Origin of the sequence: Agrobacterium sp. O3.4 (assembly GCF_041414895.1) — a bacterium.
Classification (GTDB): Bacteria; Pseudomonadota; Alphaproteobacteria; order Rhizobiales; family Rhizobiaceae; genus Agrobacterium; species Agrobacterium cucumeris.
Genome location: NZ_JALPZP010000005.1, coordinates 1 through 57,671 on the forward strand (window position 1 = coordinate 1; position 57,671 = coordinate 57,671).

General features: G+C 59.2%; 54 protein-coding genes (1 of these 54 running past the window's edge). 31 read left to right on the forward strand and 23 right to left on the reverse strand.

What is annotated here, in order from left to right:
• Positions 1-878: 878 nt before the first annotated feature.
• The 7 genes from M0412_RS20250 to M0412_RS20280 form a co-directional block, all read right to left on the reverse strand.
• Positions 879-1,865, reverse strand: coding sequence for a GTP pyrophosphokinase family protein (locus M0412_RS20250; protein WP_269700058.1), 987 nt, complete (start codon positions 1,863-1,865; stop codon positions 879-881).
• On the reverse strand, positions 1,865-2,923 hold the full coding sequence (locus tag M0412_RS20255) for a nucleoid-associated protein (protein ID WP_269700057.1): 1,059 nt from the start codon (positions 2,921-2,923) through the stop codon (positions 1,865-1,867). The genes M0412_RS20250 and M0412_RS20255 overlap by 1 nt, the downstream gene beginning before the upstream one ends.
• Positions 2,924-3,103: 180 nt before the next feature.
• A complete protein-coding gene (locus M0412_RS20260) occupies positions 3,104-3,805 on the reverse strand; it encodes an SDR family NAD(P)-dependent oxidoreductase (protein WP_269700056.1) in 702 nt (233 codons plus the stop codon).
• 19 nt (positions 3,806-3,824) lie between these two features.
• On the reverse strand, positions 3,825-4,355 hold the full coding sequence (locus M0412_RS20265; protein WP_269700055.1) for a lipocalin family protein: 531 nt from the start codon (positions 4,353-4,355) through the stop codon (positions 3,825-3,827).
• 26 nt (positions 4,356-4,381) lie between these two features.
• On the reverse strand, positions 4,382-4,906 hold the full coding sequence (locus M0412_RS20270) for a hypothetical protein (RefSeq protein ID WP_371338329.1): 525 nt from the start codon (positions 4,904-4,906) through the stop codon (positions 4,382-4,384).
• Between the two features lie 271 nt (positions 4,907-5,177).
• Positions 5,178-5,576: a HipA domain-containing protein gene (locus M0412_RS20275; RefSeq protein ID WP_269700053.1), complete on the reverse strand. Its 399-nt coding sequence runs from the start codon at positions 5,574-5,576 to the stop codon at positions 5,178-5,180.
• Positions 5,577-5,792: 216 nt separating this feature from the next.
• Positions 5,793-7,139, reverse strand: coding sequence for a hypothetical protein (locus tag M0412_RS20280; RefSeq protein WP_269700052.1), 1,347 nt, complete (start codon positions 7,137-7,139; stop codon positions 5,793-5,795).
• A 375-nt stretch (positions 7,140-7,514) separates the two neighbouring features.
• Between M0412_RS20280 and M0412_RS20285 the strand changes: the two genes are divergently transcribed.
• From M0412_RS20285 to M0412_RS20315, 7 genes are all read left to right on the forward strand, one after another.
• Entirely contained in the window at positions 7,515-8,024 is a 510-nt protein-coding gene (locus M0412_RS20285; RefSeq protein WP_269700051.1) for a cytochrome P460 family protein, read from the forward strand.
• Positions 8,025-8,204: 180 nt separating this feature from the next.
• Positions 8,205-9,953 (forward strand): cytochrome c biogenesis protein DipZ, encoded by a 1,749-nt coding sequence (locus tag M0412_RS20290; RefSeq protein ID WP_269700050.1) that lies wholly within the window; start codon positions 8,205-8,207, stop codon positions 9,951-9,953.
• Positions 9,954-9,998: 45 nt separating this feature from the next.
• On the forward strand, positions 9,999-10,757 hold the full coding sequence (locus M0412_RS20295) for an alpha/beta hydrolase (RefSeq protein WP_269700048.1): 759 nt from the start codon (positions 9,999-10,001) through the stop codon (positions 10,755-10,757).
• 201 nt (positions 10,758-10,958) lie between these two features.
• Positions 10,959-12,005 carry an alpha/beta fold hydrolase gene (locus M0412_RS20300; RefSeq protein ID WP_269700047.1) on the forward strand — a complete coding sequence of 349 codons (1,047 nt, stop codon included), beginning with the start codon at positions 10,959-10,961 and terminating at the stop codon, positions 12,003-12,005.
• A 95-nt stretch (positions 12,006-12,100) separates the two neighbouring features.
• Positions 12,101-12,841, forward strand: coding sequence for a response regulator (locus M0412_RS20305; RefSeq protein WP_269700046.1), 741 nt, complete (start codon positions 12,101-12,103; stop codon positions 12,839-12,841).
• Positions 12,838-14,154, forward strand: coding sequence for an ATP-binding protein (locus M0412_RS20310; protein ID WP_269700045.1), 1,317 nt, complete (start codon positions 12,838-12,840; stop codon positions 14,152-14,154). The genes M0412_RS20305 and M0412_RS20310 overlap by 4 nt, the downstream gene beginning before the upstream one ends.
• A gap of 149 nt (positions 14,155-14,303) precedes the next feature.
• A complete protein-coding gene (locus M0412_RS20315) occupies positions 14,304-14,720 on the forward strand; it encodes an organic hydroperoxide resistance protein (RefSeq protein WP_142842061.1) in 417 nt (138 codons plus the stop codon).
• A 277-nt stretch (positions 14,721-14,997) separates the two neighbouring features.
• Here the strand turns inward: M0412_RS20315 and M0412_RS20320 are convergent, their stop codons facing one another.
• On the reverse strand, positions 14,998-15,978 hold the full coding sequence (locus M0412_RS20320) for an alpha/beta fold hydrolase (RefSeq protein WP_269700044.1): 981 nt from the start codon (positions 15,976-15,978) through the stop codon (positions 14,998-15,000).
• Between the two features lie 19 nt (positions 15,979-15,997).
• The gene (locus M0412_RS20325; RefSeq protein ID WP_269700043.1) at positions 15,998-16,516 is read right to left on the reverse strand and encodes a Dps family protein; all 519 of its coding nucleotides are present in this window, start codon (positions 16,514-16,516) and stop codon (positions 15,998-16,000) included.
• Between the two features lie 411 nt (positions 16,517-16,927).
• On the opposite strand from M0412_RS20325, the gene M0412_RS20330 reads away from it, so the two are divergent.
• From M0412_RS20330 to M0412_RS20355, 6 genes are all read left to right on the forward strand, one after another.
• Positions 16,928-19,222 (forward strand): FdhF/YdeP family oxidoreductase, encoded by a 2,295-nt coding sequence (locus tag M0412_RS20330; protein WP_269700042.1) that lies wholly within the window; start codon positions 16,928-16,930, stop codon positions 19,220-19,222.
• Positions 19,223-19,421: 199 nt separating this feature from the next.
• Positions 19,422-21,002: an ATP-binding protein gene (locus M0412_RS20335; RefSeq protein WP_269700041.1), complete on the forward strand. Its 1,581-nt coding sequence runs from the start codon at positions 19,422-19,424 to the stop codon at positions 21,000-21,002.
• Positions 20,995-21,651 (forward strand): response regulator transcription factor, encoded by a 657-nt coding sequence (locus M0412_RS20340; protein WP_142842056.1) that lies wholly within the window; start codon positions 20,995-20,997, stop codon positions 21,649-21,651. Before M0412_RS20335 ends, M0412_RS20340 begins: the two co-directional genes overlap by 8 nt.
• Positions 21,652-21,717: 66 nt before the next feature.
• Complete coding sequence (locus M0412_RS20345; RefSeq protein WP_142842055.1) at positions 21,718-22,092, forward strand: response regulator transcription factor; 375 nt, start codon at positions 21,718-21,720, stop codon at positions 22,090-22,092.
• A gap of 311 nt (positions 22,093-22,403) precedes the next feature.
• A complete protein-coding gene (locus M0412_RS20350) occupies positions 22,404-22,883 on the forward strand; it encodes a hypothetical protein (RefSeq protein WP_269700040.1) in 480 nt (159 codons plus the stop codon).
• A gap of 1 nt (position 22,884) precedes the next feature.
• Positions 22,885-24,132 (forward strand): oxalate decarboxylase family bicupin, encoded by a 1,248-nt coding sequence (locus M0412_RS20355; protein ID WP_269700039.1) that lies wholly within the window; start codon positions 22,885-22,887, stop codon positions 24,130-24,132.
• 92 nt (positions 24,133-24,224) lie between these two features.
• On the opposite strand, the gene M0412_RS20360 is transcribed toward M0412_RS20355, so the two are convergent.
• Positions 24,225-24,554 (reverse strand): helix-turn-helix domain-containing protein, encoded by a 330-nt coding sequence (locus M0412_RS20360; RefSeq protein WP_269700038.1) that lies wholly within the window; start codon positions 24,552-24,554, stop codon positions 24,225-24,227.
• A gap of 150 nt (positions 24,555-24,704) precedes the next feature.
• Here M0412_RS20360 and gstA point away from each other — a divergent pair, with 150 nt between their 5' ends.
• Entirely contained in the window at positions 24,705-25,340 is a 636-nt protein-coding gene (gstA, locus tag M0412_RS20365) for a glutathione transferase GstA (protein WP_269700037.1), read from the forward strand.
• A gap of 96 nt (positions 25,341-25,436) precedes the next feature.
• Here the strand turns inward: gstA and catB are convergent, their stop codons facing one another.
• Entirely contained in the window at positions 25,437-26,066 is a 630-nt protein-coding gene (gene catB / locus M0412_RS20370) for a type B chloramphenicol O-acetyltransferase (protein WP_269700036.1), read from the reverse strand.
• A gap of 391 nt (positions 26,067-26,457) precedes the next feature.
• Here catB and M0412_RS20375 point away from each other — a divergent pair, with 391 nt between their 5' ends.
• Complete coding sequence (locus M0412_RS20375) at positions 26,458-26,853, forward strand: hypothetical protein (RefSeq protein ID WP_269700035.1); 396 nt, start codon at positions 26,458-26,460, stop codon at positions 26,851-26,853.
• A gap of 378 nt (positions 26,854-27,231) precedes the next feature.
• Here M0412_RS20375 and M0412_RS20380 read toward each other — a convergent pair whose 3' ends face one another.
• The 7 genes from M0412_RS20380 to M0412_RS20410 are packed head-to-tail and all read right to left on the reverse strand — an operon-like array spanning position 27,232 to position 36,059.
• On the reverse strand, positions 27,232-28,194 hold the full coding sequence (locus M0412_RS20380; RefSeq protein ID WP_269700034.1) for an FAD:protein FMN transferase: 963 nt from the start codon (positions 28,192-28,194) through the stop codon (positions 27,232-27,234).
• Positions 28,187-28,735 (reverse strand): nitrous oxide reductase accessory protein NosL, encoded by a 549-nt coding sequence (locus M0412_RS20385; RefSeq protein WP_137087952.1) that lies wholly within the window; start codon positions 28,733-28,735, stop codon positions 28,187-28,189. The genes M0412_RS20380 and M0412_RS20385 overlap by 8 nt, the downstream gene beginning before the upstream one ends.
• Positions 28,732-29,559: an ABC transporter permease gene (locus M0412_RS20390; protein WP_052820604.1), complete on the reverse strand. Its 828-nt coding sequence runs from the start codon at positions 29,557-29,559 to the stop codon at positions 28,732-28,734. Before M0412_RS20390 ends, M0412_RS20385 begins: the two co-directional genes overlap by 4 nt.
• Positions 29,556-30,476: an ABC transporter ATP-binding protein gene (locus M0412_RS20395; protein ID WP_269700033.1), complete on the reverse strand. Its 921-nt coding sequence runs from the start codon at positions 30,474-30,476 to the stop codon at positions 29,556-29,558. The genes M0412_RS20390 and M0412_RS20395 overlap by 4 nt, the downstream gene beginning before the upstream one ends.
• A complete protein-coding gene (locus tag M0412_RS20400; RefSeq protein ID WP_269700032.1) occupies positions 30,473-31,852 on the reverse strand; it encodes a nitrous oxide reductase family maturation protein NosD in 1,380 nt (459 codons plus the stop codon). Before M0412_RS20400 ends, M0412_RS20395 begins: the two co-directional genes overlap by 4 nt.
• Entirely contained in the window at positions 31,849-33,762 is a 1,914-nt protein-coding gene (gene nosZ, locus M0412_RS20405) for a TAT-dependent nitrous-oxide reductase (protein ID WP_269700031.1), read from the reverse strand. The genes M0412_RS20400 and nosZ overlap by 4 nt, the downstream gene beginning before the upstream one ends.
• 23 nt (positions 33,763-33,785) lie before the next feature.
• Positions 33,786-36,059 carry a NosR/NirI family protein gene (locus M0412_RS20410; protein WP_269700030.1) on the reverse strand — a complete coding sequence of 758 codons (2,274 nt, stop codon included), beginning with the start codon at positions 36,057-36,059 and terminating at the stop codon, positions 33,786-33,788.
• A 177-nt stretch (positions 36,060-36,236) separates the two neighbouring features.
• On the opposite strand from M0412_RS20410, the gene M0412_RS20415 reads away from it, so the two are divergent.
• Together M0412_RS20415 and M0412_RS20420 are read left to right on the forward strand one after the other, a co-directional pair.
• Positions 36,237-37,088, forward strand: coding sequence for a ferritin family protein (locus M0412_RS20415; protein WP_269700029.1), 852 nt, complete (start codon positions 36,237-36,239; stop codon positions 37,086-37,088).
• A gap of 284 nt (positions 37,089-37,372) precedes the next feature.
• Positions 37,373-39,142 (forward strand): diguanylate cyclase, encoded by a 1,770-nt coding sequence (locus M0412_RS20420; RefSeq protein WP_269700028.1) that lies wholly within the window; start codon positions 37,373-37,375, stop codon positions 39,140-39,142.
• 56 nt (positions 39,143-39,198) lie between these two features.
• On the opposite strand, the gene M0412_RS20425 is transcribed toward M0412_RS20420, so the two are convergent.
• The 3 genes from M0412_RS20425 to M0412_RS20435 all read right to left on the reverse strand — a co-directional run bounded on the left by M0412_RS20425 (position 39,199) and on the right by M0412_RS20435 (position 41,759).
• Positions 39,199-40,281 carry a hypothetical protein gene (locus M0412_RS20425; protein ID WP_269700071.1) on the reverse strand — a complete coding sequence of 361 codons (1,083 nt, stop codon included), beginning with the start codon at positions 40,279-40,281 and terminating at the stop codon, positions 39,199-39,201.
• 239 nt (positions 40,282-40,520) lie between these two features.
• A complete protein-coding gene (locus M0412_RS20430; protein ID WP_269700027.1) occupies positions 40,521-40,724 on the reverse strand; it encodes a CsbD family protein in 204 nt (67 codons plus the stop codon).
• Positions 40,725-40,916: 192 nt separating this feature from the next.
• Complete coding sequence (locus tag M0412_RS20435; RefSeq protein WP_269700026.1) at positions 40,917-41,759, reverse strand: LysR family transcriptional regulator; 843 nt, start codon at positions 41,757-41,759, stop codon at positions 40,917-40,919.
• Between the two features lie 89 nt (positions 41,760-41,848).
• On the opposite strand from M0412_RS20435, the gene M0412_RS20440 reads away from it, so the two are divergent.
• A complete protein-coding gene (locus M0412_RS20440; RefSeq protein WP_269700025.1) occupies positions 41,849-42,262 on the forward strand; it encodes a 4-oxalocrotonate tautomerase family protein in 414 nt (137 codons plus the stop codon).
• Between the two features lie 137 nt (positions 42,263-42,399).
• The gene (locus tag M0412_RS20445) at positions 42,400-43,608 is read left to right on the forward strand and encodes an MFS transporter (RefSeq protein ID WP_269700024.1); all 1,209 of its coding nucleotides are present in this window, start codon (positions 42,400-42,402) and stop codon (positions 43,606-43,608) included.
• A gap of 156 nt (positions 43,609-43,764) precedes the next feature.
• On the opposite strand, the gene M0412_RS20450 is transcribed toward M0412_RS20445, so the two are convergent.
• A complete protein-coding gene (locus M0412_RS20450; RefSeq protein WP_142842036.1) occupies positions 43,765-44,232 on the reverse strand; it encodes an Lrp/AsnC family transcriptional regulator in 468 nt (155 codons plus the stop codon).
• 121 nt (positions 44,233-44,353) lie between these two features.
• Here M0412_RS20450 and M0412_RS20455 point away from each other — a divergent pair, with 121 nt between their 5' ends.
• The 11 genes from M0412_RS20455 to ehuA all read left to right on the forward strand — a co-directional run bounded on the left by M0412_RS20455 (position 44,354) and on the right by ehuA (position 56,280).
• Entirely contained in the window at positions 44,354-45,832 is a 1,479-nt protein-coding gene (locus M0412_RS20455) for an NAD-dependent succinate-semialdehyde dehydrogenase (RefSeq protein ID WP_269700023.1), read from the forward strand.
• Positions 45,833-45,846: 14 nt separating this feature from the next.
• A complete protein-coding gene (locus M0412_RS20460) occupies positions 45,847-47,250 on the forward strand; it encodes an aspartate aminotransferase family protein (protein WP_142842034.1) in 1,404 nt (467 codons plus the stop codon).
• A gap of 168 nt (positions 47,251-47,418) precedes the next feature.
• On the forward strand, positions 47,419-48,867 hold the full coding sequence (locus M0412_RS20465; protein ID WP_269700022.1) for a PLP-dependent aminotransferase family protein: 1,449 nt from the start codon (positions 47,419-47,421) through the stop codon (positions 48,865-48,867).
• Between the two features lie 70 nt (positions 48,868-48,937).
• Entirely contained in the window at positions 48,938-49,957 is a 1,020-nt protein-coding gene (eutB, locus tag M0412_RS20470) for a hydroxyectoine utilization dehydratase EutB (protein ID WP_269700021.1), read from the forward strand.
• On the forward strand, positions 49,954-50,967 hold the full coding sequence (gene eutC / locus M0412_RS20475) for an ectoine utilization protein EutC (protein ID WP_269700020.1): 1,014 nt from the start codon (positions 49,954-49,956) through the stop codon (positions 50,965-50,967). The genes eutB and eutC overlap by 4 nt, the downstream gene beginning before the upstream one ends.
• The gene (gene doeA, locus M0412_RS20480) at positions 50,964-52,142 is read left to right on the forward strand and encodes an ectoine hydrolase DoeA (protein ID WP_142842030.1); all 1,179 of its coding nucleotides are present in this window, start codon (positions 50,964-50,966) and stop codon (positions 52,140-52,142) included. The genes eutC and doeA overlap by 4 nt, the downstream gene beginning before the upstream one ends.
• Before the next feature lie 4 nt (positions 52,143-52,146).
• A complete protein-coding gene (doeB, locus tag M0412_RS20485) occupies positions 52,147-53,160 on the forward strand; it encodes a N(2)-acetyl-L-2,4-diaminobutanoate deacetylase DoeB (RefSeq protein WP_269700070.1) in 1,014 nt (337 codons plus the stop codon).
• A gap of 61 nt (positions 53,161-53,221) precedes the next feature.
• The gene (ehuB, locus tag M0412_RS20490; RefSeq protein ID WP_269700019.1) at positions 53,222-54,073 is read left to right on the forward strand and encodes an ectoine/hydroxyectoine ABC transporter substrate-binding protein EhuB; all 852 of its coding nucleotides are present in this window, start codon (positions 53,222-53,224) and stop codon (positions 54,071-54,073) included.
• A gap of 60 nt (positions 54,074-54,133) precedes the next feature.
• Positions 54,134-54,799: an ectoine/hydroxyectoine ABC transporter permease subunit EhuC gene (gene ehuC, locus M0412_RS20495; RefSeq protein WP_269700018.1), complete on the forward strand. Its 666-nt coding sequence runs from the start codon at positions 54,134-54,136 to the stop codon at positions 54,797-54,799.
• 12 nt (positions 54,800-54,811) lie between these two features.
• Positions 54,812-55,504 (forward strand): ectoine/hydroxyectoine ABC transporter permease subunit EhuD, encoded by a 693-nt coding sequence (gene ehuD / locus M0412_RS20500; protein WP_269700017.1) that lies wholly within the window; start codon positions 54,812-54,814, stop codon positions 55,502-55,504.
• Positions 55,501-56,280 carry an ectoine/hydroxyectoine ABC transporter ATP-binding protein EhuA gene (gene ehuA / locus M0412_RS20505; protein ID WP_269700016.1) on the forward strand — a complete coding sequence of 260 codons (780 nt, stop codon included), beginning with the start codon at positions 55,501-55,503 and terminating at the stop codon, positions 56,278-56,280. Before ehuD ends, ehuA begins: the two co-directional genes overlap by 4 nt.
• 32 nt (positions 56,281-56,312) lie before the next feature.
• Here ehuA and M0412_RS20510 read toward each other — a convergent pair whose 3' ends face one another.
• On the reverse strand, positions 56,313-57,221 hold the full coding sequence (locus M0412_RS20510; protein WP_269700015.1) for a LysR family transcriptional regulator: 909 nt from the start codon (positions 57,219-57,221) through the stop codon (positions 56,313-56,315).
• A gap of 117 nt (positions 57,222-57,338) precedes the next feature.
• Between M0412_RS20510 and M0412_RS20515 the strand changes: the two genes are divergently transcribed.
• Positions 57,339-57,671: the 5' portion of an SDR family oxidoreductase gene (locus tag M0412_RS20515; RefSeq protein WP_269700069.1), read on the forward strand. 390 nt of this gene lie beyond the right edge of the window; only the first 333 of its 723 coding nucleotides appear in the window; the start codon lies at positions 57,339-57,341; the stop codon falls past the right edge of the window.

Sequence of the window (57,671 nt, forward strand, 5' to 3'; positions counted from 1 at the left end):
CAACATAAAACTCATATATTTACACGTAGTCGGCCCGCAATTCACAAATTGCAGGTCCGCAAAAGCCATTCTCCTACCGGATTCTCGTCCGTTTTTAGTCGTCCATATATAATTCATCGCAACATATGTTCTATATATTTTTGCGCTAGTTATTATATAAATATATGTTTACGGAAGGCGACTGCTTCTTGTATGGCCTGCCCTCTTCATATCCGCCAACAAAGCCGAATTCTCCTTCTGGTTGCGTAAATATTGCTTCTTGAGTTGCCTGTTTCGACGCTTTGTCCTGGCATAAAGAGACCGTGCCAGCTTCCTCCTCAGCAGGGCAGTATCTGCACGAGCAGCAAGAACGTACATCTCATAGAGACCCATTGAACACACCTTTCCTATCACGCGACGCAGTTGCGACCGTGTTCTGAGCTTCATCTCTTTTCCCATCAGCCTTTCAGCTCGATGGCATTACAACAGGGCACTGAAAATTGCCGCCTGTGGAAAATAAAGACACTTATCAGTGCCCCGCATCAGCGATTCATTCTTTAGCAAGGCCAGACCATCAGCCAACGACATTCGGAGAAATAGAAAGGGCCACCACAATCCCAATCCATTTCACCTCCGTTCATTGGCGGTGCGCTGTGCCTGTCAGAGACCGGAAACATGAGAGTGACGTCCTCTCTCAAAACCGGCACTGGCCCAGCGCAAACCTGAGTTTTCAGGTTCAGCGCGGAACAGCCACAGTATAGGTCAGGCGAGAAGGCCGGGGATGAACGGGGAAAAAATAAGGCGATTGAAGAAAGAAAGTCAGAGTACTCATAAAGAATGAGTGATCGACCGCAGACAATCAGCCAATCAAAAAATGAGCTGTCCCTTGCTGAGCACTATTAATGAATGCTCTCTCCTAAGTCATTAAGCAAAGGCTCCATCTCTGCAGGAGTCAAAGGCCACTGAGACTTAGCCCTGTTAGGGGATCTAGCAACTGACAAATAGACTAAAAGTACAGATGGTTGGCTAAACAAAGGGTTTCTCTGCCCAATGTGGGTCTTAATGCATTCAGCAATGAAAGGCTGCTCTGCGAGCATTTCTTCGATTTGCGCAACGTAGCCATCGCCGGCAGTATCTTCATATGCAGACAACAAGAGACCTTCAAGAACTGTCGGCTTAGGATCAATACCAACCGCAGTTCGGTATAGGGAAGAAAGATCGGCCGTCATGTGACGGACGCTTGTGAGCACATTATTTACGTCCTCCGCGACTTTCTCAAAGTAATCGTTCGTTGCCTCCAGTAACGCCATAGCTTTAGCAGCGTTACGTTGCATCATTGGTGTCGCCTCGATTTGAGGCTTGTAGATCGTATCGTGGGTTAGTTCGCTGTACGCATGCTGAAGAATTGTTTTAATTTGTACCTCGCAGGGGGTATCTGCTGGTATCTGCACGCCCTCAAACTCAACATTGGCTTCAGGGCGCACCACGTAGTGTACTGCCGCGTAGTCAAACTGCAAAGGGTTCTTCTTTTGTTCCTCTTCGTAATCACGATCCTTAGAGAAATACCAACCTTTGATCGATGTCAGAGCCTTTTCAACGATCGGGATTTCACTACCTAACAGAACTACGAACCGCGTTCCGACCTTATCAGTGATATCTTTATAAGGATTCGCATAGTTTTTGTTTCGATAGAAAGCTTTCTCGACTAGCTTCTGGCCATCTTTTGTTCTCGGCACGACAGGTGTTCTTAGAAAGTAATCGGGACGAATCGGAGCGATAATGGGACCTAAAGCAGTGGAGACTTGATTAGAGATCATCCTCCCCCAAGCAGCATAGACTACCTGCTCCGCGTCCCAGCGCTCAAGAAGCTCTTCCTCCTTTGTCATTACTCTTGGGCCTCGATCTGCCCTCGTATAGTTATTTGGGTCCACAACGTCCCAGAGTCGCCATCCACAGTCGCGACGGTAACCAATTCGCGAACCGCGTCCGACGGACCGCTGAGTGTTATTGATCCGGGAAACTTAAATTTGCGGAGCCTTAAATTTCCGCTGACTTCGGAAAGATCTTTCGCGAGAGCAGTCGTCGGAAACCGCTCGCGTCGCATGTGTTGAAGGTATTTCTCGGAGAGATCTTCATTCATAAAGGCTTCGGCAAACCTCGAAGTCTGTATTGTATTACCTCTGTCTAGTTTCAGATAAGTATAGAGCCCGTTGTAGAGATCAACCTTTTCCTCGTCTGTTAAATCGCTGTTCCGAATAAATGCCCTTGTATGTTCAAAAAATTTCCGAACCTGCTGCGCCGCATTATCAGGAATGTCGAGACCTAGAAATGAGCTATAAAAATAAGTTGCCGCGTTATCCCGTTGCGCGGCACTCATGGCGCTGTCATAAACAATCGCACTCCAACCATCGGGCAGTTCCGGACGCGGGCGGAGGCCATCGCTGACAAACAAGCCAATCTTGTAGAGTTTTGTCTTGGGACTTAGAAACAGATCTGAAACAAATCGGGCCTGTAAGTCGTCTGTTTTAATAAAGCCCTCATGCAGTTCAGCCTTCATAACGCCGAAAAAAGACGTTGCAGGATTGCCAATAGTTCCATCAAAGATAACAACCAAGCCACCTGGCATCTGACGTGAAGTTTGGGCACCAGCTAGCGCATCAGCAAACAAGCCCGATATCGTGATGTAGTCTTGGTCCGCCGCCTCGATTAACCGCAATCCATTCGAGATTACGCTGCCATCGCCATAAGCCCGAATCATCATTTCCATACACTGAGAGTTGCTTTTGAAGGCCGCAATCACCCGGCTCCGAAAGGCATCCATTGCGGGTCCTCTCAAATCGAGGAGTTCTGTACCCAATGTAGGTTCAACAACTGTCCCTGCATCAGATCTTCTATGAACCTCGTGCAAACAAATCCTGTTTACTGTCAAATTCTGCAATGGCATCTACGCGCTCCCGATACAACTTTAAGTAATTGAGGGAAACACAGGTGATTCTGCAAGCCGATCACGCAATAAATTGAGCAAGACTGTGCCTTTTCAAAAATGGTAGAAAGTCATTCTTCCTAAAAATATGACTGCTTGAAGCCGAGACTTCGCAAGCAGCAGCACTGTATACGCCAGAACTCACCATTCTATAGTTGAGCCATCATAGGCGAAAAATTGCCCCGTCTGGCTCTGCTCGATACCGTTGATCGTTTCCAAAAGGCGCACAGCCGATTGATCCGGGGTGAACAGGTCTCTGCCCTTCGAAAACGGCTGGGACAGGTTCGTATCGACTGTTCCGGGATGCAGCGCGACGATGATGGCTTGGGGGTTGGCGCGGGCAATTTCTATCGCCGCGGTTCGAATGATCTGATTTTGAGCGGCCTTCGCGGCGCGATAGGAAATCCACCCGCCCAGCCGGTTATCGCCAATCGAGCCAACACGCGCCGACAGGGAGGCAAAGACGCTTCGCCTGTCCCGTTGCAAAAGCGGCGTGAAATATTTCAGGAGCAGTGCAGGCCCTACGGCATTGACCGCAAATTGTTTCGCCATGTGGCCGGCGTCGATCGCCCGTATCGACTTTTCCGGACCGGCACCATCGACTACCAAAGCACCCGTTGCGTTGAAGATCAGATCGAATGAACCGCGCTGGTCCTCCAGACGGGCAGCGGCTTCTCGAACCGTCGTCTTGTCGGTGACATCGAGACCGTCGCGGCTGCGAGACAGAGGCAGGGCGAGCGCGCACCGGGGATCGGCCTTGAGGCGCGCGAGCAGTGCTGCGCCAATACCGCCGGACGCACCGATGACAATGGCTCGATAGCCGCCTTCAAGGGACTTCATCATCCGCGCGCTCCGTCAGCGGTTATCTCTGGGCAGGAAATTCGAGCTTTTTGACGTCATAACCCAGCTCACGGACTTTCATCATCATCCTGTTGAGCTTCGTTTTGGACGGAACGTTGCGGGCGTAAACCCAGACATCGTCGGTGGATGGATTGGCACTGATGAACCAGGACTTGTCAGGCGATTTATAAAGCACCCAATAATTGAACGTGATCAGAAGCGGGTAACGGACCCTCATCTTAGCCTTGGTAGACGCGAAGTCCTCGATCTTTCCAACACCGTAGATGGTCTTCAATTTGCCCCGCGGCGTGCCTTCGCGGCAGCCATCTTCGACCAGCACTTCATCGGCCGACTTACCTTGCCGGTAGGTGGAATAGCCGGCAACGCATCCGTCCGTCAGAAGCATCGGCATGCGACCGATTTCCAGCCATGTGCCACGATAGTGACCGGCGTCAACGGCAACGGGCTTGGGGGCAGCCGCGGCGAGCGAGCCTGCGAATAGAAAAAGCGAGAATGTCAGCGCACCCATGATGCGCTTGCGATTTTTCTGCATAGACTCCTCCTGTCGATCGAATGGGTTCAGGTGTCAGTTCGCCGTGACATGCCGGCATATCGAAGCGCGATAAAGGCCATGAGGCCGGCAGCGGAGAACGCATTCAGATTGAGAAGCGTTGCAAGATCATCTGCCGACCAAGATTGCAGCGCCGCACCCAGAAATGTGCGCGAGCAGAAGAAGGCGATAAAGACAAGAATTGCCGTCGCATATTGCCAGAGTTTCTCGTCCGCACGGAACGAGATGGTCGCCAGCATGATGCAGGCCGCAAAGAAAAATTCGGTGCCGGATGCGTGGCCGAATATCGCTGTTTCAAACAGGGTATCGAGCGTTCCTACAAGAGGAAGCGCCAGGCGCGCGGCCAGATGGGATTTCTTTGCCAGAAACGGGATAGCAAGGAAAAACGGCACCGATAGCAGGGTAACGAGCGATGCCACAGCAGCACCGGCATCGACCAGATACCAGACATAAAGCGGATAAAACGGCTTGTTGAGGATGATGACCCAAGCAACGGTCAGTGTCGCCTTAGTCAGGTCATCGGTTACGGCCAAGCCCGTCCGCTTATCGTCCCTTCCAAGCTCCATCAGACCGTTTTCTCCGTTAGCGCCAAGCAGGCCGCTGGCCTAGATACGAAGCAGAGATTGGTTTGGTTTCACTCGCGAGGTGAAAGTGCCATGACGATTCCGTAAATTGACGCGCAAACCGGATGTAGCACTCGTCCATCCCTCATTCTCGTTTTCTGGCCAAGTGACGGGCGACGGATACGGTCGTGGTCTGCACCGATCCTCCAACCCTCTCCGCCGTGGATCAGATTGACCTCCTTCAGCAAGCAGGCCGATTACCATTCAGGAATTCGTCGAGCTCGGCGGTGCGGGATCTGGAAAGCCGAGCTTCTTCAGCAAACTGCGGCCAGCGGTCTACGGCCGCTCGAACCTGTTCGATGACTTCCCGGGCATCCTGATCTGAAATCGAGGACCCTTTAGAGACTGCCAGAAGGTGAGACATGCCGGGGTTTCTGCCTTCCCCGGCTATAGCCGTGCTGTGCTCTCCGCCTGGTCCAGACGAAAAAGTAAGATCGTATGCGGGTGCCAGAGACCAACGACCATTCCCGTCCATAAGGAATGCGTGGTTCTTCGCATGGTCGTCGCGGTTTCTGGCATAGACATTGAACACCATGTTTCGGAACATCTTGAGGACTTCCGCAGCGTCGCGGGTCATCATATGCGTAAGCTTGTGTAGTTGCTCATAATTAGGGTGGCCTCCCGATGACTGGCGTTCAGCAGGCCGCTCGCCGTGTGCATGTGGAGCCTGCCGGCGGGTGTCCTGTCAAAACGTTTCGTCGCAAAAAGTCGTTCATCGCTGCATGGCTAAAACACCGAGTTTCCAAGCGATGCCTGGAAGCCTTCACATCACCTCAAGGTGTGAGGTTTCCATTCCCTACGCGACAAGCGGCGCGGCAGACCTCGAATGCGCGTGGGAAGCGTTCAGTCGGCGAGCCACGATATCGTGATTGAGCCACAGGACAGGACCGGAGGGTTTGGACGCTTCGCCGAAAATCAGCTGTCCGGTTGCCTTCACAACGAGGCCGCTCAGGAGGTCGCTGATCATCACCTTTCTGTCGCGATGCATCTGGGTGATCTCATTGGAGGTACCGATGGTCAAATCAGCCTGTGCCTGGCTGTTTGCCATGGGCCAGGCCGAAAAATCATAGAACGGACGCATGACCTCGCTGGCCTGCATGGCGGCGATCTTGCCGAAGACGTCTTCCATGGTTAAGCCATCGGCCAGCAACTGCTCGCAGGCCTGCCACTGTTCGTCTGCCCATTGGCCGCCGTTTTCTTTCTTCAATGCAAGCAGCAGCGGAATAAGGGGCAGCTCGATACCCGTGAACACATCGGACGAATTGGTGCGGATTTCGGGGCAGTTATAGACAGTTGCCTTGATGCCTGTCGCCCAGGCCTCCTCTGCAATGCCTTCGAGCCGCATCTTGGCATAACCCTGCGTGTAGTTGGTGTAGGTCTGCCAACGATAGCTTCCATCAATGAGGACGGCTGATCCGTGGTAACCATAGGCCGTGTATCGCACCTGTCCGCCCGAAGCTTCGACGCGCTCGCGGATCGCCGCGCTGAAATCAATGAGATGGCGGAAGGTGTTTGCGGAGACCTCGTCAAAATTCTGCAGGATGAGTTTTCCCAGATCACTGTCGAGCAGGGTCTGCGACGACATGTGACGGGTTCCGGTTCCCTTGTAGATTCGATTGGCGACGACCAGGAATACCTTCGCCTTCGGGATGCCTCCGGCCATTGTGTGGGCGAAGAAAACATTGCGGCCGGCGGGGATCATGCCATCGAGAACGGCCATGACCTTTGAAAGCGATTCCTTAAAACGCGCAGTGGCGATATCGCGGCATTGTCCGAGATAATCCCAGTCGAGCTTGTCGTGTTCCCAGCTCTCAAGCGTCATATTTGCCAGGAGATCGGTGGGCGTTGGGCCGCCTTCGGGCGCATCCAGATCGAAACCCGCCATGAGAGGGATGTTGATGATCCTGCCGCCCAGCTGGGCCTCCGCCGAAGACAGTTCCTCGGCGTTGAGCGGCCGCAGCACGTTGTTCTCATCGCGCCGCCCGACCGTGATCCCGACAATCTCCATTCCAGCCCGTCTGGCTTCATCGAGCAGGCCGGTTGCGTATCCGCGGCCGAACAGTTCGCCGAAAAGGACGAAAACATCGCCCTTACGGAAGACCGTGTTCTCGGAAAGATGGTTCAGTGCAAACGGGTTTTCCATGCTGTCAGCTCTTTGATTCGTGTGTCGTAGAACAATGGCTCATACGAACTTCACAAACACATGACCGCACACGCACGGAATGGAAACTCATTTTCGGTGACCGATTATTTCAAAACGTGAAGTTAGCCGCTGTTGTGCCTGCAATTCAGGGGAATGCAGGGGTGGCGGGCGATCGACGCGCCGACAGCGAAGCGGGCTCGCTTCGCAAGCGGCGACACGGGGAATAAACGCTTCGCGGGGAAAACTGATCTCGCCACGGATGGAATGGCACATGCCCTGCTACGATCTGATACATAAAGGCAGGTTTCTGGAAACATGCCGGATACCTGCGGCGCAGATCATTGCCTGATCTTTTTCGGATCAGGCAGGATTTTCATGGAAAAGCAGGTTTTCTTCGCCGTTGCCCTTTCGGTTGCGGCAGCAGGCTTTGGCAGCATTTATTCAAGCCGGGCGGAAACGCCGCCGGAAAACGCTTCCCCCATCTACGGCGTTACACTCCCCGAAGGATACCGTGACTGGACGTTCATCGCACCCGCACAGGAAGCGCCGCCGCTGGACGAGCTTCGCGTTGTTCTGGCAAACGATATCGCCGTCAACGCCTACAGGACCAAGACCCTGCCCTTTCCCGACGGCTCGATACTGGTGAAGCTTGCCTATAAGCGGCGGCAGTCAACGGAGTTTCCGCCGGCCACTGTGCCGGGAGCCGCAACCACCGTGCAGGTGATGGTGAAGGACTCCAAAAAATATACCGGCAGCCACGGCTGGGGCTTCGGGCGGTTTGTTGACGGCAAGCCGGTGGATGCCGCGCAGCATGAGACCTGCCTCTCCTGCCACGAGGGCAACGTCAAGGACCACGATTTCGTCTTCACGCGATATGCGCCGTAACCCGTGACGGGGCTGTTTGCGTTCGCTTTCGCAGCCGCGCGCCGGAGGCGGCTTTTACACTCGATTACAAATTCACCGAGGCGCCGACACATCAGGGATACGTGAGGCCCGGAAATTGACGCCATCGCCGGGTGGCCTTCGCCGCCCGAAGCCGGAACTCCTGCCTGAAAGGAAAAGATGATGACGTTTCTGGTCATTGCCTATCTCGGAGGGGCGCTGACAATTCTCAGCCCCTGTATCCTGCCCATCCTCCCCTTCGTTTTTGCGCGGGCGGGGCAACCGTTCCTGCGCAGCACGCTGCCCCTGCTTGCGGGAATGGCGGCAACCTTCTGCGCCGTTGCGACACTGGCCGCCGTGGGCGGCAGCTGGGCAATCAGCGCCAATGAATATGGCCGGTTCGGGGCGCTTGCGCTGCTTGCGGTCTTCGGTGTCGCGCTCGTCTCGCCCCATGTTGCCAGCATCATCACCCGCCCGGTCGTCGACCTGGGCAACCGGCTCGCCAATGCTGCGGGCAAGCCCGGGTCAATGCCGGCGGTCGCGGGCTCCCTGACGCTCGGCATCGCCACCGGCCTGTTATGGGCACCCTGCGCCGGACCGATCCTCGGGCTCGTGCTGACAGGCGCGGCCCTGAAGGGAGCCAATCTGGAAACCAGCCTGCTGCTTGCCGCCTATGCCGCCGGCGCAGTCACCTCGCTTGCCGTCGCCATACTGGTCGGAGGCAGGGTATTTACGGCCATGAAACGCTCACTGGGTTTCAGCGAGCGGATCCGGCAGGCGCTCGGCGCGGCGGTGCTTGCCGGCGTCGCAGTCATCGCACTCGGTCTGGATACGGGTTTCCTGGCGCAGATTTCCTATGCGAACACGGCATCCTTCGAACAGCAGGTGCTCGATCGGCTCCACACCACCAAAGCGCCTGAGGTGGAGACGGCGGCGGCCGATGGCGCTGCCACGGCCCGGTCGAGTTTGCCGATTGAGGGCAAGGCGCCATCGCTTGATGGTGCCGTCGAGTGGCTCAACTCCCAGCCGCTCACACGCGAACAGTTGCATGGCAAGGTCGTCCTCGTCGACTTCTGGACCTATTCATGCATCAACTGCATCCGCACTATTCCCTATGTGCGTGCCTGGGCGGAGAAATATCGGGATCAGGGCCTCGTCGTCATCGGCGTTCACGCCCCCGAATTCGCCTTCGAAAAGAAGATCGACAATGTCAGGCAGGCCGTCGCCGGCTTCAAGATCGACTACCCGGTGGCAATTGACAATGATTACAGGATCTGGCGCGCCTTCGATAACAGCTATTGGCCGGCGCATTACCTTATCGATGCCAAGGGCCAGATCCGCTACCACCATTTCGGCGAGGGCGATTACCGGCAGACCGAAGAGGCGATCCAGGACCTGCTGCGCGAGGCCGGCAGCAGCGCCTCTGCCACCGAACCGGTGAACCCGCAGGCGACAGGGGCCGAAGCCGGTGCGGATATCGGGCACATACGCTCGGGCGAAACCTATATAGGCTACCGGCAGGCTCGAAACTTCGCTTCGAACGAGGCGATACGTACAGACATGCCGCGCGACTATTCCGTCGCCACGCCGGCCCTCAACGAATGGGGGCTCTCCGGCAGTTGGACCGTTGGCGCGGAGGCGGCGGCACTGGATGCGGCTGATGGCGGCATTACCTATCGATTCAACGCCCGTGACCTGCATCTGGTCCTTGGGCCGGACGCCGCCGGAAAACCGGTTCGTTTCCAGGTCACCATCGACGGGCATCCGCCGGGTGAGGACCATGGCGCCGACACGGATGCCGAGGGCAATGGCGCTATCACCTCAACCCGCCTTTACCAGCTCGTCCGCCAGTCCGGCACCGTCGAAGCGCGAACCTTCGCCATCCGTTTCCTCGACCCCGGCGTACAGGCCTACGCCTTCACGTTCGGCTGACCCGGATTTTCCTTCCCTTTCCATCAAAACCAAAGGAGAAACATGATGCCCCATCGTCTAGCGCCAAAATTCGCGCTTGCCGTCGCAACCGCACTGATCGCTTTTGCCGCGCAGGCGGCAGAGGTGAAGAATATCGTCATAGTCCATGGCGCGCTGGCCGATGGTTCGGCCTGGCGCAGGGCGACAGACATCCTTCAAAGTCGCGGTTTCAACGTCACGATCGTGCAGGAGCCCATCACCGCTCTCGCCGATGACGTGGCGGCCACCAACCGGGTCCTCGATCTCCAACAGGGCCCCAGTTTGCTGGTTGGGCACAGCTACAGCGGGATGGTGATCTCCGAAGCGGGGAACCGGCCGGATGTTGCAGGGCTCGTCTATGTCGCCGCCTTCCAGCCCGAAAAAGGAGAGAGCCTTCTCGATCTCGCCGGCTCGAAACCGCCCGCCGGCACAGGCATCAAGCCGACGAAGGATGGCGCGTTCCTCTATCTCGATCCGGCCGTCTTTGCACAAGATTTCGCCGGCGACCTGCCGCATGAGGACGCCGCCTTCATGGCAAGAAGTCAAGTCTTCGCCGCCAAGGCCGCCTTTGCCGCCAAGGCCGGCGAACCGGCCTGGAAAACCAAGAAAAGCTGGTCGATTGTCGCAACGCAGGACCGGTCGATCAACCCCGATCTGGAGCGTGACATGGCCAAGCGCGCCGGCAGTGTGGTGACCGAGATTGCGGCAAGCCACGCGGTCTTCGCCTCCCAGCCCGAAAAAGTCGCTGACGTCATCGAACAGGCCGCCCGCCAATCCGCGAAATAATCGGCGCCTACATCGAACTTCAGCACAGCCGCTCCGGACACCGGGGCGGCTGATTGCTTCCGGAGGGCGAACCGAATGTATCAGTCTGTATCCGGAATGCGCCCTGCTACAAAACCATTCACATTCGTCCGCCTTGGGACACATCGAGGATACACGCACGGCGTTACCTGCCCACATCCAACATGGACAGGAGAGACAGCAATGAATTCCGAGATCAATTTCCAGCGTCGGCGCTTCTTCGGCATTGCCGCAATGACGGTTGCCGCCGTCGAATTCGGGGCAGCAGGCCTTGCTCATGCCAAGGGCGAAGCGCTTTCGCCTCAGCCATCAACCGGTCGCGACGGAGCTACCTCCTTTGGTGCCCTGAAGCAGGTTGAAGCAGGTGTACTCAGTGTCAGTTATGCAGAAGCCGGCCCTGCAGACGGCCCGGTCGTGCTGCTGCTGCATGGATGGCCCTACGATATCTACAGCTATGTCGATGTCGCACCCGTTCTTGCATCGGCAGGATATCGGGTACTCATCCCCTATCTGCGCGGTTATGGCACGACCCGTTTTCTCTCGAACGACACGGCACGCAACGGACAGCAGGCGGCGCTTGCGGTCGACATGATCGCTTTCCTCGACGCACTCGGCGTCAAACAGGCGGTCGTTGCCGGTTATGACTGGGGCGCTCGCACCGCCGACATCATGGCGGCGCTCTGGCCCGAGCGTTGCACCGGGCTGGTATCGGTCAGCGGCTATCTTATCGGCAGCCAGGAGATCAACAGGAAGCCGCTTCCGCCCAAGGCGGAACTCTCCTGGTGGTACCAGTTCTATTTCGCGACGGAACGCGGTCGTGCAGGCTATGCCGCCAACACCCGCGACTTCGTGCGCCTGATCTGGCAGACGGCATCTCCGACCTGGAAATTCAGCGACGAGACCTTTAATCGTTCTGCACCCGCATTCGACAATCCCGACCATGTGGCCATCACCATCCATAACTACCGCTGGCGGCTTGCCCTGGCAGACGGGGAAGCCAAGTACGATGACTACGAGCACCAGCTTGCGAAACTGCCCGTCATCACCGTGCCGACAATAACGCTGGAAGGCGATGCCAACGGCGCGCCGCATCCGGACCCTTCCGCCTACGCATCGAAGTTTTCCGGCAAATATCAGCATCGCAATATCAGCGGCGGCATCGGCCACAACCTGCCGCAGGAAGCCCCCGAGGCTTTTGCCAGGGCTGTTCTGGACGTCGCAAAGCTTTAAACTTGCCGACGCCCGCGAACCGTTGTCTTACTGCACATGACAACAGGGGACGCGGTAGCGGGCCACTCGAACCGTCCGGACGACGAAGGCATCCAATGGAACATATCGACCATATCCTCGTCGTGGATGACGACAGGGAAATCAGGGAACTGGTCTCCAGCTACCTGAAGAAGAACGGCCTGCGTACCAGCGTGGCAGCCGATGGACGGCAGATGAGAAGTTTTCTTGACTGTAATACCGTCGATCTCATCGTGCTCGACGTGATGATGCCGGGCGATGACGGGCTGGTTCTATGCCGGGAGTTGCGGGCGGGGAAACATAAAGCCACGCCGGTGCTGATGCTGACCGCCCGCGATGACGAGATGGATCGCATTATCGGGCTCGAAATGGGCGCCGACGACTATCTCTCGAAGCCTTTCGCTGCCCGCGAGCTTCTTGCCCGGATCAAGGCCATCCTGCGCCGCACGCGGATGCTGCCTCCCAATCTGCAGATCAGCGAGGCCGGGCAGCTCCTGACCTTCGGTGACTGGCGCCTCGACACCGTGGGCCGCCACCTGCTCGACAGGGAGGGCACGACCGTTGCCTTGAGCGGGGCTGAGTATCGGCTTCTCAGGGTTTTCATCGATCATCCCCAGCGCGTCCTCAACCGCGACCAGCTGTTAAATCTGACCCAGGGACGCGATGCCGAGCTTTTCGACCGGTCGATCGACCTTCTCGTGAGCCGCGTGCGCCAGCGGCTGGGGGATGACGCGCGCGAACCCGTCTACATCAAGACGGTGCGGGCGGAAGGATATGTCTTTGCGGTGCCCGTGGAAATTTCGGAGCCGAGGGTATGAACGGCCCGCGCCTGTTCACCGCCTGGTGGCCGCGTTCATTGCGCTCCAGACTTTTCATCATCCTTTTTACCGGCCTTGCCATCGCCTACGGCCTGTCGTTCAGCATCCTCTTTGCCGAGCGATACATGTCGGCAAAGGCGGTCATGCTCGGCACTCTCGAGCAGGATCTGGCGGTATCGATCGCCATCATCGACCGCCTGCCTGCGAATGAGCGGGTGCAGTGGGTGCATCGCCTGAGCAGCAGCAGTTATCAACTCGTCCTCGGCCCCGGGCTTCCCGGTGTCTCGGACATGTCCGGCCACGGTGCCGAAATTGCGCAGAGGATCGAGGAGGCGGCGGGACACCGTTTTCCCGTGAGGGTCGAGTCCATTCCCGGTGACGGCAAGCGGCTTCAGGCGCATTTGACGCTATCGGACGGGGCGCCGTTGACAATCGACGTGACACCGCGCGGCGTGATGCCCCTGGCGAACTGGCTGCCTTATGTCTTCGCCGCCCAGATGGCGCTTCTGTTGCTTTGCACCTGGTTTGCAGTGCGACAGACGACCAGACCGCTCAGCACGCTTGCCGCGGCAGCGGAAGCGTTGGAACCGGGGGAAAAGGGGTTGCCGATGAGTGAGAGCGGACCAAGTGAAGTTGCCCACGCCGCCCGCGCGTTCAACGCCATGCGTGATCGCGTCGCGCAATATCTCGAGGAGCGCGTCCAAATTCTCGCGGCGATCTCGCACGACCTGCAGACGCCCATCACCCGGATGCGGTTGCGCGCCGATATGGCTGACGATACGCCGGAAAAGGAAAAACTGGTCAGTGACCTGCGTGAAATCGAACGTCTGGTGCAGGATGGCATCGCTTACGCACGCAGCGCTCACGGCAACGGCGAAAAATCATCCCGTATCGATCTGGCCTCTTTTATCGACAGCATCGCCTACGACTACCAGGATACTGGAAAAGCCGTTTCGGTTGTCGGCATGGTGCGCGGCACAGCGTCGACAAAGCCACATGCGTTGCGAAGAATCCTGACGAACTTCATAGATAACGCCCTCAAATTCGGCGGCAGTGCCGAAATTAAAGTGGACAGGCGTGACGAAGGTACGGTGGTTATCACAGTGCTCGATCGTGGGCCCGGCATCCCCGACGAGATGCTGCAAAATGCCATGCAGCCCTTCTTCCGGATTGAAACATCGCGAAACCGCGACACGGGCGGAACGGGTCTCGGACTGGCGATCGCGCAGCAGCTCGCCGGAACGATCGGCGGCTCGGTTCGCCTCTATAACAGGCAGGGCGGCGGGCTTGCGGCCGAAGTGGCTTTTCCCTGACGGGAATGCGGGCCGACGATCACCCGCGACGAAACGCCGATACGTTTCGATACAGTTTCGCAGTTTCCGGAAACATGCCGGATACGCTGATCCATCAAAAAGCTCCTATCACGAAACGCCACAGCAGCGGCAAATGAAAGGAGCCTCCCATGACCAGAATCGAGACTGTTCTTTATACCGGCAAGACCCGTACGACCGGCGGACGTGACGGATCGGCACAAAGCGATGATGGCGCGCTCGGCATCAAGCTCTCGCCTCCGGGCAGCGGAAAGCCGGGTACAAATCCCGAACAGCTTTTTGCGGCCGGCTGGTCGGCATGTTTCATCGGCGCCATGACAAAGGCAGCGGCGAAACACCAGCTCCGGCTCCCAGCCGACACCACCGTCGATGCGGAAGTTGACCTCGGCACGACGGGCGGCGAGTTCTTTCTGCAGGCGCGCCTGTCGATCAGCCTGCCCGGCATTGATCGCCCCGTCGCGCAGGCGATCATCGAGGACGCCCATCAGATCTGCCCTTATTCGAAGGCAACGAGGGGGAACATCGATGTTACGCTCAAGCTCGCTTAAGCCTGTTGTTTCCGCCCGTGCGTTTGTCATAGCCATCGTGTTTGCGGCGATATTCGCAGCACCGTGCATCTATGATGCAACATCTGACGAGCCCTCGCCGCTTTCGGGACTTCTGGGCGCGGTTTCAACGATGTGACCACAAGAAAACGGCTCGGCGGCCACCGCAGCCGTTTTCGCATTTCCACTTCTTCCTGCCATCCCCCCGATCAATTCAGGCAAGCCTCGCACGAGACATTGGCCGCCATCAACCTTGGCCGACGGCGACCTTTTGCGGTGATCAGCTTTTCACAAAGGCGAGCAAATCCGGATTGATGACATCAGCATGGGTCGTCAGCATGCCGTGCGGATACCCCTTATATACCTTCAGCGTGCCATTCTTCAGAAGTTTGACAGACAATTCAGCGGAATCTGCGATCGGCACGACCTGGTCGTCATCGCCGTGGAGAACGAGCGTCGGCACTGTGATCGCTTTCAGGTCTTCCGTCTGATCGGTTCCCGAAAAGGCCTTGACGCCGTCATAATGGGCCTTGGCGCTACCCATCATGCCCTGACGCCACCAGTTCTGGATGACACCGGGATAGACTTTGGCACCGGACCGATTGAAACCATAGAAGGGACCGGTCGGGACGTCGAGGAAGAACTCGGCGCGGTTTTCGGCAACGCCCCTGCGGAAGCTGTCGAAGACTTCGATCGGCAGGCCGCCGGGATTGGAAGGCGTCTTCAACATCAGCGGGGGAACTGCGGAGACAAGAACAGCCTTGGCAACGCGGCCCTGCGGCTCACCGAATTTGGCGACGTAACGGGCAACCTCACCGCCACCGGTCGAGTGGCCGATGTGAACCGCATTCCTGAGATCGAGATGTTCGGCGACGGCGGATGCATCGGCGGCATAGTGATCCATATCGTGGCCGTCGCTCACCTGCTGGGAACGGCCGTGGCCACGACGGTCGTGGGCCACAACGCGGTAACCGTTCTGGGCAAAGAACAGCATCTGCGCATCCCAGTCGTCGGAGGACAAGGGCCAGCCGTGATGGAAGACGATTGGCTGGGCATCCTTCGGACCCCAGTCCTTGAAATAGATATCGACGCCGTCCTTGGTCTTTACGAATGATTCGGTCATTGGAAATGCTCCTTCGTTGCGGGATGGGATGGATTTTGAAAATGCGATCGACGGCATGGCCATCGCGGTGGAAAGCGCGGCACCGGCCAGCAGAACCTGCCGTCTGGAAATTGCCAGCTCGATAGGATTGTCGGTCATTTGGGTTTCCTGCCTGGTTTCACCGCGCGCGGCGGGTGGTTTCGAACAGGAACCAGGTGCGGCGCTCGGTCTCGTCGATCCAGTTTTCGATCAGGCTGGTAGTCGCGTGGTCGTTGAGGTCGGAGGTGAGGTTGTGCGTTTGCCGCAGGATGGCGGTAAGCTGCTTGTTGTCCTCGAGCAGCTCGGCGAGCATATCTTCGGGCGTGACGAAGTCTGCGTCATTATCAAGGAGGCGCTGAAGCCGGCCAATTTGGCCGATGGAGCGAATGGTCGTGCCGCCGATCTTGCGCGCCCTTTCGGCAATGTCGTCGGTCATCGCAAATATCTGGGCGCCCTGTTCGTCCAGCAGGGTGTGATAATCACGGAAATGCGGACCGGAAACATGCCAGTGGAAATTCTTGGTCTTGATGTAGAGCGTGAAGACATCCGCCAGAAGCGCGGCGAGAGCAGCGGCGATGTCGCGGGTCGCTTCAGCGCCGAGGTCGGTCGGCGTTGCGAGTGGAAGCTTGCGGTTTCTGGCAGTTGTGGTCGTGTCCATGATCGTTCTCCTTCTGCAATCGATCGCCCGTTGTTGAGCGGTCCTGTTGCGGCTGTCTGATCGGCACCGAAGATAGAAAGAAGGATGGCTCTGGAGAAATCGGCTGCTGGTACAGTCCACCCGATACCTAAGTGTAGTTTCGGCAGGTTCGGACCCGGGATAGTTTCGGCCTGTCGCCCCGCCCCAGGGCGATTGGCTCGCAGAAGCCATGAACTCCGGTGTCCCCTCCCCGGAGCCGCGGATCTCCCCTCCCGATCCGCCAAGGCCGCCCCCGCCGCAGGAGGCGGCCTTTTCGTTCCGACCTCGAACGAGCAGGCAACCTATGCCTGAGTATGATGTTTACTCTTCCGCAGTTGCGTTAGCGTCAGCGGGCACGACAATCGTCAATCTGCAAATCGAAGGAATTCCGACATGGCAGAAGAACGGCCGGAAGGTATTGAAAAATACGATCATCCAGCTGGCGGCTGGGACGCGTTGAAAGCTGTTGCGAAAACGCTCGCGCATCAGCAGATCGTCGGACAGGGCACCATGACGCTGCTCAAGGCAAATCAGCCCGAGGGTTTCGACTGTCCCGGCTGCGCCTGGCCCGACCCCAAACACACCTCGTCCTTCGAGTTCTGCGAAAACGGCGCGAAGGCCATCACCTGGGAATCGACGGCGAAACGATCCGGACCCGAGTTTTTCGCACAACATACGGTTTCCGAATTGTGGCAATGGACGGATCACAAGCTCGAGGATGCCGGCCGGCTGACCCTTCCCCTGCGTTACAATACCGAGAGTGATCACTACGAGCCGATAGCCTGGGACGAGGCATTCACCCTGATCGCGCAGGAACTCAACAAGCTCGATGATCCCGACAAGGCGGAATTCTATACCTCCGGCCGGGCGTCCAACGAGGCCGCGTTTCTCTACCAGCTTTTCGTGCGCGCCTACGGGACGAACAATTTTCCTGACTGTTCCAACATGTGCCATGAGGCCACCAGCGTCGGCCTTCCGAAATCCATCGGCGTTGGCAAAGGCACGGTGACGCTGGAGGATTTCGATCATGCCGATGCGATCTTCAGCTTCGGCCACAATCCCGGCACTAACCATCCCCGCATGATGACGACGCTGCATAATGCCGCAAAACGCGGCGTACCGATCGTCGTGTTCAATCCGCTGAAGGAACGGGCGCTGGAACGCTTCGCCGCCCCACAGGACCCGATCGAAATGGCGACGCTCTCCTCGACGCCGATCGCCTCCGCCTACCATCAGCTGCGCACCGGCGGCGATCTCGCAGCCCTCAAGGGCATCATGAAGGCGGTGTTCGAACTGGATGCGGAGAGCCTGAGGAACGGCGGCGACGGGGTGCTTGACCGGGCCTTCATCGAGGAACATACCGCCGGCCTCGACACGCTGCGCGCCGATATCGACGCCACCTCCTGGGATACGATCTGCTCCGTCAGCGGGCTGACGAAAGAGGCGATTGACAGTGTCGCCCGGGTTTATGTGAAAGCCTCGAACGTTATCATCTGTTACGGCATGGGCATTACACAGCACGCCAAAGGCACCGGCAACGTGCAGCAGATCGCAAACCTGTTGCTGCTGCGCGGCAATATGGGCCGTCCGGGCGCCGGGATCGCGCCCATTCGCGGCCACTCCAATGTTCAGGGGGATCGCACCGTCGGCATCACCGAGATCCCGAACAAGGCGCTGCTTGACGGCATGGAGCGTGCTTTCGGCTTTCGCCCCCCTGCGGAGAAGGGTCACAATGCCATAGAGGCCGTGGAGGCAATCATCGCCGGAAAATCCCGGGCGCTCATCTGTCTTGGCGGAAACCTCGCTGTCGCCATGTCGGACACCGGCGCGACCTTCAAGGGCATGCGCAAGCTCGATCTCGCCGTCCACATCGCGACTAAGCTCAACCGCTCCCACCTTCTGACCGCCAGAACATCGCTGATCCTGCCCTGTCTCGGCCGAACCGATCTGGATAGCCAGGCGTCTGGTCCGCAGGCGGTCACAGTCGAGGATTCCATGTCGATGGTGCATGCGTCCCGCGGTTTCCTCAAACCGCCGGGTGAACTGGTGAGGTCAGAGCCCGCCATCATCGCCGGCATCGCCAGGGCGACGATCGGAAATCGTCACGGAATTGACTGGGACTGGCTGATTGCCGATTACGACCGCATTCGCGACAAGATCGAGAAGGTCTTCCCCGACTTTACGGATTTCAACAGCCGGGTCCGGGTGAAAGGCGGTTTCCGCCTTGATGTCGCGGCCTCATTCCGTCGCTGGAATACGGAAAGCGGCAAGGCCAACTTCCTCCTCGCCACCGGGCTTGAGGAAGATCCGCGCATCTCCAATCCCGACGCCCTTGTGCTGACCACCATCCGCAGCCACGATCAGTACAATACGACGATCTATGGCATGGATGACCGGTATCGCGGCGTCTTTGGCAGAAGGGACGTTATTTTCATGAACCAGCACGACCTTGCCGAACGTGGCCTGAAGGATGGCGACAGCATCGACATTCACGGCATCGGCAAAGACAGCGAGGGACGCCACCTCGTGCATGGTTTCACCGCCGTCGAATATAATATCCCGAAGGGTTCGGCCGCGGGTTATTATCCCGAGATGAATGCGGTGGTGGCGCTCGGCCATTACGACCGTCTTTCTGGAACACCCTCCTACAAGGGCGTACCAATCACCGTAAGCGCTGCAACGGTCTGACCAGCGAAGCGCACGCGCGCACCGCAGACATCGGTGCGCGCCTGTGGACGAAAGGTATTACATGCAGATTTTTGCATATAACACCGCACCCATTTCCCGCTATCCTGATGCTTGGACGACGGTGGCAACCAAGACCTATGTATAGGTCAGGTTGTGCTGAAAAAACCGTATTGTCGGCAAAAATCGCATCGGGGGAACAATGTCGATTGCGTCAAGGATGTTTCGCGCGCGTGATCCGGAAGGCGGAACGCACCACCTGGCCTTTGGCCTTGGGGCGCTGGCGCTGGCGGCGGCGGTATTTTACGTCGATACCTATACCGACATAGAAGGGGCGATTGCCGTCCTTTATGTCATCACGATGCTTTTGGCCGCGCAGGCTGTAAGCTGGTCGGGACTGATCGCGATCTCCTGCGCCTGCGCCATTCTCTCCCTCCTGTCCTATGCAGCGACCCATGCGCAGGACGCGGATTTCCAGTCGGCCCTTCGGTTGGTCGTCGCCCTCGCAGCGCTTGCCGTCACGACCGTGCTGCTTCTGAAAACGGAGACCGCCCGGCTGGCGATGGTGTCGGTCAATACGGCACTGAAGGAGAGCGAAGAGCGTTATCGCTCTATCTTCGACCGTACGCGCGTCGCACTCTGGGAACGCGACTATTCGAAACTTCACGCCCTGCTGATGGGCCTCAAGCAACAGGGCATCACCGACATGCGCGCCCATGCCCGCGCCAATCCGGACTTTACGCAGCAATGCATCGATCTCATAACCGTCGTTGCGTCGAATGAGGCCGGAAAGGAAATGCTGGGTTACGACCCCTCAATCCGCGGCACTCTCCAGCAATCGGTCGTTTCTTCTTCCGGCAAATTCGTCGATGTCCTGCAGGCGATCATCGACAACCGGCCTGTCTTCGAAGACAAGGTGGTGGTGCGCACAAACACCGGCGAAGACAAGCTGGTGCTTCTTTCCATCAGTTTCCCTGCGGAAGCGGCCTCCTTCAACCGTGTGGTGGTCAGCATGGTGGATATCACCCAGCGCGAAATGGCGCTGAAGGCACTGGCGGAGGCGCAGGCGGAGCTGACAAAGGCATCGAAGGCGGCGGCCGTCGGCGCCATGTCCGCATCACTCTCCCACGAGCTGAACCAGCCGCTTGGCGCCATCATCGTCAACGCGCAGACATTGCTGCGGTGGCTCGATCGCGATCCGCCGGATATTGCCGCCGCCCGCCGGTCGGCCGAACGCATGATCCGCGATGGGCAGCGCGCCAGTGAAATCATCCAGAACACACGCAGCCTGCTCGCCCATACGAGCGGCAAGATGGAAACCTTCGACCTGGATGAATTCATCGATGAAACGCTCAGTCTTCTGGAACATGAGCTGGAACGCAGCGGAACCACGGTATATGTGGAAAAAACCGCCACGCCGCCGATAATGGCTGTCAGGATCGAGTTGCAGCAGGTTCTCATCAACCTTCTCACCAATGCCATTCAGGCCATGGACGAGGCGGGTACCGGCAATCGCACCATCACGGTGCGAAAGGAGCGCGAAGACAGCGACAATATCCATATTGCCGTTCACGACAATGGACCGGGTTTCCCGGTGCAGATGAAGGAAAAGCTGTTCTCTCCGTTTTTCACGACCAAGGAGACGGGAATGGGCATGGGGCTTTCCATCTGCCGCACGACACTGGAAGCACGGGGCGGCAGGCTTACCGGTGACAATCATCCTCTCGGCGGGGCGGTCTTTACCATTTCCATGCCGGTTAGCCAGGAGATGGAACATGCCTGAATTGCGCAAGTCGGCAAAGGAGCCACCATCACCCATCGTGTTCATCGTCGACGACGATTTGTCGATGCGCGAAGCACTCACCGATCTTTTCCGCTCCATGAAATTCGATGCCGAAGCTTTCGACAGCGCCGCCGCCTTTCTCGAAAAAGCCAATCTGAACCGGCCCGGCTGCCTGCTGCTTGATGTGCGGCTTCCGGGCATAAGCGGCCTTGATTTCCAGATGCAGCTGGAACGCGTCGGAAACAGGATGCCGATCATTTTCATGACCGGCTTCGGCGATATCCCCATGAGCGTACGGGCGATGAAGGCCGGCGCCGTCGATTTTTTGACCAAGCCCTTCAAGGAACAGGACATTCTTGACGCCGTTGCGGCAGCGATGGAAAGGGATGCGTCGCAACGCCGCGAAAGCGCCCAGAATGAGGCCGTCACCTCCCTTGCCGAACAGCTGACACCAAGGGAACGCGAGGTCATGGGTGCTGTTGTCCGCGGCCTGATGAACAAGCAGATCGCCTATGAACTCGGCATCAGCGAAGTTACCGTGAAACTGCACCGTGGCAATGTCATGCGAAAAATGGAGGCCAGATCGGTCGCCGACCTCGTGCGGAAAGCAGAGCTGATCGGCGAGAAGCCCAGGCCACCTGTATCTTAGTATGGTATCTTTCGCAGGGGCACGCGCGCATAGAAGATGAAAGAAAAACAGAAAAGGTCGCGTTCATTGCCCCCCGTTCCCGTCATTGCCGTCGTCGACGACGATCCCGCCATTCGCGAAGCCATGGATGATCTCATCATGTCCTTCGGTTACGAATGCCGCCTGTATGCTTCTGCCGAACACTTTCTGGAAGCGCAGCAGCAGACGGACATCGACTGCATCATCGTGGATGTGAAGATGCCCGGACTCTCCGGCATCGAATTGCAGAGTGAGTTGAACCGGCGCGGCGAGCATGCGCCGATGATCTTCGTCACCTCCTATCAGGATGAGCGCACCCGGAATGCGGCCTTGAACGGCGGCGCTTTGGCCTTTCTCGGCAAGCCGGTGAATATCGTCAGTCTGATCGGATGCCTGGAATCCGTTCTCGCCCGGCCGTCCTGATGGCTGACGCTTCGCCACCGGGCAAGTGAGCCAGCCCATATCCGCTCACAGACAAGCCTTCCATCGCTTTAACTGCATCCTCCCAGGTAAAATCCGTCGCCACTTCATGCTCCGACGCCTGGCGTCCGGGCAGGCATTGCCGTTGAGCGGATACCTCACGGCGCTTACCCCGCCGCCAACACCTTCCGCTATACGAACTAGACCTCTGTATAGATGCCGGCTCCGCTTCTCCGCCGTAGCCTTTGCTCCAGTCAAGCGCTTCCCCACCGAACGTTCCTGACGACACCATCACCCCTTTTTAGGAGCAGGGTATGACCTCCATCAGCAAGAATGCCGACCAGCAGAGACCCCGTCGTCTCAAAGTCGCAGCGGTGTTGGCACTGGGTACGGTTGCCGTGCTCGGTGGCAATGCTTTTCTGATAAGGAATAGTGAACCGGCGCTTGCGGCCTCCGAAGACGTCGCATCAGCCAGCGCCTTCCGCATCCTCACACCGCAGACGATTGACAGGCTGGGCGGACTTTTCGCTCCCGTGCCGGCGCTCAGTGAAACGTCCGAAGGCACACAGGCTGTTCCGGCACTGGACAAGACATCCTGCATCGCCACCCGCACCACCCAGAAAACCGACCGGCGCGACGCGCTCGATCCAAAAGCCTTCTGCCAGCTGCAACACCGCCTCTTTAATGCCGAGCTGATCGACCGCATCGCCGTGCTCCAGCTCGCATCGCAGACCCGCTCTATCGACACCTCGGCCGACACCTCGGCCCAATTCGCCATGAACAAGGAGTTCTGAAATGGAAACATTGACCAGACGCGCAGTCCTCGCAATCGGCGCCGTCGGCGGCACTGCTCTTGCCGCCAGCACGGCCGGAGCAGCATCTTTCGGCAATCCTGATCAGCCCGCCGAAGGAGCAATCAATGCCAATGCCGCGGGCCTCAGCGATCCCGGCCCGAAGAACCCCGCGATCAACGACCAGTTCCCATCCTTCCAGAGCCCGCCGGCGACCGATGTGGGCGACATGCAGCTCTTCTGGGGCTCGTTCAACAACGCCGCCAAACGTATCCAGAACGGCGGATGGGCACGCCAGGTCACCAAGTCGGACTTCGCGATTTCGGATGCCGTGTCCGGCGTCAACATGCGGCTGGGACCGGGCGGCATTCGCGAGATGCACTGGCACCGCGCCGCAGAATGGGCGATCATGACCAATGGGCGTTGCCGCATCACGTTGCTCGATACGCAGGGCCGCGCCTATGTACAGGATGTCGAGGCCGGTGATCTCTGGTATTTTCCGGCTGGCTATCCGCATTCGCTGCAGGGGCTTGGCCCTGAAGGATGCGAATTCGTCATCGTATTCGATGAAGGCGATCAGTCCGAATATGGCACCCTGCTTCTCACTGACTGGCTGGCGCATACCTCACCGGAACTGCTGGCCAAGAATTTCGGCGTCGCGCAGGACGTGTTCCGGAACATTCCGCTGCAGAACCTCTGGATTTTCCAGGGCAAGGAGCCGGGACCGCTCTCCGGGGATCAGGAGGCCGTTGCCGGTGCCGGTCTTCCCCCGTTCCCGTTCACCTATAAACTCGCTGCATCAAAACCGCTGAAGGAAAATGCCGCGGGCATTATTCGCCTTGCGGACAGCAGCGCCTTCACCGTGTCCAAAACCATCGCCGCCGCCATTGAAACGATCAAGCCCGGCGGTGTGCGCGAAATGCACTGGCACCCCAATGCGGATGAATGGCAATACTGGATCAAGGGCGAAGGCCGGATGACCGTGTTCGACGCGGGCCCGCGCAGCCAGACGGCCGACTTCCGCGCCGGCGATATTGGTTACGTGAAAAGAAGCCAGGGCCACATCATCGAAAATACTGGGACGACCGACCTGCAATTCGTCGCGGTCTTCAAGACTGCCGAATATCAGGAGGTCAGCCTGTCCTCATGGCTCACGCACACCCCGCCGGCGCTGGTGGCCCAGCATCTCAACGTCAGCATTGAGGACGTGGCGAAATTTCCCGCAAACCAGCCGGCGATGATGCCGGGCTGAACATCCATGAGCCCAAAGACCGGCGTTTCGGCATGTCCGATCCGCCGGTCCTTGCCTACCGAGACAAGGCGACATCTGAGCCGAATGACCATTCAACTTGACGCAGCGTCCCGCGCCTTCAGCCACAGGCCGAATTCCTGAACAACGGCCACCACCTTCTCCAGCCGCCGGCCTTCCGCCGTCAGAGCATATTCCACCTTGATTGGCGTGGTCGGATAGACCGTGCGCGCCACGAGTTCTGCTTCTTCAAGCGCGCGGAGATCAAGGGTGAGCATTCTCTGGGAAATGCCCGGCACCAGCCTCCTGAGTTCGTTGAACCGCTTCGGCCCATCCACGAGATAAGACACGATGAGCAGACGCCAGCGTCCGCCGAGCAGATGCATGGCTTGTTCAACGGAGCAGCCTGATACGGTGTCCTTCATCGGTTAGCCTCTCAGCTTTACCAGGTATAATTTATGTACCTAGATGACAAGTTTTTGCGTTCTTACGTTTTTATACCGCCTGACCTACATGGAAGTCACGCCTTTCCTGCAACGGAAGAATGGTGCCGAAATCCATGGAGACCAATCCGAATGAAGTTGTATTTCATGCCCGCCGCCTGCTCGCTTTCTCCCCATATCGTCGCAAACGAGCTGGGTCTCGACGTCGAATTCATCAAGGTCGATCAGAATGATCGCACAACGGATCAGGGGAAGAACTTCTACAACATCAACCCGCATGGCTATATTCCGGCGCTGGAGCTTGAAGACGGCAACGTGCTGCGGGAAGGTCCCGTCATCGTTCAATATCTTGCAGACCAGAAGCCCGAGGCGGGCCTTGCGCCGGCCAATGGAACCTTTGCGCGATACAGGCTGCAGGAGATGCTGAGCTTTCTTTCGACCGAAATCCACAAGGGCTTCATCCCGCTCCTTTATGCGCGTCAGGCTGGTGATTATATCGAGACGGCAAGGCCGAAGCTGGAGAAACGCTTCGCGTGGATCAACGAGCATCTTGCCGACAAGGATTTTCTGATGGGGGACAGGTTCACGGTCGCTGATGCTTATCTGTTTGCCCTGGCGGGTTGGGGGCAGGCCCCATGGCTGAAATCCTATTACAATGCGCCAATCCACTTCGATCACCTGCAGAACCTGCAAGCCTGGTACAGCCGCGTGAAAGGGCGCGAGGCGGTTCAAAAATCCATTCTTCAGGAGGGCCTGGAATTGCACTGACAGGGTGGGTGTCTGGCCTTCACATATCCGGAAACAGCTCCCGGATCAGGCGCGATCGCCGGCCCGCCTCAAGGAGACGAGCCGGCAGCTTCAAACCTACAGAATGTCAGATTGCCAGAACCGATACAGCTCCGCGACATTGCTGCTGGTCATGAGCGGCATTGCGGTCTTGAGCCTTTCTGCCGGCCACTCCCACCATTTCATCTCCAGCAGGCGGGCAATGTCATCGTCATCAAACCGCTTGCGGATGGTTCTGGCGGGGTTGCCGCCGACGATGGCGTAAGGTTCGACGTTCTTCGTCACCAGCGCCCGGGTTCCGATGACGGCGCCATCGCCGATCTTGATGCCGGGCATGATGATCGCTTCCGAACCTATCCAGACATCATTGCCGATGACGGTGTCGCCCGCCGGCAGATAGCCATTCTCGGCTTTCTCGAATTCCGGCACCTCCGGCATGAAAAAGAACGGGAAGGTGCTGATCCACTCATTCCGATGGCCCTGATTGCCCGCCATGATGAAGGCAGCGCCTGAGCCGATTGAGCAGAAGCTTCCGATCACCAGCCTGTCCGCACCCTCATCCGGCAGCAGATAACGGGCGCAATCTTCAAAGCTGTGGCCGTGATAATAGCCGGAATAATAGCTGTATTTACCGACGACGAGGTTCGGGCTCTTTACCTGCCTGTCGAGCGTGATGCCCCGGAAGGGGCTTTCGAAATAATTTTCCATCGAGTTAGTCTCACTGCATGTGTTCGCATTCGCCTGCCTTCAGGCAAGCCGACGCCAAGCGTGAAGCCGGCCAGCTTCTCGCTCGATGCTCCTCGCGCTGCGGCGGGAGCTAGATGCAGGTGATACTCGAGGTTTTTATCATCCGGTCTGATTAGCGCAAAAAGCCTCGAAGGCCAAGCCATGCTGACCGGCAGTGTGCGGGAAATCGCTTGGGGCACATCACCAAACTCGGAGCTGTTTGACCTATCGCACAGACGAAGCACACGCGATGCCACAGAGTACCTCCGTAACGTCATGTCATCCCCGCCGTGGCAATTGTCCGTCTCGGGTGAATCGACAGGATGCAAATATAAAGCGAATTTCAGAGAGTGTTCGGGCGGGAATTCCGGCAATGATCACAAAGGCGACGACATGGCAGAAGGGGATGCGCATTCTGTGCGCGCTTGCCCTGTTCGCCATCGGTTTCGCCCATCGCGTGCCGGTGGCAGAAGCCGGTTTTGCCGCAACTGAAATCTCCGCTTATATGCTGCCGGATGGCAGCCTGCCGGATCTTTGCCACACTTTCGATCATGACGATGGTCAGTCCCACCCCGACCGGCACGCCGTTGTTCGCCTCTGCGAGGTTTGCCGGATCGTGGCCGGCATCCTGCTGCCGCAACCGGCCGATATGACCGGCATGCCGCTCCTCATCGAGACCGGTGAAGGTTTCGTGGCGGATACGGCCGCATTCAGGCCAACAGTTCTTCTGATGAGCGCCGCACCGCGCGCGCCACCTCTTTCCGCCTGACCGCATGAAAGGCGTGTCCCTGCGACAGCCCTGAGGTCCTGCGGGCCGGCAGACGGGTTTCTCTCCTTCCCTCCCCGATGCCGCCCCAAAGGCCGGCCATGGCAGCCGTTTTTCCGGAACGGTGCCGGATTTCCGGCTCTTCCGCCACGTTGATCGGCGAGGCGCCGGGATCGGACGGGCTGGCAGGCGACACGCACTTTCCGGCTGGCACTTGCTGGCGTGCTCCTTGCATCTCCGGCATAGGCCAATATTACCGCAAAAGACCTGCGGGACCGGGAAGTGACGATCCCCGGCACTGGTTCTAGTGGCGATGCGCGCCCTCAATCTCGCGGCGCGACACGCGCGACATACGCAAAACCGCTTCTGAAACCTGCGGGTTCAGGCGCGCAAATACACCTCGACATTACGAAGCGATGCGCGCAGCGTTTCCACCTCCCGCTCGTCCATCAGGCTGAAGGCGGTCGATAGCGCATCGGCCGTGGCCGCATCATCCGCAACCACCGAGACCCGCGCATAACGGCGCGCGCCGAGGCCGGTTCGCGGATCGAGGATATGACTGAATTTACCGGCGCGGTCGAACTGGAACCCGGCGCCCGCCGAGGTCGCCACGGCACGGTCGGTGATATCGAGAACCATGTCAGGAAGGGTGGCATCTTCCGATTGCGCAAGACCGATGCGCCACGGCGCGCCTTGCGCATTATTGCCGATGGCGCGATTTTCGCCCATATCCACCAGGCTGCTGGTCACGCCCGCATCCCGAAGCAGGGCAACGATGCGGTCGGTAATATAACCCTGGGCAATACCGTTCAGCGTCAACGCCATGCCGCGCTGCCCCAGTGCAATACGGTTCGCGTCGAAACTTACCTTGTCGAAGCCCACCAGCGCCAATGCCTTTCTCATATCCCGTGCGGATGGGCCGGCGGGATCGGCACCGTCGCGCGAAAAATGCCGGGCATGCAGCAGCCAGAGCGGCTGTATCGTCGGATCGAAACGTCCGTCCCCAAGCCCATGGAAGCTGCGGCACAATTCCAGCAGCTCCACCATTTCGGAGGGCGGCGCGGCAAGGGCGCCGGTGCGATTAAGCTCGCTCAGTGCCGATTCCGGTCGAAACAGGCTGAAGATACTTTCGAGGCGCGCCACCTCGACCACCACCCTGCGCAGGAGGCGCTCCGCCTCTGCAGGGTTTTGATGATTGAGCACAAGCGTTGCCGGCGCGCCGAGTGCCTGTCCCCGCCAGACAACGGGGGAGACTGAGGCAAAACCCCTGTCAGGTAAAAGCGGCAGGCCCGCAAAGGCAGCCATGAGCGTGATGAAGCGGCGACGGCCTGGTTTGTTATCCATGATCATGCGCCCCTTCCGCGGCCGGATCGTCCGCCGCCTCGCCACCGGCGCCAAGAATGTAATTCTCGGGCAGATCGTTGAATTTAACGACTTCGCCGCCGTTCTTGCCGACGAATTGCCTTGCTGCCGCCTCTTCGGAAAAGGGCACGGCTTCCTCCGCGCCCATGCCGCCGCGCAGGGAACTGCCGATCACGAAGAAGGCCTTGCGCGCGTCGATCCAGTTTTCCGCGCCGGGCTTCTCCCAGCTTGCTGCCTTGCCCATGTCGGACACGTAAATCGCCGCGATCTCCTTCGGTTCGTCCGGCAGCATGGTGAAGGCCACCGTGTCCCGTGCTGAGGAGAACCATATGGCTTCCGGTATCTGGCGCAGGATGATCTGCCCCTTCGGCCCGGCATGTTCCAGCACGTTCATGCCGCAATATCGCCCCATGGCCTCGGCGGTGAGCGAAAAGGGCGGCGGCGTTTCCGCCTGCTGCTCATTTTCGCAGGCGGCAAGCAGCAGCGAAGCCACAAGAACAAGGGCAAAACGGACCGTTTTCATACGTCCCTCCTTGAGAAAAACAGCGAAGCGAGGCCGAGCGGAACAACCGTCCAGGCGCAAAGGGCGGCAAGCAGCACGCCACCGGTGAGAATGGAGTTTTTGGCAAGCCCGCCCATGCCGGAAAGGGCCGCCGCCCCGCCGCTGCCGAGATTGAGGAGCCGATAGGCATCCGTCGGATTGGCGAGCAGCAGGAAATCCAGCAATCCGCCGGGCAGCGAACGGCCCTGCGCCGCCACCAGCCCGCCAAGCAGGGCCATGTCGTAGATCAGCACGAAGAACAGCCAGATGCCGATCGTCACGCCGCCGGCCGTGCTGCGCTCCGAAGATAGCGCACTGACGAGATAACCGATGGCGACGAAGACCGCGCCGAGCAGCACGGACGATGCCGTCATGGAAATAAACGACAGCCAGCCCTCAAGGCCGGTCGCGCCGCCCATCAGCGCCAGCGCAAGCGCCGCCGTGCCATATCCGCAGGTGGTGGCGAAGCAGAGGATGGCGATGTGGCCGAGAAATTTGCCCAGAACGATCTGGCTGCGCCCCACCGGATAGGCGAGCAGCAGCAGCATGGTGCCACGCTCCACCTCACCCACGATGGCATCGTGGGAAATCAGCAGCGCGATCAGCGGCACAAGGAAGATCGTCAGGCTGGAGAGGCTGACGATGACCACATCCATGCGGCTGGCGCCGACATTGCCGGTCGGCGCGCTGCCGAGAAACGTCAGCGTCAGGGCGAGCATTGCCAGCAGCAATGTCGTGGCCAGCACCCAGCGATTGCGCATGCCTTCGCGAATTTCCTTTCCCGCAATGATCAGGATATTGCTCACGACGCGGCCTCCTGGCTGTTCAGGAAATGGGCATAGAGATCATCGAGCGTCGGCTCGATGAGGCTCAGGGCTTCGATACCGGCGGCAGCAGCCGTGAGGCGGTGCAGCAGCGGCAGCCTTGCGGCATGCGCCACCTCCGTCTCGTAAGCGCCGTCTCCGGTCGGGGTCCATTGCGCCGCGGGATCGGCAGGTGCTGCGGCTCCGCCCCCGCCAGTCGGGCGGATACGGATACGCGACGGCAGGCTGGCGATCCGTCTCAGATCATCCAGCGTGCCATCGGCAATGCGCACGCCACGATTGACGATGATGACGCGTCCGGCCCGATCCTCCAGTTCCCCCAGCGCATGCGACGACAGGAGGATCGTCGCGCCGCCTGCCCGCAATTCATCGACGAGGTTGTAGAAATTGCGCCGCAGGGCCGGGTCGAGGCCGCTGGTCGGTTCATCGAGCAGCAGAACCCTTGGTGCGCCGAGCAATGCCTGGGCAAGGCCAAGCCTCTGCCGCATGCCCTTGGAATAGGTACGAATGGGCCGGTCGGCGGCCACGGCGGCAAGGCCGACACGCTCGAACAGGCTGTCGGCGGATTGCATGGGCACCCGCTTGAGACGGGCGTAGAAGGCAAGCGTTTCCCGCCCCGTCAGCGCCAGGTGGAAAGACACGCTTTCCGGCAGGTAACCAAGCGCCTGACGCACGGCGAAATCGCCATTCGCCGGGTTCTCGCCCAGCACCTCCACATGCCCCGACGTCGGGCGAATAAGCCCGAGCAGCAATTTGATCAGCGTGGTTTTTCCGGCGCCATTGTGGCCGACCAGAGCTACGGTCTCCCCTTCATGAAGGTTAAAGCTCAGTTCGCGCAGGGCATTGACCTTGCCGCCATAGGTCTTGGTCACATCGTGAACGCTTACGGTCGGGCTCATGAGCGTGGCTCCCTGGGAGGCTGCGGCGGCGACATCAAGGGATGACTGTCGGTGACCCCGCCCGGCAAAAGGGCTGGAAACCGCGCCTGCGCCCAGCGCACCACCTGCACGGCGGGGCTGCTGGTCAGCACCCGCGCCTGCGGCGCGGTCCACAGCACGCGGTCAATCAGATCATTCGGGCGATAGGGATTGTCGGCTATGCCGTCACCATCCAGATCGAAAGCGGGGTTGTCGCTCCAGTAATTGCCGCGCCCCTTTTCCGACCAGTCGACATAACGCGTGCCGACATATTTGACCTGGTTGCGATTGGCGATGAAGGCATTGCCGCTCATCATGTTGCCTTCCGAACCGGCGGTGAAATGAATGCCGATATCGCAACCTTCGAAACGGTTGTCGCGCAGGCGGTTGCGGTTGGCATTGTAGATGAAGACGCATTTTTCCGGGCCGGGTCGCATTCCCGAGGTATCCGCGGCAGTCTCGTCATCGGCGGCCGGCACACCATGTTCCTGCGAGCGGATGCCGCGTTCGCTCCAGCGCGATGCGGGCTGCATATGGCCGCGCACCGTATTGCCGGTGACGGTGGAACTGTTGGCGTAATTCAAAAGCAGGCCGTGGTCCCGGTCGCCATCGGAGACGTTTCCAGTGATCTTCAGGCGGCTGGAAAACATGATGGCGTATCCCACCGAATTGCCGCTGGAGACGTTATCGCTGATCTCGCTGTCGTTGGTGTACATGTAGTGGATGGCAAATCGCAGATTGCTGAACCGGTTACCGCTGAACACGTTGCGTTTGCTGGCATTGGTGGCGATGCCGTCGCGCCCGAAGCTGATGTCGTTGCCGGTGACGCGTGCGCCGGGCGCGTTCCACAGGGTCACGCCGTTGCCGGTTTCGCTTAAACGACCTTCGCCCGTACCGATAATGACATTGTTGCGCGCGATGGAATCGTCGGCGCCATGCAGATAGACGCCATACAGATTTTCTTCGAAGCGGCTGTTTTCGACAATCGCCCGTTTGGCGGTGCGGGCGACGAAGACGCCCGAATTCATGTCTTCCAGCGAACCGCCGGAGCCGGATACGATAATGCCGCTGAAGATCACGTCTTCGGCGGTGATGGTGACGACACTTCCCTGACCGGTGCCGCGAATGGCCGCACCCGGCTCGCCGCGCAGCTTAATGGACGTGCCAATGGTCACCGGCCCGGAAAAATCGCCGCTTTCCAGCACCAGTTCGTCGCCCGTCTGTGCACGGTCGATGGCCTGTTGAAGTATTGGGGTCGCGGCAGCGGAAAGGCGGATGGTTTCAGCATCCGCCAGGCCGGGAATGACGGCGACAATCGCCACCATCCCCCATCTCGCCGCATCTTTTGGATGCCTCATGCCTTTTTCGGCTCCACCAGCATGCGGCCCTTCATTTCCATGTGCATGGCATGGCAGAACCACGAGCAATAATACCACCACACACCGGGCTTATCGGCCTTGAAGGTGACGGATGCCGTGGCCTGCGGCGCCACTTCCATGTTGATGCCGTAATTGATGATCGAGAAGCCATGGGTCAGGTCTTCCACCTCATCGATATTGGTGACGTAGACGGTCACCTCATCACCCTGCTTGACGGTGAAGCTTTCCAGACCGAAAGCGGGCGCCGCCGATGTCATGTAGACGCGAACCTTGTCGCCGTCACGAATGACTTCGGAATCGATCAGCAGATCGATGTTGTCAGCCTTCGCCTGGGCCACCGCATCGGCAAAGAAGCTGTCGTCGCGGCTCCAGATGCTGACCGGGTTGATCTTGGAATTATGGACGATGGTGGCGTCATGCGGCTCGGCAAAGGTGGGATTGTCGTGAACCAGCACCATCTCGTCGCCGGAAATATCGATCAGCTGATCGTTTTCCGGTTTCAGCGGGCCGACGTTCAAATACCGGTCCTTCGAGAACTTGTTGAGCGAGATCAGCCATTTGCCGTCCGCATCCTTGGTCTGGCCCATGGATGTGTGGTTGTGGCCTGGCTGATACTGCACATCAAGCTTCTGGCGGACCGGATTGACCTTCTCGCCCTTGTAGGCGCGTTTGGCATCCTCAAGGTTCCACTTGCAGATCTGGCTGTCGATGAACAGCGTCGTGTAGCAATTGCCGCGACCGTCATAGGCCGTGTGAAGCGGCCCAAGGCCGAGTTCGGGTTCGGCAACCACGGTATCACGCGGCTTGATCTTGTCGGCGAAAAGATCGTCGAACAGGCGGACGTCGAAGACGGTGACCGTCGGGGACAGCTTGCCATTGGCAACGACGTGGATACCATCCGGCGCGGTGTTCATGCCGTGCGGGCCGTTGGACACCGGGATGTAGCGGGTGAATGGCGAGCCATGGCGACCATCCACAACCGGCACGCCGCCCATTTCCTTGAATTCGCCCTTGGCGACAGCTTCCTCGATGCGCTTCAGGTTGAAGACGACGATCCAGTCCTGATCCTTCGCCATCATTTCCTCGAGGTTCACGCCCTCTTCGGAATTGTAGCAGGTGGCGAAGGCATATTTGCCCTGATAGTCGGCATCGACATTGTCGAGATTGCCGTCGACCATGACCTGCCAGGCAACCTTCATCGTGTCGCCATCAATGGCCGAGAAAATCGCGTGATACTGCTTGTGATCATCGAGAACCGAACCGTCATTGGGGATCGGCACGCGGTCTTCACCATTGGCGAAGACATAACCGGTGCGCGGATATTTCTGCACACGCAGGCCATGAACCGTGTGCTGGTTGGGCAGCTGGATGATCTTGTCGCATTTCATCACGTCAAGGCGAATGCGGCAGACGCGGGTATTGGCCTTGTCATTGGCGAAGAGATAACGGCCGTCATAGGTGCCTTCCGTAAAGGACGGATGCGGGTGGTGCAGGTCACCGTTGAGATAGATGTTACCCTTGTCCTTCAGATATTCCTTCGTTTCAGGCAGCAGTCCTTCCGTCAGGATCTTGCGGCTTTCATTCGTCTGACCCCAGCCGGTGGCGCTATCGCGGTTAAAGACCGGAATGCGCATCAGTTCACGCATCGACGGCAGGCCGAGAATGCGCAGTTCACCGCTATGGCCGCCTGAGAAAAAGACGTAATATTCGTCCAGTTCACCGGGCTTGACCTCGAAGGCCTGTCCGCCTGCGGCGAGCGCCGGTGCCGCCGTGATGCTGGAAACCGCTAGCGCGCCGCCGACCGTCGCCGCGCCCGCCACCGCGGCAACCGCCGTGGAGCCGAGAAGCTGGCGCCTGCTGAGGCCAGTTTCGATATTTCGATCCGACATGTCTTCTCTCCTTTGATGGTGGCTCAGGCCTGTTCGCCAGCCACTCCTTCATCTGTGCCGATCGGTTTGCCCTTGTGGGTAACCACGGTTTTCGGACGCTCTTTTCCCTTTTCCGGAGGGGTGGAGAGCGCCACGAATTTTTCCCGCTTCAACCGCACCTGAATCATGTGCGGACAGCGGTGGTCGTCCTGGTAAAGTTCCTGGCAATGCATGCAGTAGATGCACTCGTTGACGTTGATCTGCCCTTCGGGATGGATCGACTGCACGGGACATTCCTTGGCGCAGCGCTGGCAGGGCGAGCCGCATTCCGGCCAGCGTTTCAGCCATTCGAACATGCGCAGGCGACCGGGAATGGCGAGCGCGGCACCCAGCGGGCAGAGATACCGGCAGTAGAAACGTTCGATGAAAAGACCGGCGGCGAGCAGCGTCAGCGCAAAGATCACGAAGGGCCATTCGCGGGCGAATTTCAGGATGATCGCCGTCTTGAACGGTTCGATCTCGGCAAAGGTCTCCGCCAGCGCCAGCGAATAAAGCGACAGGCCGAAGAGGCCGAGGAAGATGATGTATTTGACCGGCCAGAGGCGCTCATGCAGGCCCCATGGCAGCTTGACCTGCGGCACCTTCAGCCATTTCGCGACGCCGTTGGTCAGTTCCTGAAGTGCACCAAAGGGGCAGAGCCAGCCGCAAAAAGGCCCACGCCCCCAGAACAGCAGACCCGCAGCAACCGCTGCCCAGAGAATGAAGATCAACGGCGCGGACAGGAAGAAATCCCAGTGGAAACCGGAGATCAGCGCGTTGATGAATGTGAGGACATTGACCACCGAAAGCTGCGCATTGGCATACCAGCCGAGCCAGACCAGCGCGAAAAGCAGATAGCCGCGCCTGATCCAGCCGAACAGCTTGGGACGTTTGACCAGCCAGTCCTGAAAAAAGAAGATGGCGGTGAGAACCAGCAGCCCGGCAAAGGTTACGGCGACCGAGACGCGGTTCATTTCCCAGATGCTGACCCAGAGCGGCGCGTTTTCCAGATCGAACGGCACATCTGCCGGCGTCGTTGCTGCGGTTGCCGGTGGGGCCACGGGTGGGGCTGCCGGCGTCTCGATGCTGACGTAGCCGGCGGGCAGCGTGTAGCCGAGATCGTATGGCATCGTCGCCTTGTCGCGCACACCCGTGGTGCGCTGCACCAGCAACTGTAACTCCCAAGGTTCCGTCACGTCGAAAGCGAAGCTGTCAGGGATCACGTAAAGGGCGATTTCACGCAGATGCGGCGCGCCCTCGGCGGCGATCTGCGTCAGCCGCGTGTGATCCCGATCGCGGAAGCGAATGCCCTGCCCGTCCTGAAGCAGCTCGATACGGTCGAAAATGCCGCCTCGTACATAACCCGACCCCTTGAACGAATAGGCGCCGTCGCCCGCCACGAGAATGGCGGACTGACCCGGCTTCAGGCGTTTTGTCAGCCGTCCGTAACTTTCTTCACCCAGCAGGCTGCGGCCGATGGCGGGAACGCTGACCGGAGCGACGTAGAGATCGATAAACGGGTCCTGCGGATTGGGCGCTTCGGGTGTCCGGGCCGCATCCGGCTGGCCGGCCTTTGCAAAGGCATCCGAGACTTCACCGACACTGAGGCGCAGGGCGCGGATGGAACCATCGCCGAGCAGCGTCTGCCAGTCGGAAACCTCCTGTTTCGAAACATCGAGTTTTTTGACCGGCTGCGGCACTGCAGCTGCGATCGCGGCATTTGTGCCATCTCCCAGCCTGCCGCTGCGAATGAGTTTGACCGCCGAGCGGACGACGCTGTCGCCCATTACAAGAACGGTCACCGTTGCGCCGCTGACGATATCGACCTGCGGCGGGCGTTCCGCACCGGTAGCAACCTTGGCCAGATCGCGGCCGATCACCGAACTCAGCGCAGCCACGACCCGGGTTTCCGGTATGCCGATCAGCACGATCGGCTCCTTGTGATCGACAAGCTTCAGACCACGCACGACGCCGGCCCTGTCAATGCCGACAACGATGTGAATCGGTTTTCCTGAATAGCCTGTCGAATTGGTGAAATCCGAGTTGAGGTAAGCGTAACCGGCGATTTCGCTGCCCTTATAGACGGGCACGATGGCAGGCTCCCCCACCGGCTCGCCAAAGCGGTCGGCTGCGGCAAACAGCTCCGCCGGCTGAACCTTGGTGAGATAATCGACAAGACTGCCGGCAGCGAAGGCGTGGCCTGCGAGGGTGAAAAGCGCGATCAGAAAAGAAAGAAAAACAGCCAGACCTTGTTTCCCGATATGAGTATTTTTCGGCATTGGGCATTCCATCGGGGTGCGACACGACGTTCACTCCCACGCTCGGCCATGTCGCATCGGTCGGGCCTCGGTGGGTTGAATGCAAAATAGTCGCGCTGCCGGATGCCTCATTGATCCAGAACAAATACCGCGTTGTTTGATGTGGCAGTGTGGGACAAGGATTTTGAAGAGAAACCCATGTCTAGACTGAATGCCGAACCGCCCGTTCTGACGACGATGCACGCCGTGCTGGAAACCGCAGCCCGCATGGAACAGGAAGCAATCGATGGCTATGTCGCCCTCAGACAACGAATGCTGGATGAAAACCAGCCGGCGCTTGCCGCCGTTTTCGAACGGCTGATTGCCGAGGAGGAAACGCATCTGCGTCAGGTCGGCGTATGGGCTGCCGAGACGGTGCCGACCGACACTGCCGGCACCCTCGCCGCCCCGGACCTTTCACCCATGTTCGATGCCGAAGGCGCCGATATGGTGCCGCCAGAAACGCTCGACGCCTACCGCGCTTTTTCGGCCGCCGTCAGGAACGAGGAACGGGCATTTATGTTCTGGAGCTACGTTGCCGCCCAGGCGCCCAGCGCCGACGTTCGGCAGGCGGCGGAAAAAATGGCGCGCGAGGAACTCGGCCATGTCGCGACGATGCGCCGGGAAAGGCGGCAGGCGTTTCATGCCGCAAGGGTCGCCGCACCACCGGGAGACACGCCGGATATTCTCGGGCTGGAGGAGCATTTTTTAAAACTCCTCACCGCTGTGGCAGAATGGCAGGACGATCAGACCTCAAGGGCATTTATCGAGGAAACGCAGGCGCGTATCAGGTCCATCCCCGGTCTGGCATTCCGTCGCAAGCCACGATTGTCCGGGCAACTGGATCTGGTGCTTGGTCAGCCGGTTACGCTTTGCGGCATCCTGCTCGACTATTATCTCGACGGGATGAACTGCGAAAAATCCGAACCGGCTCTGGATTTCTGCGCTACCGCCGCGTCCCAGCTCGTCCGTTGCCTCACCTTCCTGCGCAGCCTCGCTTCCGCGGCTTGATGACGTTCAGCGCCCGTCGCGAACAGGCGGCAGAAGCACTCGAAACTCCACCTGCACCCTGCACGGATGTCATTGACTGCGACAATCTGCTGGGCAAGATAGTCCTGCCGAAACCGCCATATGAAAGTGAACTCCCTGGCGGATTTTCAGGCGATCGGTGCTCACGCGATAATCGCCAGCAGGTTAACTTCCCGTTTTTACGAGATGCACTAAAATAAGCGGATTCTGATATTGGATTCGCCGCACCAGGTTGTCATGGCTTGCGGCAAGCAGACGGCGCCATCATGCGACTTAGCACCATCACGAACCTGGCCTATGCCGTGACCCTCGTGCTCACGACGGTATCGGCGACAACATTCATTCTGTCAGCCAGAAGCGCTTCTCAAGAACGGGTGGCCATCCAGGATCACCTCCAGTTGAATGATCTTGCCGAGGAACTGGCGCTCATTGCGGACGAGCGTACCGAGGAGGCTCGTCTTTACGTCATGCGCGGCGACGAGCAGCACCTGGCGAAATTCTACGTCGACGAAGATCAGGAAAAGCACCTCGAAAACGCCGTGGATAAGCTCTCCGCGCTCGGTGTTTCGCCGGAAGAGGCAGGCTCATTTCAGGAGATCCGCAAGAGCGCTGACGCGCTGGACAGGATGGAGCGAGAGGCCATCAGCCTCTATCGATCCGGCCGCCAGAACGATGCACAGCAGATCCTGTTCGGCGATGAGCATTATCGGCTGCATACGGGGCTGATAAACACCGTCGCTGGTTTGAGAGAGGGTATCGCGGCCCGCTCGCAGGCAACGGTTGACCAGGCAAAAAGCCGGAGCGATTTCTATGGGTCGATCGCCAAGGCGATGCTTGCACTCACCGCCCTGATGTTTGTGGCCGTACTTTATTTCGTCCTGACCAGACGTGTTGCCGCGCCGCTTATCCGGATGAGCAATATCGTTACGCGCCTTGCCAGGCAGGACTACAGTATCGATGTGCCCGACGAGGGACGTCGTGATGAAATCGGCGACATGAACCAGGCCATCCGCATCTTCCGCAGCAACGGGCTTGAGCGGGACCGGCTTGACGCGGAGCACCGCAAGAACCAGCGCATAAAGGACCTGATCCTGCAAATGATGCATCGGATTCAGGCATGTCAAAATCAGGATGAATTGTCCGACGTCGTTTCGAAATTCATGCCGCAGATTTTCCCCGCCATCGCCGGCCGCCTGCTTGTCATCAAAGAACACAGCTCGGTTCTCCAATCGACGGGGCAATGGTCCAACCCGTCGTTTTCCGCTCCGGAGTTTTCGATCGACGATTGCTGGGCGCTCCGGCGCGGGCGTCCCCATGCCAGTAACCCTGATGGAGACGACGTCGCCTGCCATCATATCAAGGGCAGTGTCGGAACCGGCCTGTGTATACCGCTCACGGCACTGGGTGACACCGTTGGCCTGTTATATCTTGAAATTCCGCAGGGTAACGAGACACTGGAGACCGAGAGACTATATCTGGAACTCCTCGCCGAGAATGTCGGCCTTGCCGTCGCAAATCTCCAGCTTCGGCAGCGACTGGTCGGCATGGCGAGACAGGACGCCCTGACGGGTCTCCTGAACCGCCGGTCTCTTGATGAGGAACTGAACAGGCATATTGGGAAGCCGAACCAAAATCTCGCCTGCCTGATGCTCGACATAGACCATTTCAAGCGCTTCAATGACCGCTTTGGCCATGACGCCGGAGATGCGGTGATGCAATATGTCGCCCAGGTCCTGTCAGAAGCGATCGGTGGTCTGGGTGAATTATTCCGTTTTGGCGGCGAGGAGTTCACCGTGCTCATGCCGGCTGCCGGTGTTGAAGATGCCATCAAGGTGGCGGAGAAACTGCGGCACGCCGTCGAGCGCGCGCCTTTCACCTACCGAGGTCGCCTGCTTGACCCAATCACCATATCGATCGGTATCGCGACATCACCGGATGCGGGGACCGTCAGCAGCGTGTTGGAACGCGCGGACGCCGCGCTTCTGAACGCCAAGCAGACAGGCCGGAACCGGTGGGTTTCATCGGACGAACTATAAACTAAAGAGCCTCCAACCCGTTAGGCTGGAGGCTCCTGTCTGCTATTCAAAGCCGGTCATTTCCGATAGGCGAGACCGCCCCAAATCCGCCCTTCATCCCGATGTCGACCGCCATGAACGGCACCGATATAGGCCGCGGCAGATGCCACAATGGCTGAAGCCGCCAGCAGGAATGCCGTGAGGATGCCTGCAACGCGTGCCTTCTCAGCCGCATCAGCTGCCTTTGTCTTGGCGTCGTCCAGTGCCTTCTGCGCCTGGGCCTTCATGTCATCGATCTGCTTTTGAGCTTCATCGACCTTTTTCTGCGCTTCGGTTCGCACGGCCTGAACACGTTCAACCGTCTCGTTTACCCTTGCCTGCGCATCGGTCTGGCTGATGCCGGTGCGAGCCGCGATCTGATTTGTGAGCCAGGTTCTGTCTGCATCGGAAATCTCACCGGTCGTGAGCAGATTGCCGAGAATGCCGCTGATCTGCCGCTGATAATCGCCAGCGGCTTGATCACCCTGCGGCTGGGTGGCCTGCGCATCCGTTCGCAACAATGTGTCGGTGAAGTAGTCGATGGGATTTGCCCTCATGCCCTGCGGAAGCATCTGCTCGATGCTGGGCGCTGCAGCCTGACCGGCACCTTGCGCGATACCGCCCGCGGCACTGCCGGCTCCCGAAATCAAGCCGCCCGCAACCTGACCGGCGCCTTGCACCACTCCGCCAACTGCCGATCCGGTGGCTTCAACTGCGGTTTGCGCCACACTTCCCACGGCTTTCGCTCCGCCGGACAACACGCCGAGAGCAAGGAAAGCGGAGACGACCGTGCCGATCCCCCACACCACCAGGCCATTGAGACCGTCTCGAACAGTCTGTTCGTTTCGATCAGCCTGCCCGGCTGGACGACGCATCCGGCCGGTGATGTAGCCGCCCAGCATGTAAGAACCGACCATGGAAATAATAACGAACAGGCCGGTTATGATCAGCCAGATCGAGCTGACCTCGCCGCCATCATCCACCGAGATTGAACTCAGGCCCAATCCGCCGGCAAAGGTGGTGAGTACCGCCATGGCCCCCGATGCAATGACCGCGCCGGCGAAAATGGCAGGCCAGTCGACATAGCTGCGATTGGTTTCAGTACCGATTGAATCGACCATTAGCGTAACCCCAGCAGTGAAAGAATGAACAAGACGATTACGACGAGCCCGACGAGATAGATGATAGAGTTCATAGGGTATCCCCTCCGAAAGGACGATAAATCCTCCGCGTAGCGGTTGATTATGTGCTGGTGACAGGTGCGAGCTGATTGCTCTACAGACCAAACTCGTAGCGCCTGAAAAAGTTTCACGACGGCAGGTTCGGATAAAGAAAACCCCGCCGAAGCGGGGTCTGTCGGTTACCAGCTCTGACGACCATACCAGTCGTCAACGTCCTTCTTTGTACGATCCTTCTCGTAACCGTAACGCTCCTGGAGCTTGCCCTCGAGCTGCTCGCGCTTGCCGTTGATGACGTCAAGGTCGTCGTCGGTGAGTTTGCCCCACTGCTCCTTGACCTTGCCCTTCATCTGCTTCCAGTTACCTTCGACACGATTCCAATCCATTTGGGCCTCCCTTTGCTTTGTGGTTACACCGTGTAAATGACCGCACATCGCAGAGGTTCCGAAATGGATCACCGGCGAGACAGTTCAATCGTGGAATATGTGGGCAGGCATTCTGGGCAGATGCGTGAATAGCGGGACGACGCACCAGAGATTGACCACAGCCGAACAGGGAAGAGATCCCGGCCGCCGCGCCTAGTCGCCGGTGCCCGATACGGCAGCGGCCAGCGCCCGGATTGCCGACGCGTGGGCTGGTGTTCGCGCTCGCGACAGCAGGACGATGTCGGAGGGTGGGAGTGTTGGTAACCCCAGCTCGGCACCCCTGTCGGGCAGCCCACGGGCGCTGATGTCGCCAAGCGGCGCGACGCCCGCCCCTGCAAGAAGTGCTTCATGCAGCACCGAACAGCTTCCGGCCGTGAAGGCGTCACGCCATTCAACGCCTGCCCTTCCAAGCTCCGATACCGCGATTTCCCGGACTGCGCATTCAGACCCCAGTGAGACCAGCGGGACGGCACTGTTTGCGCGCCGCCGCCAGTCCGGCGCGGCCCGCCATCCCATCCTGTCGGTGCGAAGGATTTCTCCCTCGGGGCCACCGCCATTGCGCCGGATGATGGCGGCGTCGGCCTGCCCGGACGCAAAACGATCCTTCGCGCGCCGCGAAAAGCCGATTTCCACCTCAATCACCGCATTGGCGGGCAGCGCCGCGCGCATCGCCCGTATGGCTGTCGAAAGACGGCTGCCAATCGCGTGGTCACTGGCGGCAAGGCTGAAATGCAGCGGGGTTTCATCGCTGAAAACAAGCGCTTCCTCGTGTTTGGCAAGTAGCTCGCGCGCCTTCGGCAGGAAGACCTGACCGTCCTCCGTGAGCCGCAGGTGGCGGGGCGAGCGGTCGATGAGCCTTCTGCCGATGCGCTGTTCCAGCAACTTCAGTTTCTGGCTGACGACAGGTTGCACGGTTCCCGCCGCCTCGGCCGCCTTCGTCAGGCTGCCGAGTTCGACGCAAAGAATGAACAGGCGAACGCTTTCGAGATCAATCATATGAAATCACTATGTATGGAATATTTATCATCATCTTCTCATTATGATGAAATTTGCGCAAGGTCATCCCGCAACAAGGAGATAGACCGATGCCCATGATCAAAGCCCGATACACCAGACCGCAGAACGGAAACGACCCAAAACAGGAGGTGGCGGCCTTGCTGTCCCGCCTCACGGCGGAAATCCTGCACAAGGATCCGGGCGTCACCGCAGTCCTCGTCGAAAGTGCTGATCCCGCTGACTGGATCATTGCCGGATCGAGTGTCGCAGACCAGAAGATCGGTACCTTTTATGTCGAGGTTTCGATTACCGACCACACCAATATCAAGGATGAAACGACCGAATGGGTCCGGCGCGTCTATGACGAAATGAATGCGCTGGTTGGCCCGGTGCATGAGGCCAGCTATGTTCTGGTTCACGCCGTTGATGGCGACGCCTATGGTTATGGCGGGCAAACCCAGAATCAGCGATGGGCGCGCAGCCGCACGAATGTGAGAGAGTGAAAGGATCACTTTGGATCGACGTGCCGAATGTTGTGCAACGCACAAATTTCGGAGGAATAGGCATGAAATTCGGATTTTTAGATACATATCATCCGGAAAAATTCGTCTAAAACTCTCCCAACTCAAGGAGAGACACCATGACGGACACGACATCAGAATTTGATGGGGCAACAATTGGCCTGGAGGCCGCCGAGGAACCCGCATGGACGGCTGCGACCTGGCTTGCGGTTCTTTCGATGGCGGCCACCAGCTTTGCGCTGGTATCGGCCGAGTTCCTGCCAGCGGGATTGTTGACGCCCATGGCGCGCGATCTCGGCATCACCGAGGGAACCGCCGGGCAGGTCGTCACGGCGACAGCTTCCGTGGGCGCCGTGACGGCTTTGCTGAGCAATGTTCTCATCGGCAAACTGAACCGCAAGACCGTGCTTGTCGGTCTTAGCGCGCTGGCGATAGGCTCCAACATTCTCGCATCAGTTGCTGCCGATTTCTGGCTATTGCTGGTGGGCCGGGCCGGGCTGGGTATCGCACTCAGCGGCTTCTGGGCTCTTTCCGTTGCCGTCGTGGCGCGGCTCGTCGGCGCAAATTCCACCGGGCGCGGCATGGCCATCGTCACCCTCGGCGTTTCGCTTGCCACCATCGCAGCACCCTCCATGGGCGCCTTGATCAGCGACTGGCTGGGATGGCGCATCGCCATGTCGATGACGGCGGGACTTGCCATCATTGCCATGCTGCTGCAGATCCTCAGCCTGCCGTCGCTGCCGGCAAGTACGAGTAACAGTCTTTCCGATGTTCTGCGGCTGACGCGGCGGCGCAGCGTTCAGCTGGGGATGCTTGCGATCCTACTGCTGATGACGGGGCATTTTGCCGGCTCGGTCTATGTGCGTCCGTTCCTCGAACAGGTGACGCTGCTTGAAACCACGCCGATTGCTCTTGCCCTGCTCGGCTTTGGCGTCGCTTCGGTGATCGGCAATGTGCTGGGCGGCCGAATGGCTGACACCAGTATCCGCCTCGCGCTCATTGTCACCGCCGCCCTGATGGCATTTGCGACGATCGCCCTCGTTGTCTGGGGTACTCATACCAGTGCCGCATTTGCACTCGTCGCCCTTTGGGGCCTTGCCTTCGGCATGGCGCCCGTGGTGCTGCCGACCAACCTTTCCCGTGGCGCACCCGACGCCCTGGAGGCAGCCGGCAGCCTGATGGTCGTTTCTTTTCAGGTGGCCATCAGTATCGGTGCGGTTTTCGGCGGTTACATCGTTGATTCCTATGGGGCTACTGCGCCATTGGCTCTCACCGCCATCCTCGCCGCATCCACGGTCGGTCTCGCTCTGCTGCAGCGTCCCGACTGATCATTCGGAGCCCGGAGCTGCTCCGGAAATTGTGCTGGCGTTACATACGCCAGCACGCGCGTTTTTAACGCTTTCCTTCAAAAGAGTTTAAGACCGCGGGTGCGGGTTCATTCAAACGGCACCCGAAACGCTCAGCGGAAAACCAGAGGGCTCCAATCACGCTTCGATTGGAAAGGCAAAACCGGCTTTAACCCGATCCATCACAACCATGGTCTTGAAGCCTTTAATGTCGTGATTTTCATAAAAGAACCGGCGGGTGAAGGCCTCGTAATCCTCCATGTCCTTTGCCGTGATGACCAGGATGAAGTCGGCGTCGCCGGTGACATAATAGCCGATCATGACTTCCCGCGTGGCGCGAATGGCGGCCTTGAAGCGATCGACGATGTCCGCCCGCTCGCGCTCCAGCGATACCAGAACGATCATGGTGATGCCGCGCCCGACGGCTTTGGGTGAGATGATTGCCACATCCGCTTCAATCACCCCCTCCTCGCGCAGGCGCTTCAGCCGCCTCTGACATGCCGTGGGCGACAGGTTGACGATCTGCGCCAGTTCCTCCGACGTCAGGCGGTTGTTCTTCTGCACGGCGTCAAGCAGCGCCCTGTCGGCTCGATCTATGGTGGTCATGCAGAATTCCTGCGTCAATATGAGAAACTAAGCATTATTCCTGCGCATCGACAGGAACAAACGCCGCCGATCGATGATGCCGCGCCGCTAAGCTCCTTGCAAATAAAAAGGGAGCCTCCTCATGAAAGATATCGCCAGCGCGGCGCTGAAAAGTCTGCATCGGACCGATCTGGTCGAGCATCGTGCCTATCTTGATGGGGCATGGGTGGCGCGTGACGAGAAACTGAGCGTTATCGATCCGGCCACCGGCGACCACTTCGCCAGCGTGACATCCTGCTCGCTCGACGATGTCGATGTCGCAATCGATGCCGCTGGCAAAGCCTTTCTCGACTGGCGCGAACGGCTGCCCGTCGAACGTGGCGACATCCTGCGCGCCTGGAGCAGGTTGATGCGTGAAAACGCGGATGATCTCGCCACCATCATAACCGCCGAACAGGGCAAACCGCTTTCTGAATCCCTTGGCGAGATTTCCTATGCCGCCAATTTTCTCGACTGGTTCGCGAGCGAAGGCGAACGATCCTATGGTGAAACCATCCCGAGCCATTTGAAGGGCGGCAGCCTGTCCGTGCAGATGCAGCCAATCGGCGTTACCGTGGCAATCACCCCATGGAACTTCCCTTCCGCCATGATAACCCGCAAGGCCGGTGCCGCCCTTGCCGCCGGTTGCACCATGATCGTCAAACCGGCACCGGAAACGCCGCTCTCGGCTCTGGCCTTGGCAAAGCTTGCAGAAGAGGCGGGAATGCCATCAGGCGTTTTACAGGTGCTGCCCGGCGAAGCCGCCCCGCTGGCGCGCCGCCTTCTTGACCACACCGATGTTCGCGCATTTTCCTTCACCGGTTCGACGCAGGTCGGACGGATCCTCCTCGAACAATCGGCGGCAACCGTCAAAAAAGCATCGCTTGAGCTTGGTGGCCATGCGCCTTTCATCGTGTTCGAGGATACCAACCTGTCCCAGGCGGTCAAAGGCTGCCTCGGCGCCAAATTCGCCACATCAGGACAGGACTGCCTTGCGGCAAACCGCATCTACGTTCAACGCGCAGTTTACGAACGGTTCATCGACCAGTTTGCCAAAGCGACGTCCGAACTTGTGGTCGGCCACGGTCTTGAACCCGATGTCGATATCGGCCCGATGACACGCGCTTCTGTCGCCGAGAAATGCCGTCAGCAGACCGCCCAGGCTCTGTCAGCCGGCGCACGTCTGGTCTGCGGCGGGCAGGATAGTCCTCTGGGCGGCAATTTTGTTACGCCAACGGTTCTTGCCGACGTTACCGACGACATGCTGATCGCCCGCGAGGAAACCTTCGGGCCGGTCGCCGCCATATTGCCGTTCGACGATGAGCAGGAGGTGATCCGCCGCGCCAACGCGACGGAAATGGGGCTCGCAGCCTATCTCTACACCAACGACCTCGGCCGCGCGATGCGTCTCACCAACCAGCTGGAATACGGCATGGTGGCCGTCAACACGCCGAAATTCACCGGCGCGCCCATTCCATTCGGCGGCTGGAAACAATCCGGGCTTGGCCGCGAGGGGTCGCGCCATGGTCTCCTGGAATATCTCGAACCCAAATATGTCTGCTTCGGCAATCTTGCTGCCTGAAAGGAATTTCTGTCATGACCATCGATATCAAACGTATCGCCGAAATGGATCGCAACGCGGTTCTGCACCCCTTTACGCAGCTGAAGGATTTCGCCAGCGGCAAGCTCGGCGAACCGACGATCGTTGAAACCGGCAAGGGCATTCGCATTCAGGACGCGCATGGCAAACAATTGATCGATGGTTTCGCCGGGCTTTATTGCGTCAATGTCGGATATGGCCGCACCGAGGTGGCCGAGGCTATTTCCCGTCAGGCCTATCGCCTTGCCTATTACCATTCCTACGCCGCCCACACGACCGACGAACTGGCAATCCTTTCTGACCGGCTGGTGAAAATGGCGCCAGGCAGGATGAGCAAGGTCTTTTATGGCATGTCCGGTTCGGATGCCAACGAAACCCAGGCAAAGCTTGTCTGGTATTACAGCAACCTGCGCGGCAAGCCGGAAAAAAAGAAGATCATCTCGCGCGAGCGGGGATATCACGGCTGCAGCGTCGTCTCCGGCTCCATGACCGGCATGAGCTTCTATCATGACCATATGGACCTGCCGCGTGCGGGCATCCTGCACACTGGCGCTCCCCATCATTATTGGGGCGCGGAAGCAGGTGAAACCGAACTCGAATTTTCAAAACGGCGTGCCGACGAGCTCGAGGCCCTTATCCTTCGGGAAAATCCCGATACGATTGGCGCCTTCATTGCCGAACCGGTGCTCGGTACCGGCGGCATCACACCGCCGCCGGAGGGTTACTGGGCGGCGATACAGACTGTCCTCAGGAAATACGACATCCTGCTGATCGCCGATGAAGTGATCACCGGTTTCGGGCGTACCGGCTCCATGTTCGGCTCGCAGCATTATGGCATCGAACCGGATCTGATTACCGTCGCCAAGGGGCTGACCTCCGCCTATTTCCCGCTCTCCGGCGCAATCGTCGGCGAGAAGGTTTACAAGGTGATGGAGGAAGGCGCTGATCGCGTCGGTGCCTTCTCGCACGGCTATACCTATTCGGGCCATCCAATTGGTGCGGCGGCGGCAAATGCCGTGCTCGACATCGTGGAAAAGGAAGACCTGCCGGGCAATGCACGGGCCGTCGGCAGCTACTTCCAGGAACAGCTCAAGGCGAAGTTTGCCCAGCTGCCAATCGTCGGTGAAGTGCGCGGTGTAGGCCTGATGGGCGCAATCGAATTTGTCGCCGATCGTGACAGGAAAACCCGCTTTGCCCCCGGTCTTGCGGTCGGCGCGCGCGTTTCCAAGGCGGCGCGCAACGGCGGTCTCATCGCCCGTGCCATGCCGCATGGCGATATTCTGGGTTTTGCGCCGCCACTCGTCACGACAAAGGCAGAGGTGGACGAGATCATCGCCATCGCCGAAGCTGCTGTTCGCAGCGTCATGGATGAACTGGTACAGGCGGGCGAAAAAATCTGAGGATCCGCGCCATCCCGCTTCCACCATCAATGCCTGTTTGAGCGGCAACAGCGTGACGATTGCGCATATTCGCCGTGCAATCGTCACCGGCAATTCATAAGGCTTCATCTTTTTGAAGAACCGTGCATAATGTCATGAAATTACCTTCGCTAAAAACGAGACAATTTCATGCGTCGTCAAGCCAATCCGCTCAGTCCCGATCCGGTTCCCGCAACAAAACCGGTGGCATGGCGACCAAGCCTGACCAAGCAGAAGGGCGAGACCAAACATTCGGCACTGACGGAACGGATCATCGCCGATATCGATGCCGGCGTCTTGAAGCCGATGGACCGCATGCCGACCCATCGCGATCTGGCCCGTGATCTTGGCCTTTCCGTCCAGACCGTCAGCCTCTCCTACAAGGAGGCTGAACGGCTGGGTTATCTGAGCGGCGAAATCGGCCGCGGTACCTTCGTCAAGGCGCGGGTAACGGACCGGGCGGGCCGCATGATGCTGGATCACAGCCCGACCGAGGTGCTTGATCTTTCCATTATCCGCGGCGTTTATCTCGAGGAGCACGAAACTGCCTCGCGCGCGATCCTGCGCGAACTGGCGGATAGTGACAATTCAGGTTTCATGCGCCCCTGCCGTCCGGTCGCGGGACTGGACAGTCATCGCGAGACGGCACGCAGCTGGCTCGGCATGATGGGCGTCACGGCCGGTGCGGAGCGTATCCTTGTCACCAACGGCGCCGCACACGGCATTTTCCTCGCACTCAGCTGCATCGTCCGTTCGAGCGACGTCGTGCTGTGCGAAAATCTTACCGACCACGGCATTATCGGCCTTTCGAACATTCTGGGGTTCAGTCTCAAGGGACTGCCCACCGATGGCGAGGGCATTCTGCCCGATGCGCTGGAGGCCGCCTGCGCGGCGGGCGGGGTGCGGGCGCTCGTTCTCATCCCCACCCTCAACAATCCCACCGGCCACGTCGCGGGCGCGGAACGCCGGCGCGACATCGCCGCGATTGCGCAACGACACGGCGTCTTCGTCATTGAGGATGAAGTGTATCGCCCGATGATCGAAGACGGGTTGCCGTCCATCACCGAGATGCTGCCGGATCTGGGCTTCTTCGTTACCAGCTTTACCAAGACGGTCCTGACAGGGCTGCGCGTCGGTTACCTCGTCGTACCACCGGCCTATTCCATCCGCGCCGCCTCCATCCTGCGGGTTTCGAGCTGGAGCGGTACATATCTGACCGCCGAAATCGCCACACGCTGGGTTGAAAACGGCACTGCGCGCCGGCTGCTGGACATCCAGCGCGCCGAAGCCCGCGCACGCCAGACCATTGCAATGGAAATCCTCGGCGACCATATCGCCTCGAGCCATCCCCTCTCCTTCTGCGCCTGGCTCAGGGTTCCGCCGCACTGGACGGAAGACGGCCTGGTCCGCTCCCTGACCAACCAGAACGTTGCGGTCACGCCATCGGAGCCCTTTGTTGCCGGGCCAGGCCACGGCGGCGGCATCCGCATATGTCTCGGCGGACGCCTCAACCATCAAAGCCTCGCCAAGGCACTGACGACGGTGCGCCAGGCCTTCGAGCAATTGCCGCCGGTTTATGACATCGGTTCCATCGGCTGAAACGCCCTTGCCCGAAAATCATTGAATCATTACAATATAATAATTGACATGATTTTACTTCGCTCTCAACATGACAATCATGAAGAGCGAAAACCTTTCCATATCCGCTGACACATTCCTGCTGCCGGTCTCGCTGACAGATATCGAGCAGGCTGCCACGCGTATCCTCGGCCACGTGGAGCGGACGCCGCTGGTTCGCTCCGGTGCCCTGTCGCAAGGTCACGGCGCGCCGGTCCATCTCAAACTGGAAACCCTTCAGCCCGTCGGCGCCTTCAAGCTGCGCGGCGCGATGAATGCGATCCTGTCGCTTGACGACGAGGCACGCAGGCGGGGCCTTGTCACCGCCTCGACGGGCAATCATGGCCGCGCTGTCGCCTATGCCGCGCGCAAACTCGGCATTCCCACCACGGTCTGCATGTCGTCGCTCGTGCCGGCAAACAAGGTCGAAGCCATCCGTGCCCTCGGTGCCGATATTCGCATCGTCGGCACATCGCAGGACGACGCGCAGGAGGAAGTTGAACGCCTGACAGGCAGCCACGGCCTGACGTCGATCCCGCCCTTTGATGATGTGAATGTCGTGGCCGGTCAGGGCACGATCGGCATCGAAATTGTCGAGGACATGCCTGATCTGGAAACCATCCTCATTCCCCTCTCCGGCGGCGGCCTGGCGGGCGGCATTGCCGTGGCCATCAAGGCTTTGCGGCCGCAGGCCCGTATCATCGGCATCTCCATGGAGCGCGGCGCGGCCATGCATGCATCGGTCTCGGCAGGCAGGCCTGTCTCCGTGCGGGAGCAGGAAACACTGGCGGATTCGCTGGGTGGTGGCATCGGGCTGGAAAACCGCGTGACTTTTGCACTCTGCCGCGCGCTGCTTGACGAGATCGTGCTGGTTTCCGAGGCCGAGATAGCTGCCGGGATCTGCCATGCGGCACGCGAAGAAGGTTTGATCGTGGAAGGAGCCGGCGCCGTTGGTTTTGCTGCGATCCTGTCAGGCAAGATCAAAATCAGCGGCCCCACCGCCCTTATCGTATCCGGCGGCAATATCGACCCGGCCATTCACAAGACGATCGTCGAGGGAGCTGTCGCATGAGCCGCATCGCCATCCTGACCGAAAACGACCTTCGCGCCATCATCAAGCTCGACCTGTCTTCCATCGACTGCGTCGAACGGGCCTTTGCGGCACTGGCCACCGAAGCCGTCGCCATGCCGCCGATCCTGCGTCTCGATATTCCAGAGTTCCGCGGCGAAGTGGATGTAAAGACGGCTTACGTGCCCGGCTTTGAAGGTTTCGCCATCAAGGTCAGCCCCGGCTTTTTCGATAATCCGAAGCTTGGCCTGCCGAGCCTCAACGGCCTGATGATCCTCTTCAGTGCGAAAACGGGACTGGTGGAGGCGCTGCTTCTCGACAATGGTTATCTCACCGATGTTCGCACCGCCGCAGCCGGCGCTGTCACTGCGCGCCACCTGTCACGCGAGGATGCCTCCACCGCCACGATTTTCGGCGCAGGCATGCAGGCACGGTTGCAGCTGGAAGCCCTGATGCTGGTGCGCCCGATAAGATCGGCCCGGATATGGGCCCGAAACCATGACAGGGCGCAGGAACTCGCCGGCGATTTCCCCCGCGAACACGGTATCGAGATCACCGCCTTGCCCGACCCGCGTGCCGCAATACGAGGCGCGGACATCATCATCACCACAACGCCATCCGAAAAGCCGATCCTGTTTGCCGACTGGCTGGAACCGGGCCAGCATCTGACCGCGATGGGATCGGACGCCGAACACAAGAATGAAATTGATCCCGGCGTCTTTGCCCGGGCGACCTATGTCGCGGACCGTCTGACCCAGACCCGCATTCTCGGCGAGCTGCACCATGCCATCGCCGCAGGGCGTGTCATGCCGGATCAGCAATTTCCCGAGCTTGGGGCGATCATCGCCGGCAAGGCGCAGGGAAGAGTGGGCCGTGACCAGATAACCTTTGCCGACCTGACCGGCACCGGCGTGCAGGATACCGCCATCGCCAATCTCGCCTTCATCCGCGCACGGGAAGCCAATAGCGGCCAGATCATCGAAAACAGCATAAAAATGGGAGACGCAGCGTGAGCATAACGCTGAACTTTACGCGCGAGGAATATGCCGCGCGCCTGTCCAAAACCCGCAAAGCCATGGAAAAGGCCGGCATCGACCTTCTTGTGGTCACCGATCCCTCCAACATGCACTGGCTGACCGGTTATGACGGCTGGTCCTTTTATGTGCATCAATGCGTTCTGGTGCCACCGGATGGCGAGCCGATCTGGTATGGCCGAAAACAGGACGCCAATGGCGCAAAGCGCACGGCCTACCTCGCCCATGACAATATTATCGGCTATCCCGATCATTACGTTCAATCGACCGAACGCCACCCGATGGATCTGCTGTCGCAGATCATCGAAGACCGGGGCTGGTCCGGCCTCACCGTCGGCGTCGAGATGGATAACTACTATTTTTCCGCCGCCGCCTTTGCGTCGCTGCAGAAACATCTGCCTAACGCCCGCTTCAATGATGCGGCGGGTCTCGTGAACTGGCAGCGCGCAGTCAAGAGCCCGACCGAACTCGATTATATGCGCAAAGCCGGCAAGATCGTCGAGTTGATGCACAAGCGCATCGTCGACGTGGTGGAGCCCGGCATGCGCAAATGTGATCTCGTCGCCGAGATTTACGATGCCGGCATTCGCGGCACCGCCGAATTCGGCGGTGACTATCCCGCCATTGTTCCACTTTTGCCGTCCGGAGCCGACGCATCGGCGCCGCATCTGACATGGGACGACAAACCCATGCGCCTTGGAGAAGGGACATTCTTTGAGATCGCCGGCGCCTACAGGCGTTATCATTGCCCGCTATCGCGCACCGTTTTTCTCGGCAAGCCGACACAGGCGTTTCTCGATGCGGAAAAAGCAACGCTCGAAGGCATGGAAGCCGGACTTTCGGCAGCGAAGCCGGGCAACACCTGCGAAGACATCGCCAATGCCTTTTTTGCCGTGCTGAAAAAATACGGGATCATCAAGGACAACCGCACCGGTTATCCGATCGGCCTGTCCTATCCGCCTGACTGGGGCGAGCGCACCATGAGCCTGCGGCCCGGTGATCGCACCGAGCTGAAACCCGGCATGACGTTCCACTTCATGACGGGTCTGTGGCTTGAGGACATGGGGCTCGAAATCACCGAAAGCATCGCGATCACCGAAACGGGCGTCGAGTGCCTGTCGAATGTGCCGCGGCAACTCTTCGTGAAGGGCTGAGATGATGTTGAGCACCGCTCCTCGCCCCTCGCCGATCACGCCCTCCGTCGATTTCGACGCGAAAGGCGTACAGCACGGTCATTTGCGGCTCCCCTATAGCCGCGATGACAGCGCCTGGGGTTCGGTGATGATACCGATCTGCATCATCGCCAATGGCGAAGGGCCGACAGCACTTCTGACCGGCGCCAATCACGGCGACGAATATGAGGGTCCGGCGGCACTTTTCGAGCTTGCCCATACGCTTGATCCAGGTGAGGTGAGCGGGCGCATCATCATCGTGCCGGCGCTCAACTATCCGGCCTTTCGCGCCGGCACACGGACGTCGCCCATCGACCGGGGAAACCTGAACCGCAGCTTTCCCGGCCGGCCTGATGGAACGGTGACGGAGAAGATCGCCGATTACGTGACCCGACATCTGATACCGCTTGCGGATATCGTTCTCGATTTCCATTCCGGCGGCAGGACACTTGACTTCCTGCCCTATGCCGCCGCTCACGAACTGTCCGACAAGACGCAGGAGACCCGTTGTTTTGAGGCGGTGGCTGCCTTTGCAGCGCCCTATTCGATGAAGATGCTGGAAATCGACGCCGTCGGCATGCTCGATACGACGGTCGAGGAACTCGGCAAGGTTTTCGTCACGACCGAACTTGGCGGGGCCGGCACGGCGAGCGCGAGATCGATCGACATCGCCCGAAAAGGCAGCCTCAACCTGCTGCGCCACGCCGGCATACTGGCTGGTTCGCTGGATGTTCAACCAAGCCGCTGGCTGGACATGCCCTCCAGCGATTGCTTCACCTTTGCCGAAGATGACGGGCTCGTCGCCTTTGTCCGCGATCTGGGAGACGCGGTCACGGCAGGTGAAATCATCGCCCGGGTCTATCCGGTTGGAAAAACCGGCCTCGCGCCAGTCGATTATCGCGCATCCATGCATGGCGTGCTTGCGGCACGCCACGTTCCCGGCCTGATCAAGGCCGGCGACTGCCTTTCCGTCATCGCCACGGTAACGGAGAACACATAGTCAAACGAACCCCCGTGAGATCCGAAAACGGACCACGCAACCCAACCAGAGGAGTAATACCATGCACATCACCAAAATCGCCGGACTTTCCGCCCTTGCCCTTGCCATCGGCATGACGTCGGCCAGCGCCTTGACCCTCGAGGAGGTCAAAAGCCAAGGATATATTCGTGCCGCCACGGCAAACGAAGTGCCCTATTCCTACATGCAGCCCGACGGCACATCTGCCGGGATCGGCCCTGATGTGGCAAATGCGGTGCTGAAATCGATGGGTATCGTAGAGGTCAACTGGACGGTGACGCCATTCGGCACACTGATCCCCGGCCTCAAGGCCCGCCGTTTCGATTTCGCCGCGGCAGAACAGAACATCTCGCCCGAGCGCTGCAAGCAGGTCTCCTTCACCGAGCCGAACTCTTCCTACGGCGAAGGCCTGCTGGTGAAGAAGGGCAATCCGAAGAAGCTGACGACCTATGCCGATATCGCCAAGGATCCGTCCTTGAAGGTGGCCGTCGTCTCAGGCGCCAACAATGTCGACTTCCTGCGGGCAGTCGGCGTCAAGGAGGAGCAGATCGTCTTCATTCCGGCCAATGCCGACGCGATCCCCACCGTGCAGAGCCGCGCGGACGCCTATGCGGCCACGGAGCTCACCGTCTCCGAACTGGCCAAGAACCAGGCCAATGTCGAGCAGGTCACGCCATTTGAGGATCCGGTGGTAAAGGGTAACCCAGTCCGCAACTATGGCGGCTTCGCCTTCCGCCCAGAAGACAAGGAGTTGCGCGACGCATTTGACGCCGCTCTGGTCGAGTTTCGCAAGACGGATGACTACAAGAAAATCCTGTCCAAATACGGTCTGTCCGAACAGAGTATCGCGGCAGCGGCCGAAAAGAAGGTCGCCGATCTCTGCGCCGGAAAATAAAGCTCATCGGCGCCCGGTCTTCGCCGGGCGCCGCTCGTCAGGAACTTGGGAAAACGCCAGATGGACATGACCGCCTACCTGCCGATGATGTGGCAAGGTGCCGTCGTCACCATGACGATCACGCTCGCAGCGCTTGTGGTCGGCACGCTGCTTGCCTTCTTTTTCGGGATTCTGCGTGTCGAGGGCGGACCGATCCTGTCCAGGGTCGCGCTTTGTTATACGGAGGTGTTTCGCGGCACCTCGTTGCTGGTTCAGCTCTTCTGGTTCTATTACGCGCTGCCGCTGGTCGGGCTGAGCTTTGATCCGATCACCACGGGTATTCTGGTGCTTGCCGCCCATGCCGGCGGTTATGGCGCGGAGATCGTGCGCGGTGCGTTGTCCTCCGTTTCCGTGCAGCAGCTGGAAGCAGCCCGCGCGCTGAATTTTACGCGGATGCAGACGCTGTTTCGCATCTCGCTGCCGCAGGCAATCGTCGAGATGATGCCGGCATTCGGCAATCTGGCGATAGAGACGCTGAAGCTTTCTTCACTCGTGTCGCTGATCTCGATTGCCGACCTGACATTCGCGGCGCAGTCGATCCGCAACCTGACGCTGGATAGCACCAGCATCTATTCGATCACGCTGCTCTGCTATTTCGCGATGTCCCTCGTCCTGATGGTCATCATCCGGGTGATCGAACACTTCGTCAGGCGCGGCAACGTCTTTCCGCGCACCCGCCATTCGTAAGGATATCTTCTCATGATGTATGGCTACGAATGGGACACCACCACCTGGCTCACCTACACAACCTCGATCCTGCCGATCATCCTGATCGGCCTGACGGTAACGTTGAAGGCGGCAGCCGCCGGCTTCGCCATCGCGCTGGTTCTGGGGCTCGTTTTTGCGCTGCTGCGCCGCAGCCGGGTCAAGCTGATCTCCTGGCCGACTGCCGTGGTTGTCGAGTTCCTTCGCGATACGCCGCTTCTGGTGCAGCTGTTCTTCCTTTATTACGTGCTTCCGGATTTCGGCATCGTGCTGCCCGCCTTCCTGACCGGCGCGCTGGCGCTCGGCCTGCAATATGCGGCCTACACGTCCGAGGTCTATCGCGGCGGCATCGAGGCCGTGCATCACGGCCAGTGGGAAGCGGCGACTGCACTTAATCTCACACGCATGCAGACCTATCGGGATATCATCATTCCTCAGGCCATTCCGCGCATCGTTCCGGCCATGGGCAACTACCTCGTCGCCATGATCAAGGAAACGCCGGTGCTTTCCGTCGTCACGGTTCTGGAGATGATGGGGCTTGCCAACATGATCGGCGAGCGCACCTTCGAATATCTGGTCCCGCTGACGCTTGTCGGCCTGATCTTCCTCCTTCTGACAATAATCTGCTCGGCAGGCCTCAGCCGCCTGCAAAGGGCGCTTCCAAAAGCAGGAATACCCTTGCGATGACCAACACCACCAATCAGCCGCTGATCGAATTTTCCGACGTCACGAAGCGTTTCGGCATTCTGACGGTTCTCGACCAGTTCAATTTCAGTGTGACAAAGGGCGAGAAAGTAACGCTTATCGGCCCCTCCGGCTCCGGAAAATCAACGGTTCTGCGCATTCTCATGACGCTGGAACCGTTCCAGGAGGGCAAGCTTACCCTTGCCGACATCTCCTATCATGAACAGGGCGGCAAAGGCCCCTTTCAGGCCTCGGAGAAGCACCTTCGCCAGATCCGCAATCACGTCGGCATGGTCTTCCAGAGCTTCAACCTCTTTCCGCATATGACGGTGCTTCGCAACATCGTGGAAGCGCCGGTGCGGGTGCTGGGCATCGCCCGCGCAGAAGCGGAAGCGCGGGCAATCGAATTGCTGAAGATGGTCGGGCTGGCCGACAAGAAGGATCATTATCCGGTGCAGCTTTCCGGCGGTCAGCAGCAGCGCGTCGCCATTGCCCGCTCGCTTGCCATGCGTCCGCGTGTTCTGCTTTTTGATGAGCCGACCTCGGCGCTTGACCCGCAGCTGGTCGGCGAAGTGCTTTCCGTCATTCGTGATCTGGCCCATGAGCACGATCTGACGATGCTGCTTGTTACCCATGAGATGCGCTTTGCCCGCGAAGTGTCAGACCGGGTCTGCTTTTTCGACAAGGGCCGCATCTGCGAACAGGGGGCACCGGAGGAAATTTTCGGCGGGCCGAAAGAAGAGCGGACCCGCGAATTTTTGTCATCGGTTTTGCGATAAGTCACATCGAAGCCAAGGCAGGCCATCACCGTTTAAAGCGACCGCGTGCGTTGCCTCGATATCTTGACGTGATCGATCAGGGCCCGGAGTTTGGGCGCCAGATTACGCCTGTTCGGATAATAGAGGTAGAAACCGGGAAAATAAGGCGAGTAATCTTCAAGCAGCGGCACCAGCTCGCCGCGATCGATCCAGCTGCGGAATGTATCTTCGATGCCGAAGGTGATCCCCGCTCCCGCCACCGCCATCCGAATCATCAGTGCCATGTCGTTGGTGGTGATCTCCGGCGCGACCGCGACGCTGAATTCCCGCCCGGCCTCCGCAAACTCCCAGCGATAGGGTGCGCTGCGCGGAGCCGGCCGCCAGCCAATGCACCGGTGATGCGCCAGTTCCTTCGGGTGAGCGGGCTTGCTGCTGCCTTTGAGATAATCAGGCGAACAGACTGCCAGCTGCCGCACATCCCCGGATATCGGCACGATGATCATGTCCTCATCGATCACTTCGCCCAACCGCACGGCGGCGTCATAGCCTTCGGCAACAATATCGAACTCCTCATCGGTCACCACGACATCGAGGTGAACGTCGGGATAGGCGGCGGTGAAGCCAGCAAGAAGCGGGCCGGACAGGAAGTTTTCGGCAATGGAAGAAACGGTAAGCCGCAACAGCCCGTTCGGACTTTCGCGCAATTCGCCCGCCTGTTCCACCGCCGCCGACATTTCGGCTATGGCCGGCGCGATATTGGCATAAAGCCCCTCACCCGCCTCGGTGAGACTGACGCTGCGGGTGGTGCGCAGCACCAGCGCCAGGCCGAGCATTTCCTCCAGCCGCCGAATTGTCTGGCTGACGGCGGAACGTGACACACCCATACGGTCGGCCGCAGCGCTAAAACTCTTCAGTTCCGCCACCAGCGCAAAGACCGATAGAGTGTTCAGATCGGGCGTCACTGTTTAGTTCCTCTTACCACTATGGAAATTAATAGGCATCTTATCTCAACAATGCTGCCTGTCTATCTTTCATGCAACCGCAATCGAGCGGTGGTTTCAAAAAGGAAGGACAGAATGATGGACAAGGTTGTTCTCATCACGGGAGCCTCCAGCGGCATTGGCGCGGGTATCGCGCGTGAACTCGGCAAAGCTGGTGCAAAACTAGTGCTCGGCGCCCGCCGCACGGAGCGGCTGGAGGAACTCGCAAAGGAGATCCGGGAAGCGGGCAACGTCCAGGTGGCGGTCAGCCGACTGGATGTCACCAACCGTGCCGACGTGGCCGACTTCGCGGAGAAGGCCCGCGAAACCTTCGGCCGGGTCGATGTCATGATCAACAATGCCGGCGTCATGCCGCTTTCCCTGATGGCCTCGATGAAGGTCGACGAATGGGACCGCATGGTGGACGTCAAC

Coding starts and splice junctions, on each gene's coding strand:
- catB (WP_269700036.1), bottom strand. CDS start 26,066: ATGGAAAATTATTTCGAAAGCCCCTTCCGGGGCATCACGCTCGACAGG.
- M0412_RS20410 (WP_269700030.1), bottom strand. CDS start 36,059: ATGCCGAAAAATACTCATATCGGGAAACAAGGTCTGGCTGTTTTTCTT.
- M0412_RS20260 (WP_269700056.1), bottom strand. CDS start 3,805: ATGATGAAGTCCCTTGAAGGCGGCTATCGAGCCATTGTCATCGGTGCG.
- M0412_RS20315 (WP_142842061.1), top strand. CDS start 14,304: ATGACCAGAATCGAGACTGTTCTTTATACCGGCAAGACCCGTACGACC.
- M0412_RS20465 (WP_269700022.1), top strand. CDS start 47,419: ATGCGTCGTCAAGCCAATCCGCTCAGTCCCGATCCGGTTCCCGCAACA.
- M0412_RS20460 (WP_142842034.1), top strand. CDS start 45,847: ATGACCATCGATATCAAACGTATCGCCGAAATGGATCGCAACGCGGTT.
- doeB (WP_269700070.1), top strand. CDS start 52,147: ATGTTGAGCACCGCTCCTCGCCCCTCGCCGATCACGCCCTCCGTCGAT.
- M0412_RS20445 (WP_269700024.1), top strand. CDS start 42,400: ATGACGGACACGACATCAGAATTTGATGGGGCAACAATTGGCCTGGAG.
- M0412_RS20430 (WP_269700027.1), bottom strand. CDS start 40,724: ATGGATTGGAATCGTGTCGAAGGTAACTGGAAGCAGATGAAGGGCAAG.
- M0412_RS20280 (WP_269700052.1), bottom strand. CDS start 7,139: ATGGAAAACCCGTTTGCACTGAACCATCTTTCCGAGAACACGGTCTTC.
- M0412_RS20300 (WP_269700047.1), top strand. CDS start 10,959: ATGAATTCCGAGATCAATTTCCAGCGTCGGCGCTTCTTCGGCATTGCC.
- M0412_RS20320 (WP_269700044.1), bottom strand. CDS start 15,978: ATGACCGACAATCCTATCGAGCTGGCAATTTCCAGACGGCAGGTTCTG.
- M0412_RS20400 (WP_269700032.1), bottom strand. CDS start 31,852: ATGAGGCATCCAAAAGATGCGGCGAGATGGGGGATGGTGGCGATTGTC.
- M0412_RS20295 (WP_269700048.1), top strand. CDS start 9,999: ATGCCCCATCGTCTAGCGCCAAAATTCGCGCTTGCCGTCGCAACCGCA.
- M0412_RS20335 (WP_269700041.1), top strand. CDS start 19,422: ATGTCGATTGCGTCAAGGATGTTTCGCGCGCGTGATCCGGAAGGCGGA.
- M0412_RS20275 (WP_269700053.1), bottom strand. CDS start 5,576: ATGATGACCCGCGACGCTGCGGAAGTCCTCAAGATGTTCCGAAACATG.
- M0412_RS20440 (WP_269700025.1), top strand. CDS start 41,849: ATGCCCATGATCAAAGCCCGATACACCAGACCGCAGAACGGAAACGAC.
- M0412_RS20350 (WP_269700040.1), top strand. CDS start 22,404: ATGACCTCCATCAGCAAGAATGCCGACCAGCAGAGACCCCGTCGTCTC.
- M0412_RS20250 (WP_269700058.1), bottom strand. CDS start 1,865: ATGACAAAGGAGGAAGAGCTTCTTGAGCGCTGGGACGCGGAGCAGGTA.
- M0412_RS20385 (WP_137087952.1), bottom strand. CDS start 28,735: ATGAAAACGGTCCGTTTTGCCCTTGTTCTTGTGGCTTCGCTGCTGCTT.
- M0412_RS20355 (WP_269700039.1), top strand. CDS start 22,885: ATGGAAACATTGACCAGACGCGCAGTCCTCGCAATCGGCGCCGTCGGC.
- M0412_RS20325 (WP_269700043.1), bottom strand. CDS start 16,516: ATGGACACGACCACAACTGCCAGAAACCGCAAGCTTCCACTCGCAACG.
- ehuB (WP_269700019.1), top strand. CDS start 53,222: ATGCACATCACCAAAATCGCCGGACTTTCCGCCCTTGCCCTTGCCATC.
- M0412_RS20285 (WP_269700051.1), top strand. CDS start 7,515: ATGGAAAAGCAGGTTTTCTTCGCCGTTGCCCTTTCGGTTGCGGCAGCA.
- ehuD (WP_269700017.1), top strand. CDS start 54,812: ATGATGTATGGCTACGAATGGGACACCACCACCTGGCTCACCTACACA.
- M0412_RS20255 (WP_269700057.1), bottom strand. CDS start 2,923: ATGCCATTGCAGAATTTGACAGTAAACAGGATTTGTTTGCACGAGGTT.
- M0412_RS20455 (WP_269700023.1), top strand. CDS start 44,354: ATGAAAGATATCGCCAGCGCGGCGCTGAAAAGTCTGCATCGGACCGAT.
- M0412_RS20435 (WP_269700026.1), bottom strand. CDS start 41,759: ATGATTGATCTCGAAAGCGTTCGCCTGTTCATTCTTTGCGTCGAACTC.
- M0412_RS20290 (WP_269700050.1), top strand. CDS start 8,205: ATGACGTTTCTGGTCATTGCCTATCTCGGAGGGGCGCTGACAATTCTC.
- M0412_RS20265 (WP_269700055.1), bottom strand. CDS start 4,355: ATGCAGAAAAATCGCAAGCGCATCATGGGTGCGCTGACATTCTCGCTT.
- M0412_RS20425 (WP_269700071.1), bottom strand. CDS start 40,281: ATGGTCGATTCAATCGGTACTGAAACCAATCGCAGCTATGTCGACTGG.
- M0412_RS20360 (WP_269700038.1), bottom strand. CDS start 24,554: ATGAAGGACACCGTATCAGGCTGCTCCGTTGAACAAGCCATGCATCTG.
- M0412_RS20450 (WP_142842036.1), bottom strand. CDS start 44,232: ATGACCACCATAGATCGAGCCGACAGGGCGCTGCTTGACGCCGTGCAG.
- gstA (WP_269700037.1), top strand. CDS start 24,705: ATGAAGTTGTATTTCATGCCCGCCGCCTGCTCGCTTTCTCCCCATATC.
- M0412_RS20375 (WP_269700035.1), top strand. CDS start 26,458: ATGATCACAAAGGCGACGACATGGCAGAAGGGGATGCGCATTCTGTGC.
- M0412_RS20415 (WP_269700029.1), top strand. CDS start 36,237: ATGTCTAGACTGAATGCCGAACCGCCCGTTCTGACGACGATGCACGCC.
- M0412_RS20340 (WP_142842056.1), top strand. CDS start 20,995: ATGCCTGAATTGCGCAAGTCGGCAAAGGAGCCACCATCACCCATCGTG.
- M0412_RS20395 (WP_269700033.1), bottom strand. CDS start 30,476: ATGAGCCCGACCGTAAGCGTTCACGATGTGACCAAGACCTATGGCGGC.
- M0412_RS20310 (WP_269700045.1), top strand. CDS start 12,838: ATGAACGGCCCGCGCCTGTTCACCGCCTGGTGGCCGCGTTCATTGCGC.
- ehuA (WP_269700016.1), top strand. CDS start 55,501: ATGACCAACACCACCAATCAGCCGCTGATCGAATTTTCCGACGTCACG.
- ehuC (WP_269700018.1), top strand. CDS start 54,134: ATGGACATGACCGCCTACCTGCCGATGATGTGGCAAGGTGCCGTCGTC.
- M0412_RS20420 (WP_269700028.1), top strand. CDS start 37,373: ATGCGACTTAGCACCATCACGAACCTGGCCTATGCCGTGACCCTCGTG.
- eutB (WP_269700021.1), top strand. CDS start 48,938: ATGACAATCATGAAGAGCGAAAACCTTTCCATATCCGCTGACACATTC.
- nosZ (WP_269700031.1), bottom strand. CDS start 33,762: ATGTCGGATCGAAATATCGAAACTGGCCTCAGCAGGCGCCAGCTTCTC.
- eutC (WP_269700020.1), top strand. CDS start 49,954: ATGAGCCGCATCGCCATCCTGACCGAAAACGACCTTCGCGCCATCATC.
- M0412_RS20330 (WP_269700042.1), top strand. CDS start 16,928: ATGGCAGAAGAACGGCCGGAAGGTATTGAAAAATACGATCATCCAGCT.
- M0412_RS20305 (WP_269700046.1), top strand. CDS start 12,101: ATGGAACATATCGACCATATCCTCGTCGTGGATGACGACAGGGAAATC.
- M0412_RS20380 (WP_269700034.1), bottom strand. CDS start 28,194: ATGGATAACAAACCAGGCCGTCGCCGCTTCATCACGCTCATGGCTGCC.